The organism is Sphingomonas abietis (assembly GCF_027625475.1).
Classification (GTDB): Bacteria; Pseudomonadota; Alphaproteobacteria; order Sphingomonadales; family Sphingomonadaceae; genus Solisphingomonas; species Solisphingomonas abietis.
The window spans coordinates 3,387,494-3,437,500 of record NZ_CP115174.1; the positions used below are offsets into that span (position 1 = coordinate 3,387,494).

Below are 50,007 nucleotides of genomic sequence, written 5' to 3' on the forward strand. Positions count from 1 at the left end.
GCCGCCCCGAACAGCGCCAAGGAAGAGCATGACGCCGAGCTGAAGCGCGGCGCCCGCGCTTCGACCGGGACCGGCGACGATCCCCTGGGCGAAGTCGCTGCCTCGGGCCACGGCACCGATGCGGATGCGGGCGATTACCTGAACAGCTGATCGCTCAGCCTTTCGGGATCATCCGGCCCCTAATGAAAACCCCTCTCGCGAGCCTGTCGCGGGAGGGGTTTTTCATGATTGCGATCGGCAGGCCGGCGGTACGTCGCCGGCGCACGGCAAATCTTATTTGCGCGAGATGGTGAGGCCATCGGCCGCCCAGGCGCTCTCGCTCTGGCACGTCACTTGCGCGATCCGCGATCCGGTGACGGTGCTGCTCAGGCAATAATCGCCGGTCTTGGCGTTGAAGCGCATCGTGCTGCCATCCGCGATGGAGGCCGCCTGGGCATGGGCAAAGGCCGGGGCGGAGACGCACAGTGCCACCGAAGCGATGGCGAAACCGAGAACCGCGCGGCGGGCGTTGGTGTTGATCATGGCATATGTCCCTTGGTCAGAGCGAAAGGTCCAGACCGTCCGGCCTGTACCGATAGCTTTGCATTGGGCGTGCCAAGCTGAGGAAATAGCGATTTTCCGCCGTTTTCAGTCTTTATTTCGTTGGCGAACCGGTCGAATTTACCGACATCAGGGTATCGGCGCCGATCATTGGCAGTTTCGACAACTGTGATCGACAATGCTCGCCGAACCGCCTCTGGCCTGCCGTTCGCGAAGCGGCCATAGCGGTGGCATGGCAACCACACTCGGCCTGACACTCCCGGATCGCGCGACGGCGCCCTTCTGCCCTTCGGAGGTCGAGGGCAGCGTCGCGATACCGGCGGGCACGCCGCTCTCCGCCCGCATCGCGCGCTTCGTCGGCCCCGGCCTGCTGGTCGCGGTCGGCTATATGGACCCCGGCAACTGGGCGACCGACATCGCGGCGGGATCGGGCTATGGCTTCGATCTGCTGTTCGTGGTGGTCGCCGCCAGCCTGGCCGCGATCCTGCTGCAATCGCTGGCGCTGCGGCTCGGCATGGCCTCCGGCCTCGATCTCGCGCAGGCATGCCGGCGCCGCTACGGGCGGGTGCCCAATCTCGCGCTCTGGGCGATGGCCGAGATCGCCATCCTCGCCACCGATGTCGCCGAAGTGCTGGGCGGCGCGCTGGCGATCAAGCTGCTGCTCGGCATCCCGCTCTGGGCCGGCATCCTGCTGACCGCGTTCGACATGCTGCTGGTCGTCGGGCTGAAGGGGCGCGGCTTCCGCCAGGTCGAGGCGATCGTCGCCGGCCTGGTCGCGACCATCGCGCTGTGCTTCCTGATCGAGCTGATCATCGTGCCGCCCGATCCGCACGCCGTCGCGGTCGGGCTGATCCCCGATCTCGGCCGCCTCGGCCAGCCAGGCGCGCTCGCCGTCGCGATCGGCATCATCGGCGCGACGGTGATGCCGCACAATCTCTATCTCCACTCCAGCATCGTCCAGACCCGCGACGTGCCGGACGAGCCGCGCGCCAAGCGGGCCGCGATCCGGCTGGCCAACTGGGATTCGGGGCTCTCGCTGCTGCTCGCCATGCTGGTGAACGCCGCGATCCTGGCGCTCGCGGCCGGCGCCTTCCACGCCACCGGCCACGGCCAGGTCGCCGAGATCGACGACGCCTACCGCCTGCTCTCCCCGATCACCGGCGCCAAGGCGGCCGCCCTGTTCTTCGGCATCGCCCTGTTCGCATCGGGCCAGAGCAGCACCTTCACCGGCACGATCGCCGGCCAGGTGGTGCTGGAGGGCTTCCTCCACCTCAAGATTCCCTGCTGGCAGCGGCGCGTGATCACCCGGACACTCGCGATCATCCCCGCGCTGATCGGTGTCGCGATGTTCGGCGACCATGGCGTCGGCCCGATGCTGGTGCTGAGCCAGATCATCCTGTCGCTGCAACTGCCCTTCGCGATCTGGCCGCTGATCCGCGCGGCGGGCGATGGCGAGATCATGGGCGATTTCGCGGCCGGCCGGCTTGCCCGTTCTACCGCGTGGCTGCTGTTCGCGATCATTTCGGCGGCGAACCTGTGGCTGCTGGTCAGCCTGTTCGCCTGACGCTCTTCATCGGACCCCCTTCACCTGAGCCGCGCGCCAGCCTATGAGCCGCCGATGGACGTGACCGATCTGCGCGTGGCGCTGTTCTCCGGCAATTATAATTATGTGCGCGATGGCGCCAACCAGGCGCTCAACCGCCTTGTCGAATATCTGCTGCGCAAGGGCGCGGCGGTGCGGATCTATTCGCCCAAGGTGAGCCAGCCCGCCTTCGATCATGTCGGCGATCTGATCGGGGTGCCGGCGATCCCGCTGCCCGGCCGCGCCGAATATCGCGCGCCGATATTGCTGACGCCGGGCGTGAAGAAGGACATCCACCGCTTCAAGCCGAACATCATCCACGTCGCCTCGCCCGAGGTGCTCGGCCACGCCGCCGTCCGCCACGCGCGCAAGAACAAGCTGCCGGTGGTCGCCTCGGTCCATACCCGGTTCGAGACCTATCCGCGCTATTATGGCTTCGCCTTCCTGGAAGGGCTGGTCGAGGCCGGGCTACGCCGCTTCTATCGCCGCTGTGACGCGATCTTCGCGCCCTCCGAATCGATGGCGCAGCTGCTGCGCGAGCAGCGCATGAACTTCGATGTCGGCATCTGGTCGCGTGGCGTCGAGCGCGACATCTTCTCGCCCGAGCGCCGCGATCTCGATTGGCGCCGCGGCCTGGGCATCGCCGATGACGAGGTGGCGGTCGGCTATATCGGCCGGCTGGTGATGGAGAAGGGGCTCGACGTCTTCGCCGACACGATCGACCAGCTCGTCCGTCGCGGGGTGAAGCATCGCGTGCTGATCGTCGGTGACGGCCCTGCCCGCGAATGGTTCGAGAAGCGCCTGCCCGACGATGCCGTGTTCGCCGGCTTCCAGGGCGGCAAGGATCTCGGCCGCGCCGCCGCATCGATGGACGTGCTGTTCAACCCGTCCGTCACCGAGACCTTCGGCAACGTCACGCTGGAGGCGATGTCCGCCGGCATCCCGGTGGTCGCTGCCGATGCCACCGGCAGCCAGAGCCTGGTCGAGCCCGGCATCACCGGCGAACTCGTCCGCCCCGGCGCGATCCACTTCTTCGCTGATGCGCTGGGCCGCTATGTGCAGAATGACGAGCTGCGCCATTCGGCCGGCCATGCCGGCCGCATCGCCAGCCGCGCCTATGAGTGGGACAAGGTCAACCAGGCGCTGGTCGATCAGTATCTGCGGATCGAGCGCCAGCGCCAGCGCGGCATCGCCGGCACCCCGCCGATGCAGCGGGTGCCGTGGCCGGGCAGCCGGAGAAGCTGAGCGTGGACGCCCCGCCCCGCCGCCTGCCGATGGCCGCCGATCTCTACGGCGATATCGAGGCCGGCGCGAAGCTCCAGTGGCGGGATTATCCGCCGGGGCTGATGGTGGCGGTGCTGGCGTCGCTCGCCTCGGCCTATCTGTCGGATCATTATGGCGCGCCGCTGACGCTGATGGCGCTGTTGGTCGGGCTCGCGCTCAATTTCCTGAACGGCGATCCGCGCCTCGGCCCCGGCCTTGCCTTCGCCTCGCGGACGTTGCTGCGCGTCGGCATCGTGCTGGTCGGCGCGCGGGTGACGCTGGCCCAGATCGTCGGCCTCGGCCCGGTGGCGCTCCTCGCGATCGTGGTGATCGTCACGCTGACGATGCTGAGCGGGGTGCTCGCCGCCGAGCGGCTGGGCTTCGGCCGGGCGTTCGGTGCGCTGGCGGGCGGCGCGGTCGCGATCTGCGGCGCGTCCGCGGCAATGGCGCTGGCGACGGTGCTGGGCGAGAAGCGGATCAACCAGGCGCAGCTCGCGCTGGTGCTGGTCGGCATCTCGGCGTTCAGCGCCGCCGCGATGGTGCTCTACCCCGCGATTTGCCATCATCTCGGGTTCGGCGATCGCCAGGCCGGCTTCGTGCTCGGCGCCGCGATCCACGACGTCGCGCAGTCGCTCGGCGCTGGCTATGCCTTCAGCCAGACCGCCGGGCAGAATGCCGCGATCGTCAAGCTGACCCGCGTCGCCCTGCTGGCACCGGCGCTCGCCATCACCGGGCGCCTGTTCGCACGCGACGGCGAGGCCGCCGGCCGGCAGCCGCTGCTGCCCTGGTATGTCGTCGGCTTCTTTCTATTCGCGGCGATCAATTCGATCGGCATCGTGCCCGCCCGCGTTGGGCAGGGCGCGACCGATCTCGCGACCGCGCTGCTGGTCTGCGCAGTGACGGCGACCGGCATCCGCTCACCGATGGCGAGCCTGCTCGAAAGCGGGCCACGCCCGCTGCTGATCATCGCGATCGCCAGCGTGGTGGCGCTGCTGCTCGCTTGCGGGGCGGCCGCGCTGCTGATCCACTGATCCGCCGGTCGCGGTCAGCGATCGACCAGCGCCGTCACGCGATGCAGGAAGCTGTGGTTCGGCGCCTGGCCGCGCTGGACGTCGTGGAAGATGCCACCACCGAGCGTCGGCAGCATCATCTCGATCGCCTGAACCTGCTCCAGCTGACGGACGTCGATGCGCACGTGCAGCCGGGTGTCGAACAGGAAGCTGATCGCAGCATCGTGCGGCAACGAATCGCTGAGCAGGGCCATCAGCTTGCGGAGTTCGTCCGAAACGGCGGTGGAAGGCGGCTTGTTCTGGATGCTTTCGACGCCATCCGGCAACGACGGCTTCTCATGCGACGCACTCATCCCCTGTTCTCCCCCGACCAGATGATCGGCCGATCATGCGAGGCGGCAGGGCATCGCGCAACCGCATTCGACACCCTGCTCCGCCGCGCGAGGCGTCAGCGAACGCGTCAGCGCCAGACGAAGGGCAGCGGCGCCTCGCGAAAGGCGAAACGGTCCAGATGGTCGGCGACCACGCCCTTCATCCGCTCCAGCGTCTCGGCATCGGGCGCCACGATCGTCGCGCCGAGAGTGTCGTCGGTGGCAGCCAGCGTCGCCACGACGCCGCTCGGGAAGCGGATCGTGCCGTGGGTGGGCGTGAACTCCACTTCGAGCTTGTGCGACCAATGCTTGCAAAGCTGCTGGAGATAGCGGCTGCCATGGGTGGTGGTGACGGTCGCGGTGGTGCTTTCGGTCATTCGTGAATAATCCTTCCGCCGTTCGCGCCGAGCAGGTCGAAACGCCGCCCCTCTGCCTCCGGTGCAGGGGAAAAGGCCGGTGCTTCGGCAGCTTCGGCCCGAACGCGTTGTTCGGGGTGGAAACCCAGTCGACGGCGCAGCAATTGCAGCCGCGTCACGATCAGAGCCGTTCGATCTTGCCGGCCGCCTCGTCGATGAGCGCCACGGCCTGCTGGATGGTCTCGACGTCGGCGTCGTGCAGCTTGTGCATCAGCACCGCCTTCATATTGTGGACGGCACGGCGAACCGACACGATGTCGGCGCGGTCGCGCGCTTCGCCCAGGGCTTCGAGGCGGGCCATCAACGCCGCGATCTCGTCCGCCTTGTCGTCGAGCAGCGCCTGGCCCTCGGCGGTGACGGCGAAGATCTTGCGGTTGCCCCCGCTGGCCTGTTCCTCGATGTGGCCCATGTCGCCGAGCATGGTGAGGGTCGGGTAGACCACGCCGGGGCTGGGCGCATAGGCGCCGCCGGTGCGCTCTTCGATGCCACGGATCAGGTCATAGCCGTGACGCGGCTGATCGCCGATCAGGCGCAGCAGCACGAGGCGAAGCTCGCCGCCATCGAACAGGCGGCGGCGCCCGCCGCCACGCGATCCCCGCTCGGCCAGGGCCTCGCCAAATGCCTCGAAAGCGCCCCGGCCGCCGAAGCCGCCGCGCATCGCCCGCATACCGCTGCGGCCGCCATGCTCGTCGGGGTGGTGGTGACCATGACGGCCACGATGATGAAATCCAAAACGCATAATCACTCTATCTCCTATCTGAGTCGTTCTTAGATATATCTTAGATAGGATTAGATGCAATCCCTCTCCGCTGTTTTCCTCTCGACCGGGCGCAGGACCGCACATTTGCGTGAGTGGAGGGACGGGAGAGACGCTGACGCGCCGCCGCCGATCGCCTATATCCGCGTCATGGCCGATCTCTTCGCCTCCGACGCCCCGGACGCCGCCCTCCCCGCCAAAGCCGCGCCGCTCGCCGACCGCTTGCGTCCGCGCACGCTCGCCGAAGTGGTGGGGCAGGAGCATCTCACCGGCCCCGAGGGCGCGATCGGGCGGATGGTGACCGCCAGCCGCCTGTCGTCGATGATCCTGTGGGGGCCGCCCGGCACCGGCAAGACCACGATCGCGCGGCTGCTCGCCGATGCGGTCGAGCTGCGCTTCGTGGCGATCTCGGCGGTGTTCTCGGGCGTCGCCGAACTGAAGAAGGTCTTCGCCGAGGCGCGCGACCATGCCCGCACCGGCACGCGCACATTGCTGTTCGTGGACGAGATCCACCGCTTCAATCGCGCCCAGCAGGATGGCTTCCTGCCCTATGTCGAGGACGGCACCGTCATCCTCGTGGGCGCCACCACCGAGAATCCGAGCTTCGAGCTCAACGCCGCGCTGCTCAGCCGCTCGCAGGTGCTGATCCTCAACCGGCTGACGCCCGGCGCGCTCGGCGAACTGCTCAACCGGGCCGAACAGGTCGAGGATCGCCCCCTCCCCATCACCGCCGACGCGCGCAACGCGCTGATCGCCTCGGCGGACGGCGACGGCCGCTTCCTGCTCAACCAGGCCGAGACGCTGTTCGCCATCGACATCGAGGAAGCCCTCGATCCCGCCGCCCTCGCCGCGCTGCTCCATCGCCGGATGCCGGTCTATGACAAGGATCGCGAGGGGCATTATAATCTGATCTCGGCGCTGCATAAATCGGTGCGCGGCTCCGATCCGCAGGCGGCGCTCTATTATCTGGCGCGGATGCTGGAGGGCGGCGAACAGCCCCTGTTCCTCGCGCGGCGGCTGGTGCGGATGGCGGTGGAAGATATCGGGCTGGCCGACCCGCAGGCGCTGGTGCAGTGCATCGCCGCCAAGGATTGCTACGATTTCCTCGGCTCGCCGGAGGGCGAACTGGCGCTGGCACAGGCCTGCCTCTATCTCGCCACCGCGCCCAAATCCAATGCCGGCTACAAGGCGTTCAAGGCCTCGAAGCGCGCCGCGCAGGAGACCGGATCGCTGATGCCGCCGAGGAACATCCTCAACGCGCCGACCAAGCTGATGAAGCAGGTCGGCTACGGCAAGGGCTATACCTACGATCCCGATGCCGAGGATGGTTTTTCGGGCGACAATTACTGGCCCGAGGAGATGGCGCCGCAGACCTTCTACGAACCGGTCGCCCGAGGCTTCGAGGCCAAGATCCAGGAACGGCTGGCCTATTGGGAGGGCCTGCGGAAAGAGCGGCAGCGATGACAGGCGCGTGATCCGCCGCTTCGACCGTTTCTGCTGCATCGACTGGTCGGGCGCGACCGGCGCGTTCCAGCCGGGCATCGCCGTCGCCATCTGCGAGAAGGATGGCCCACCGGCGCTGATTGCCCCCTCTGCCCGGCATTGGTCGCGCGAAGAAGTGTCGCGGTGGCTGCTCGCCCAGGACGGGATGCTCGTCGGCTTCGATTTCTCCGCCTCGCTGCCCTTCGCCGATCACGGCGCCTTCTTTCCCGGATGGCCCGAAAGCCCGGCCGATGCCCGCGCGCTGTGGGCATCGATCGACCGGATGGCAGCGCACGAACCCCATCTCGGCGTCTCCGCCATCGTCGACCATGCGGAGATCGCCCGCCACTTCCGCCGCCATGGCGGGCGCACCGGCGATCGCTTCGGCCGCGGCATCGGCCGCCTGCGCGTCACCGAACGGGCGGCACAGGCGATGGGGCTGGCGCCGTCCTCAAGCTTCAACCTCGTCGGTGCGGCCCAGGTCGGCAAGGCCAGCCTCGCCGGCATGCGGCTGCTCCACCGGCTCGACGGCCGCATCCCGGTCTGGCCGTTCGATCCGGTGCCGGCGTCCGGCCCGCTGATCGTGGAGATCTACACCAGCCTCGCCGCCCGTGCCGCCGGCGTGGCACGGGGCCGCAGCAAGCTGCGCGACGGCGAGACGCTCGACACCGCACTGGCCGCGCTGCGCAGCCCGCCCCACGCGGCACTCATCGATTACGACGACCATCGCACCGATGCGCTGCTCGGCGCGGCCTGGCTGCGGCGCGCGGCCAGCGATCCCCTTCTCTGGCATCCATCCGCCTTGACCCCGTCGCTCGCCCGCACCGAGGGCTGGACGTTCGGCATCGGCTGACGCTAAGAGCGCGCACGGCGCCGGATTAGCACAGCGGTAGTGCAGCGGTTTTGTAAACCGAAGGTCGGGGGTTCGATCCCCTCATCCGGCACCGTTAACGGCATCACAAGACCTTGGGTCTAGAGCGGAGACTTCCCATCTCCATTCGGGCCGCGCCATGTATCGACGCTCATCGCTGGGACTCACGGTATTGATGGCCGTGGCGTCATGCGTGCCGCCGCAATCGCTGGGCAACGCCCCGAAGACGGCCGCCGCGCAGCCGCAACCCGCAGCACCGTCCGCGCCGCGCTTCGGCATCGCCCCCGGCACGATCCTCGCGCAGATGCCCGCCATGCCGGTGGCGCCGCCGCCGGTCGCCGGCGCGCCCGAAATCCTGCAAGCGGCGCCCGCCTTCTCCGCTACCGCCCAGAGCGCGGACGATGCCGGCCGGGCGCTCGATTGCCTGACCGCCGCGGTTTATTACGAGGCACGCTCCGAATCGCCCGATGGCCAGCGCGCCGTCGCGCAGGTCGTGCTCAACCGCGTGCGCAATCCGGCCTTCCCTGGCAGCGTCTGCGGCGTCGTCTATCAGGGCTCCTATCGCGCGACCGGCTGCCAGTTCAGCTTCACCTGCGACGGCTCGCTGCTCCAGCGCCGCGAACCCGGCGCCTGGATCGTCGCCCGCCGGATCGCCCAGGATGCGCTCGCCGGCGAGGTCTACGCGCCGGTCGGCGCGGCGATGTATTACCACACCACGGCCGTCCATCCCTGGTGGGCGCCGAGCCTCACGCCGGTCACCACCATCGGCGCGCACATCTTCTATCGCTGGGGCAACAGCCTCGATAACAGCTTCGAGTTCCGCCAGAATTATGCCGGGATCGAGCCCAATGGCGCCGGCGCCGCCGGCTGGGATCAGGCGCAGCAGGTTCTCGTCCGCTACGGCACCAGCGAATCGGCCGGCGTGATGGTCCATCGCGGCAGCGGCGAGCAGCAGGTCGCGACCGCATCCGACGGCGACGGCGATCAGCCCGGCGGCGCCCCGTCCGTGCCCGACACGGCCGCCGCCAGCGTGACGAGCCATGGCGTGACGATCCGCACCGGCAGCGCCGCCTTCCCCGGCATCCGCATCCATCGTGGCACCGGCGCGCCTGTCGCAGACGCGCCGGCCGCCACGGTGGCCACCGAAACGGCGAGCGCCGAAGCGCCCGCCGCCGCGGACATCACTTCTTCGCCGGGGTCTTCGGCAGCTCGAGATTGAGGTAGGTCGTCACCAGGGCGGCGCGCAGCGCATCCTCCTTGGGCTCGACGCCGGCGGCATGACCGCCCTCGATCGCCTCATAATAGAAAAACGGATCATGGTCGTCCTCCAGCCGCGCCGCGAACTTGCGGGCGTGGCCCGGATGGACGCGATCGTCGCGGGTCGAGGTGTAGATGAACGGCGTCGGGTAATGCACGCCGGGCTTGATGTTCTGATAGGGTGAATATTTCGAGATGAACGCCCAGTCGGCGGGCACGTCCGGATTGCCATATTCGCCCATCCACGAGGCGCCGGCGAGCAGGTGCGAGAAGCGCTTCATATCGGTGAGCGGCGATCCGATGATCGCGGCGCCGAACAGGTCCGGCCGCTGGGTGAGTGCCACCGACGCCATCAGCCCGCCATTGGAGCGCCCCGAAACCGCGATCCGGCCCTTGCTGGTGATCCCGGCCTTCACCAGATCCTCGGCGACCGCATAGAGGTCGTCATAGGCGTTCTGGCGCTTCTCGCGCAGCGCGGCGTCATGCCAGGCCGGGCCATATTCGCCACCGCCGCGGATGTTGGCGAGGACATAGGCATTGCCTTCCTCCACCCAATAGAGCGCCGCCGGGCCGGAACGATAGGGCTCGTTGATCAGGTAGGTCGGCGTCTGGGCCAGCTCGAAGCCGCCATAAGCGTGCATATAGGCCGGCACCGGCCCCTTTAGATCCTTCCGGTGGACGAGGAAGTAGGGCACCTTGGTGCCGTCCTTCGACGTCGCGAAATGCTGCTCGACCACCATGTTCGCGGCATCGAACTTGGCGGGAAGCGCCTGCACCGCCACCGGGGCCGCGCCCGGCGTCACGCTGTAGAGCGTCGGCGGGGTCAGCATCCCCTCGACGGTGACGAAAGCGGTATCGCTGTCCGATGCCGTGGCGTTCAGATGCACGGAGGATTTGTCGGCCAGCGCGACGCTCTGCCCGCTCCACCGGCCATCCGGCGCGCGCCTCAGCACCAGCAGCCGGCCCGACACGTCGTCGAGCAGCTTCACCCACAGCACCGACTTGCTGGCGCCGACATCCTCAATCGCCTGATGCGCGGTGGGCACGAACACCGTCTCGATCACCGGCGTCTTGCCGGCGAGCAGATCGGGGATCGAATAGGCCACCACGCTGCCGATCGGATGCCCCTGCCACGCGCTCTTGAGCGTCGCGATCAGGCGGCCATCGAGGATGTCGTCCACGTCGGCATCGTCGGGCAGCGGCGACGGGATCAACTTGCCGTCGGGCGCGATATGGCTGAGCTTGTGATGGTAGAAATCGACGCCGCGCACCAGCAGCGGCCAGGTCCGGTCGCCATCGACCATCACCCGCGCGCCGACCGACACGTCGCTCTTCTCGCCCTCGCTCACCAGCGTCGCCGAAGCCAGCGGGGTGCCGCGCTTCCACAGCTTCACGATCCGCGCATAACCCGAATCGGTCATGCTGCCCGGCCCGAAATCGGTGCCGACATAGAGCGCGTCCGGCCCGGCCCAGGAGATTTCGGTCTTCGCTTCCGGCAGGGTGAAGCCGCCGTCGATGAAGCTGGCGCTGGTCATGTCGAACTCGCGCTCGACCACCGCGTCGCCGCCGCCGTTGGACAGCGCCACCATGCACGTCACATAAGTGGGCGACAGGCAGGTCGCGCCCTTGAACACCCATTTCTTGCCGTCCTTGGCGCCAAGCGCACCGACGTCGATCAGGGTGCGCCACACCGGCTTGCCGGCGGTGTAATCGGCCAGCGGCGAGGTTCGCCACAGGCCACGCGGGTGCTCGGCGTCCTGCCAGAAATTGAGCACCTGCCCGCCCTGCACGCCGTTCGGCTCGGCGATCTTCTGGGTATCGGACAGGAAGGCGAGCGCGCGGGACTGATAGTCGGCGAAATGCGGCTGCGCCTCCAGCGTGGCGAGCGACCGGCTGTTCCACCCCTTCACCTTGGCCATCGCGGCCGCGCCGTCGACCTGTTCGAGATCGAGATGCGGATCGGCCGGCGCCTGGGCGACCGCTCCGTTGGCGAGCAGCACCGCTCCTGCCAGACACCATCCTGCCGCCAACCGCATCGCTTACACTCCTTGCCCGTTCCCCCGGGGAAGGCCTGTCATAGCCACATCCCCCAGCCGGAAGGAAGCAGGACTGGCCAAGAGCATCGCGACGCGTCACTATCGCCCCATGCCGTTGCCATATCCGGTCGATCCCCCCCGTCGGCCGCGCCACCCCTTGCCGGGCCGCTGGGCTCCCGTCGCCTGCGCGAGGCTGGCCCTCGCCGCCTGCGCGGGCTTGGGTCTCGCCGGATCGGCGGCCGCCCGCCTGCCCGATTCCGCGAGCTTCGCCGATGCGTCCGGCCCGGTCGTCGCGACCCCCGCCGACATTTACGGCCCGCTGTTCCGCGCCGTGCAGCTCAGCCACATCTTTCCCGACAGCAAGACCTTCGCCGATGCCGTGCCGCGTCGCGATCCGGGGCCGATCATGGCGGATTTCGCCACCCACAAGCCACGCGGGCCGACGGCGCTCCGGCGCTTCGTGCTCGATAATTTCGTCGTGCCCGACGAGCGCCCCGCCCCGCGCCCACCCGCCGGCGGCCCGCGCCTGCCGCTGCTCGCCCATATCGATGCGCTGTGGCCGGCGCTGACCCGGCAACCGGCGCAGCTTCCCGCCAATGGTTCGGCCTTGCCCCTGCCCAGCGCCTATGTCGTGCCCGGCGGCCGCTTCCGCGAGGTCTATTACTGGGACAGCTATTTCACGATGCTGGGCCTGGCCCGCGACGGCAGGCAGGATCTCGTCGAGGGCATGATCGACGATTTCACGTCGCTGATCGAGCGCTACGGCCATATCCCCAACGGCACGCGGACCTATTATCTCAGCCGCTCGCAGCCACCGGTCTATTATCTGATGCTGGGGCTTTCCAGCTCCCGCGATCCGGCACTGTTCCGCCGCCGGCTGGCCGCGCTGCGCCGGGAACATGCCTATTGGATGCGCGGCGAGGATGGGCTGGCCCCCGGCCATGCCCAATTCCATGTCGCCCGGCTGCCGGACGGGACGCTGCTCAATCGCTATTGGGACTCGCGCGCCACCCCGCGCGAGGAAAGCTATGCCGAGGATGTCGCCACCGCCGCCGGCAGCGACCGGCCGGCCGCCGACGTCTATCGCGATCTGCGCGCGGGCGCGGAAAGCGGCTGGGATTTCTCGTCGCGCTGGCTGGCCAATCCGGACGATCTCGGATCGATCCGCACCACCCGGATCGCGCCGGTCGACCTGAATAGCCTGATGCTGGGCATGGAGCGGATGATCGCGCTGGCCTGTGCGCGTATCGCGGACAACGCCTGCACCCGTGACTATACGCAACGCGCCGTCGCCCGCGAAGCCGCGCTCCGCACCGATTTCTGGGATGCCCGCGAAGGCCGCTTCGCCGATCTCGACTGGCAGACCGGCCGCCCGACCACCCGGCTTTCGGCCGCCACCCTCTATCCGCTGTTCGTCGGCGCCGCGCGCACCGAGCAGGCGAAGATCGTCGGCCAGACGGTGAAGCTGCGGCTGTTGTCACCGGGCGGGCTGCGCGCGACCGCCGTGAACAGCGGCCAGCAATGGGATGCCCCCAATGGCTGGGCGCCGCTGCAATGGATCGCGGTGGAGGGCCTGCGCCGCAACGGCGATCCGGCGCTCGCCCGCACGATCGCGACCCGCTGGCTGGCGACCGTCTCCACCCGCTATCGCGCTTCGGGCAAACTGGTCGAGAAATATGACGTCGAACGGCAGCGCGGCGGCGGCGGCGGCGAATATCCGCTGCAGGACGGGTTCGGCTGGACCAATGGTGTCACCCGCGCGCTGGCGGCGGACTATCCGCTCCCCGGCGCCCCCCGCGCAACGACGGCCCGGCCGGACGCCCGCTAACGGGGGCGGATCATCTCGAACATCGCATCCGGCTTCAGCTCGGCATAGGCGCCGCGGTAGCCGGCGCGCAGGATCGGCCCCGCCTTCGCGGTATCGTACAGGCCGTCCGCATCGAGGCAGGCCGGATCGATATGAACCCCGATCACCTGACCGATCACCAGCCAGTTGTCCGTCGCCGTGCCACCGATGTCGCGCAGCCGATGGATATCCACCACCTTGCATTCCAGCGCCGCCGGGCTGCCGTCGACGCGCGGCGTCGCGACGAGGCGCGACGGCGCCATCACCAGGCCGGCCACCTCATATTCGCTGACCCCATGCGGCAGCGCGGCGGAACTTCGGTTCATCGCTTCGGCGAGATGCCGCGTCGCCAGATTCCAGGTGAATTCGCCAGTCGCCTCGCAATTGGCGAGACTGTCCTTCCGCCCGGACGAGCAGAACGCGATCATCGGTGGCGTATCGGCGATCGCGTTGAAGAAGCTGTAGGGCGCCAGATTGGGGCGACCTGCGCCATCGACGGTCGAAATCCAGCCGATCGGCCGGGGCGCCACGATCGCCTTGAAGGGATCATGGGGCAACCGATGGCCGGCCGCAGGCTCGTAGAAATGCATGTCGATCATGCGCCTCTCTAGGCATGCATTTCAGGCCGCGCCACCACTGTGTCGCCACCGCAACAGTAACGATATGAATTGACGCACTGCGGCGCAAAACGATCGATGTAGCAAAATTGACATTTTCCATCCCTAGCGGCCGTGCGTAGCGAGGCTCCAGAGCCCGCGAGGGATTCTCAATGTGGGGGTTAGTTTTTACCATGTCTTTCACCAAGGTTTTCGCGCGCGCATCGGTTTCGATGCTTGCCCTGGCCGCGATCACGCCGGCCTTCGCCCAGACCACGGGCTCGCAGGATTTCGATCAGCAGATCGTCGTCACCGGCACCAAGACCAAGGGCGTCGGCGGGGTCATCACGCCTGATACGTCCAAGACCAAGGTGTCGCTCAGCTCGGCGTTCATCCAGCATGAGACGCCCGGCCAGTCGATCGACGACGTGATCAACATGATCCCCGGCGTCAGCTTCCAGAACAACGATCCTTATGGCTCGGCCGGCGGCACGCTGAACATCCGTGGCTTCGATTCCAGCCGTATCGCCCAGACCTGGGATGGCTTCACGCTCAACGACACCGGCAACTACGCGATCTATTCGAACCAGCAGATGGATTCGGAGCTGATCGACCAGGTGACCGTCAGCCTGGGTTCGACCGACGTCGACGCCCCGAGCGCATCGGCCACCGGCTCGACCGTCAACTATACCACCCGCAACCCGTCCGAGGATTTCCACGTCCGCGTGTCCGGCTCGGCTGGTGAGTATCAGTATTTCCGCCTGTTCGGCGTCGTCGACACCGGCACCTTCACGCCGTTCGGCACCCGCGCCTTCCTGTCGGCCAGCAAGGCGACCAACAACAACGTCTTCAACAATCTCGGCAAGATCAACAAGACCCAGATCAACGGCAAGATCTATCAGCCGATCGGCAGCAACGGCGATTTCATCTCGATCGCCGGCCATTATAACCGCAACATCAACAACTTCTTCGGCTCGGTCCCGCTCCAGCATCTCGGCACGGCGACCGGCACCGGCTCGGGCAACAGCTTCCCGACCACCAAGGACGGCCGCTTCTATGACGTCGCGGACTGCCTGAGCGGCAAGACCGCCTGCGCCTTCGGCACTGCCTATGATTATCGCTACAACCCGTCGAAGACCGCCAACGTCCGCGTCAACTCGCGCTTCTCGCTGACCGACAAGCTGACGCTGACCGCCGACGCCGCCTATCAGTACACGCTGGCCAATGGCGGCGGCACCGCGACCGCCAACGAGGGCTATAACCCAGTCACCGGCACCGCCGGCTATTTCGGCTCCACCCCCTATCTGGGCGGCGTCGACCTGAACGGCGACGGCGATACCAAGGACAGCGTGCTGGTCAGCGCGCCGAGCAACACCAACACCAACCGCGCGATCGCCAATATCGGCCTGCGCTATGACTTCACGCCGGATCAGACCGTGCGCATTGGTTATTCGCTCGATTATGGCCATCACCGCCAGACCGGCGAGATCACCAAGATCAACGCGCTCGGCTTCGCCACCAACCCGTTCTCGAGCGAAGATCCGATCTATGACTCGACCGGCCACGCCCTCCAGAAGCGTGATCGCAACTCCTTCGCGATCCTCAACCAGGCATTCGGCGAATATCGCGGCAAGTTCCTCGATGACCGTCTGACGCTGACCGCCGGCGTGCGCGCACCGTTCTTCACGCGCAAGCTGCAGAACTACTGCTTCGCCACCAACACCAACGGCGGCGTCGTCTGCTCGGGCCAGAATGCAGCGACCGATCAGCAGATCGCCATCGACTACCCGAACTACCAGGCGCCGCAGAAGCGCACGATCCGCTACAACAAGGTGCTGCCAAGCGCCGGCGTGACGTTCAACATCCTCCAGCCGCTCGCGATCTACGCCAATTATTCGAAGGGCCTCCAGGTTCCGGGCACGGACAACCTGTACAACGCCTTCGGCTTCGCGCCCGGCACCGACGGCGCCAATGGTGCCAAGCCGGAAACGACCGACAATTTCGATACCGGCGTGCGCTACACCACCGGCAAGCTGCAGGCGACCGTCGATGGCTGGTACACGATCTTCCACGATCGCCTGGCCTCGTCCTACGATCTCGACACCAACACCACGATCTACCGCAACCTCGGCACCGTGCATAAATATGGCGTCGATGCGGATGTGAGCTACAAGCCGGTGCCGGAGATCACCCTCTACGCCTTCGGTTCGTATCTGAAGTCGAAGATCCTCGACAATGTCCAGGCGACCGCCACCACCTACTATCTGACCGCCGGCAAGCGTGAATCCGGTTCGCCGACCTACAATTTCGGCGGCCGCATCGAAGGCCACAAGGGCCCCGTCACGCTCGGCGTCGAAGCCAAGCGCACCGGCCCGCGCTACATCAACGACCAGAATCTTCCGGTCGTGATCAGCGGCGTGCAGGTGTTCGGTGCCAAGGCCCCGGCCTACACCGTCGTCAACCTCGACGCGCGCGTGTCGATGGAGTGGACCGGCATGGGCAAGGACACCTGGTTGCAGCTCAACGTGACCAACCTGTTCGACAAGCTCTACGTCGGCGGCTTCAGCGGCACCACCGTCACCAACTCGCTGACCTACGCCCAGATCGGTGCCCCGCGCGCCGTTTCGGGGACGATCAACTTCGGCTTCTGATCCTTTCGGAAGTTCATGCGTTCGGGGGGCGGTCGATCTTGTATCGGCCGCCCTTTCCAATTGTTAACCTTTAGCATTTCGGGCCTGACATCCGTCCGCAACACAATCATAAGATCGCGCCGCATGAACATGTCCCCGGTTTTCCGCTGCACGCTCTTCACCGCTCCGTTGCTGGCGCTCGCAGCCTGCGAAGCGAAGCCGGACAAGCCAGCGCCACCGACGCCGACCGTCGGCATCATCGTCGCCCGGCCCGGCATGGCGGCGATGAACACCGAACTGCCCGGCCGCACCGATGCCTATCAGGTCTCGGACGTGCGCCCGCAGGTCAATGGCATCGTCCTCAAGCGGCTCTTCACCGAGGGCGGCATCGTTCATCAGGGCCAGCCGCTCTATGTGATCGATCCCTCGCTATATCGCGCGGCGGTCGGCCAGGCGCAGGGCCAGCTCGCCTCGGCCGAAGCCAATGCGGTCGCCGCTAAGCTCAAGGCCCAGCGCTACACCGAGCTCGAGAAGATCAACGCCGTCGCCCGGCAGGATGCCGCCGACGCGCGCGCGACCGCCGGCCAGGCCGACGCCGCGATCGTCGAGCAGCGCGCCGCGCTCCAGACCGCCCAGATCAACCTGCGCTATACGCGCGTCAACGCGCCGATCACCGGCCGCATCAGCCGGTCCTCGGTGACGGCCGGCGCCCTGGTCAGCGCCAGCCAGACCGACGCGCTCGCCACCATCACCCAGCTCGATCCGATCTATGTCGACATCCAGCAAAGCTCGACCGACCTGCTCGCGCTGCGCAAGGCGATCGCCAATGGCGGCGCGATGCCCGACACCGCGGCGGTGAAACTCAAGCTCGAGGACGGCACCGACTATCCGCAGGCCGGCACCTTGCTCTTCTCCGAAGTGCAGGTCGATCCCTCCACCGGCGCGGTGACGCTGCGCGCGCGCTTCCCCAATCCGCAGGGCCTGCTGCTGCCCGGCATGTATGTCCGCGCGACGGTGAGCCAGGCGGTGCGCCAGAACGCCTTCCTGCTGCCCGAGGCGGCGGTGACGCACGATCCCAAGGGCGCGGCCTCGGTGCTCGTCGTCGGAGCGGACAATAAGGTGGTGAAGAAGCCGGTGCAGGATCGCGGGCTCAGCAACAATCGCTGGGTGGTGATCGCAGGCATCGCCGCCGGCGACCGGATCGTGGTCGAGGGCAGCGGCAAGGCCAAGCCCGGCCAGCAGGTCCGCGCGGTCGCCGCCAGCGACGATCCCGCGACGATCGACGCGGCGCCCGGCGGCGGCGGCGGCGGTGGTGGCAGGTCGGCTTCCGGCGGGGCATCGGGCACCGGCCAGTGATCTCGCGCTATTTCATCGAGCGGCCCATCTTCGCATGGGTGATCGCGATCGTCATCATGCTCGCCGGTCTCGGCGCGGTGACGCACCTGCCGATCGAGCAATATCCGGATATCTCGCCGCCGCAGGTCGGCATCAACGCCACCTATCCGGGTGCCTCGGCGCAGGTGCTCCAGGATTCGGTCACGCAGGTGATCGAGCAGCAGCTGACCGGCCTCGACGGGCTGCTTTATTTCCAGTCGACGTCGAGCGACACCGGCACCGTCACCATCACCGCCACCTTCGATAACGGCACCAACCCGGACATCGCCCAGGTGCAGGTGCAGAACAAGGTGCAGCAGGCGCTGCCCCGCCTGCCGAGCCAGGTGCAGCAACAGGGCCTGACCGTCCAGAAGCGCCAGCCCGATTATCTGATGCTCGTCGCCGTCTACGACACCAGCGACCAGACCAATTCCGCCGACGTCGCCGACTTCATGGTCTCCAAGCTGCAGGATCCGCTCAGCCGCGTGAACGGCGTCGGCGAAGTCGATGCGTTCGGCACCCAATATGCGATGCGGGTGTGGCTCGATCCCTACAAGCTCAACGCGCACCAGCTCCAGCCGGGCGACGTGAGCAGCGCGATCCAGGCGCAGAACGTCCAGGTCGGCGCCGGCCTGATCGGCGCGCAGCCTTCGGTGCCGGGGCAGGAACTGAACGCGACCGTCACCGCGCAATCGCGCCTCAACACCCCCGCCCAGTTCCGCGCCATCGTCCTCAAGACCGAGACCGATGGATCGGTGGTCCATCTCGGCGATGTCGCGCGGGTCGAGCTCGGGCAGGAGCAATATACCTCGGTGTCGCGCTTCGATGGCCATGGGGCGGCGGCGCTGGCGGTGTCGCTCGCGCCGGGTGCCGACGCGCTCAAGACGGCGGAGGCGGTGAAGGCCAAGGTCGCGCAGCTCTCCAAGACCTTCCCGGACGGTTACCAGGTCGCCTATCCACGCGACAGCACCGACTTCATCAAGCTCTCGATCTCCGAGGTCGAGAAGACATTGATCGAGGCGATCATCCTCGTCGTGATCGTGATGTTCGTGTTCCTCCAGAATTGGCGGGCGACGCTGATCCCGGCGATCGCGGTGCCGGTGGTGCTGCTCGGCACCTTCGGCGTGCTCGCGCTGTTCGGCTATTCGATCAACACGCTCACCCTATTCGGCATGGTGCTGGCGATCGGCCTGCTCGTCGACGACGCGATCGTCGTGGTCGAGAATGTCGAGCGGATCATGGAGGAGGAGAAACTCGACGCCTATGACGCCACCGTCAAATCCATGGGCGAGATATCGGGCGCGCTGATCGGCATCGCCATGGTGCTGTCCGCGGTGTTCCTGCCGATGGCGTTCTTCGGCGGATCGACCGGGATCATCTACCGCCAATTCTCGATCACGATCGTCTCCTCGATGGTGCTGTCGGTGCTGGTCGCGCTGATCCTCACCCCGGCGCTGACCTCGACGCTGCTCAAGCCCAAGCATGGTCAGGCACCCGGCCGCGACAATGTCTTCACCCGCACCACCGGCCGCTTCTTCGCCTGGTTCAACCGGACCTTCGATCGCGGCGCGGACAAATATCAGCGCGGTGTCGGCCATGTCATCGAACGCACCCGCTGGTTCATGATTGCCTTCGTCTGCGCGGTGGTGCTGCTCGGTTTCCTGTTCACCCGCCTGCCCACCGGCTTCCTGCCGACCGAGGATATCGGCCAGGCGATCGTGCAATATTTCCTGCCCGCCGGCGCCACCCAGGATCGCACCAACCAGGTCAGCAAGGCGGTCGAAACCTATTTCCTGCACAAGGAAACCAACGTTCAGGACATGTTCGCCAACACCGGGCGCAATTTCTCCGGCTCGGGCGACAATGTCGGGCAGGCGTTCCTGATCCTCAAGCCGTGGGATCAGCGCGCGGGCGCGAAGAACGCCGCCGACGCGATCACCGCGCGCGCGCAGAAGGCGCTCGGCGGGATGCGCGACGCGCGCGTGCTGACCGTGTTGCCCCCGGCCATCCGCGGCCTCGGCCAGACCAACGGCTTCACGCTGGAGATCGAGAATCAGGGTAACCTGTCCGATGCCGATTTCGCCGCCGCCAAGGACAGGCTGATCGCCGAGGCCAATGCCGATCCGCTGCTCGCCGCGGTGCGCCTCGGCACGCTCGAGGATACCCCGCACCTCCATATCGATGTCGACAATGCCAAGGTCGGCGCGCTCGGGCTGGCCCAGGCGGACGTCAACTCCACCCTGTCGGCGGCGTTTGGTGGCACCTACATCAACGACTTCGTCGACCGCGGCCGCGTCAAGCGCGTCTACATCCAGGGCGACGCGCCCTATCGCGGCACGCCCGAGGATCTCGCCGCCTGGCATGTCCGCTCGTCAAACGGCACGATGGCGCCCTTCTCGGCCTTCTCCTCCTACAGCTGGACCAAGGCGCCCTCGACGCTGCAGCGCTTCAACGGCGTCTCCTCCTATGAGGTGCAAGGACAGGCCGCGCCCGGCCACAGCTCCGGCGCGGCGATGGACGAGATCGAGAAACTGGCGAACGCCATTCCCGGCCTCGGCACCAGCTGGTCGGGCCTGTCCTACCAGCAGCAGCTTTCCACCGGCCAGGCCCCCTATCTCTACGCTCTGTCGGTGCTGGTGATCTTCCTGTGCCTCGCCGCGCTGTACGAAAGCTGGTCGATCCCGATCTCGGTGCTGCTGGTGATCCCGCTCGGCGTGATCGGCGCGGTGATCGCGGTGATGCTGCGCGGGCTCGACAACGACATTTATTTCCAGGTCGGCCTGCTCACCACCATCGGCCTCTCGGCCAAGAATGCGATCCTGATCGTCGAGTTCGCCGAGTTCGCGGAAGCCCGCGGCAAGTCCCCGATGGAGGCCGCATTGGAGGCCGCGCGCCTGCGCCTGCGCCCGATCCTGATGACCAGCCTCGCTTTCGTGGCGGGCGTCATCCCGCTCGCCATCGCGACCGGCGCCGGCGCCGCCAGCCGCGTCGCGATCGGCACGGCGGTGGTCGGCGGCATGATCACCGCGACCAGTCTCGCCATCTTTTTCGTGCCGATGTTCTTCGTTCTGGTCCGCTGGCTCTTCGCGCACGGCAAGAAGACGCGGCGCCCACATGCAGAAAAAGCAGCGGATTGATTTTTTGACACCGTTGTCGTTTTGACGGGACTAGTTTCGAGCGTTACCAAACGGCCTCGCAGGAGCGGAATCGCCCAGTAGGCGCGGACGAGAGCTGAGCAGGGCAGTTTCCCTCACGGGACGCCCTGCCGATAAGAAGGCGGCGCCAGCCGACCCGCTCCGTCCGCGCCCGCTACACCATCGCCACTCGATCCTCACGACATGCGCGCCACCTTCGACATGCGCGCTACCTTCGAGACGCGCACCGGCGCGTGGTCTACCGCGCCGGGTTTCTCGATCGTGCGATCCGGTAGAGCAGCGCCGATCCCAGGATCACGCCCGCCAACGCCGCGATCTCGCTCGAACGGCCGAGCGCGATGCACGCCGCCATCGATCCGATGCCCAGCACCACCCACAGGCCGAGCACCGGCAAGCGCAGCGGCGTGCCGTCGAGCCTCACATTGCGCGCGCGCAGACGCCATGCCGCCGCGCAGCCGGCGATGTAGAGCGCGCAACCGACCAGCGCAGAGAGGATGGCGAGCGCCTCGAACGTGCCCGTCGCCGCCAGCACGATCGCGATCGCCGCGTGGACGACGATCGCATTGGCCGGCACCTGCCGCGTCGACAGCCGCCCCAGCGCCCGCGGCAGAAAGCCGTCGCGGGCGAAGGCGAACAGCACGCGCGGCGCACCGAGCAGATCGCTGCCGATCCAGCCGCCGAGCGAGATCGCGGTGCCGACCAGCAGCAATAGGCCGAGGCGCGGGTCGATCGTCGCCATCGCCATCGCGAGCGGCGCCTTGGCCCCCGCCAGCGCGCCGCCGAGCAGTCCCTGCGCCACCCATTGGATGGCGACATAGGCGATCGTCACGAACGCCATCGCGCCGATCAACGCGCGCGGCAGAGTGCGCGCGGGATTGTCGACCTCGCCGCTGACGCTCAGCGTCGTCTCCATGCCCTGGAAGGCGAACAGCGAAAGCAGGATCGCCCGCCCGATCCCGCCGACGTCCGGTACCGTGCCGGCGTGGAGCTTGGCCGGATCGATCCAGAACAGCCCGACGAGGACGAAGATCGCCAGCGGGATCAGCTTCACCGCCGTGACGGCGCCGATCAGCCGCGAGGCGGGGCGCACGCCGGCCAGGTTCACGACGGTGAGCACCGCGATGATCGCGACGATCACCGCATCGCGCCCCCATGTCGTCGCCAGCGCCGGTATAAACCCCGCCAGCGCGTCGGCGAACCCTGCCGCGATGCCGCCGCATGCGAGCACGCAGGACAGCCAGAGCAGCACCCCGGAGACGAAGCCCGCCAGCGGCCCGAAGGCGGCCTCGACATAGCCATAGACGCCGCCGCTGCTCGCGACCCGGCTGCCCGCCTCCGCGAAGCACAGCACCACCGCCGCCATCGCCAGCGCGCACAGCAGATAGGCGACCAGGGCGTAAGGCCCCGCGGCGCGCGCCATGCCGGCGGGCAGCGAGAAGATGCCGCCGCCGATGACGATGTTCACGATCGCCGCCGCCAGCGCGAAAGTGCCGATGCCGCGCCGCAGCCCCGCATCGCGCGAGGCGGCATCCGCCACGATGCCGCCCCCGCCCGTCATCAGTGGCGTTCGCCCGCGGTCTTGTCCCGCTCGGCGCGGAATTCGCTATCCTGCGACCAGTTCGGCCATTCCCGCGCATTGGCGAGATCGCGACCGAGATCGTAGAGCAGGCCGACATCCTGCGCCATGCCGGCCAGATTCCAGTCGGCCGACCATTCGTCGGCGGGCTGGTGGTAGCGATTGGCGGTATAGTCCTTGGCGAGCGCATCGCCCTTGGCGCGGCCGCCATCGACCAGATCGCGCCCCGATCCGAAGCTGATCGCCGGCACCCCGCGCTTGGCCATCGAGAAATGGTCCGAACGGTAGAAGCCGCCGGCCGACAGGCGCGGATCGGGCGTGTAGGCACGGCCCTTGGCCTTGCCCTCCTGGATCAGATCGTCGAGCAGCCCGAGCTTCGCCGTGCCCGAGATGGTGAAATCCTTCGCCGGTCCCGCCACCGAAAGCGCATCCATGTTGATCACGCCCGCCGTCGTGCCAAGCGGATAGACCGGGTTGGCGGCATAATATTCGGAGCCGAGCAGCCCCTTCTCCTCCGCCGTCACCGCCATGAAGACAAGGCTGCGATCGGTTGCAGGCTTGGCGGCGAAGGCCTTGCCCAGTTCGAGCAGCGCCGCGATGCCGGTGCCGTTATCGACCGCGCCATTATAGATGCGGTCGCCCTTGGCGTCCGGCGCACCGACGCCGAGATGATCCCAGTGCGCGGTGTACATCACCGTCTCGTTCGGATGGCCGGTGCCGGTGCGGCGGCCGAGCACATTGTGCGAGATGATCGTGCTGACATTGGCGTCATAGCGGGCCGACATCGTCGCCTTCAGCGCGACCGGCTTGAAGGCGCGGGTCTGCGCCTGCTTCTTCAGCGCCTCGAAATCGAGGCCCGAGGCCTGGAACAGCTTCACCGCGAGATCGCGCTGGATCCATGCCTCCACCTGCGTGTGGCTCGCCTTGGGGTCGCTGCGGACGATATCGAACTGGGCGTTGGTGTTGCTGTTCTTGACGGTCGCCCAGCCATAGGAGGCCGGATCGGTTTCGTGGATGACCAGCACGCCGGCCGCGCCGCGCCGCGCGCCTTCCTCATATTTATAGGTCCAGCGGCCATAATAGGTCATCGCCTTGCCGCCGAAATCGCCCTCGCCGGTTTCGAAATCGGGATCGTTGATCAGCACGACCATGATCTTGCCGTGCAGGTCGACGCCCTTGAAATCATCCCATTGGCGCTCCGGCGCGTTCACCCCATAGCCGACGAAGACCAGCGGCGCGTGGGCGAGATCGACCGCCTTGCTGCCGTCCATCGGCGCGCGGATCGCGATCTCATTGCCCTGGGTCAGCGGCGTCGCCGTGCCGGCGATATCCATCGCGATGGTCGGCGTGCCGGTGATCTCGGATCGCAGCAGCGGCACATTCTGGGTCCAGCCGCGCTGGCCGTTGACCTTGGGACCGCCGGGCTCCAGCCCCGCCGCCTGCATCTGCTGGATGATATAGGCGACCGACTTGACCTCGCCCTGCGTCGCCGGCCCGCGGCCCTCGAACGCATCGGACGACAGGGTGCGGATATGATCCGACAAGCTCTGCGGGGAAAAGACCGGCTCCGGCGCGGTGGCCGCCAGAGCGGCGGCGGGCAGGACGGCAAGCAGGCAAGCAACCAGAGAACGCATCGAATAGGCCCCTTTTATGACAAGGCAGAGCCTATCGAGCATCGCCGAGAAAGGAAGGGGCTTCCTGCATCGGCGGACGGGAGGGTTCATCGGACGTCTTCCCGTGACACCCGGACAGGACGGCGCAGCACGGCGGAACTCACCTCCGAAACATCCCGTGCCGGTTGCCGTCTCCAAGGTCGATTACTGGCGGGCGCCTTGTCATTTACGCCATACCGATTTATCGAAAATGCGCTCGCCCGGCTCGCTTCGACAGGGATGCCATGAAAGACTTCGCCTTCCATTACGGCCCGCGGGTCATCGCCGGCGCCGGTGTCGTCGCCCGGCTCGAGACATTGTTGCCGGAAGGCCCGGTGCTGTTCGTCACCGATCGCCGGTTGATCGACATGGGTTTGGCGACCGCGCCCCTGTCCGCTCTCTCCGAGGCGCGGCGCACGCCGATAGTGTTCGATGCCGTCGAGCCCGATCCTTCGCGCGACACCCTTGAGGCCGCGGTCGCACGCGGCCGCGAGGCCGGCGTTCGCTCGGTGATCGGCTTCGGCGGGGGCAGCCCGATGGATGTCGCGAAGCTCGCCGCCTATCTGCTCGGGTCGGGCGACGCGCTGGACGATATCTGGGGCGTCGGCCAGGCCACCGGATCGGCCATACCGCTGGTGCTGGTGCCGACCACCGCGGGCACCGGATCGGAAGCCACGCCGGTGGCGATCCTCACCCTACCGGGCGACGAGAAGCGCGGCGTCTCATCGCCCGCGCTGATCGCCACCCACGCCGTCCTCGATCCGCTGCTGACCACCGGCCTGCCCCGCGCCATCACCGCCGCCACCGGGATGGACGCGATGGTCCACGCGATCGAGGCCTATACCTCGGCCCATCTCAAGAATCCGGTGTCGGACATGCTGGCGCGGGAGGCGCTGCGCCTGCTGTCCACCCATCTGCTCGCCGCCTGCGAACGCCCCGCCGACAGCGAGGCGCGCGCGGCGATGCTGCTCGGCGCGCATCTCGCCGGCGTCGCCTTCGCCAATGCGCCGGTCGCCGGGGTCCATGCCCTCGCCTATCCGCTCGGCGGCCGTTTCCATGTCCCGCACGGCCTCTCCAACGTGCTGATGCTGCCGCATGTGCTGCGCCACAATATGGCGGCGGCGCTGCCGCTCTATGCCGAGCTCGCGCCGATCGTCGACGCCTCGCTCGCCGGCCTCGGCACCCAGGCGCAAGCAGCCGGATTGATCGAAGCGCTGGCCGCGATGTCGTGCGCGGCGGGGATGCCGCAGCGTCTGCGCGACGTCGGCGTCGACCGCGATCATCTCGACCTGCTGGCCGACGACGCGATGCTCCAGACCCGATTGCTGCGCAACAATCCCTGCCCGATCACCCGCGACGATGCCCGCCGCCTCTACGACGCCGCGCTGTGAGAGCACCGTTCCGCCCGCGCTCCGCCTATCGCCACTGGACGCCGATCGTCACCCGCTGGCACGACAATGACGCTTATGGGCACGTCAACAACGCGGTCTATTATGGCTGGTTCGATACCGCCGTGAACGCATGGCTGATCGACGCCGGGCTGCTCGATGTCGGCACGGGCGATCCGATCGCCCTCGTGGTCGAGACCGGGTGCCGCTACGCCGCCTCGCTCGCCTTTCCGCAGGCGGTGGAGATCGGCCTCGCCATCGCGCGGCTGGGATCGTCCAGCGTCACCTATCATCTCGGCGCCTTCGCCCAGGGGGCGGCCAGCGCGGCCGCCGAAGGCCACTTCACCCATGTCACGGTCGGCCGCGACGATCGCCGCCCCGTCGCCCTGCCCGCGACATGGCGCGATCCTATGGCCGCGCTCGTCTGACCGGCCGGGCCAGGCCGGACTATCCCTAACGGGTCGGATCGATCAGATATTTCTCGCCGGTCGCCTTCTTCTGGTAGGCGGTCACGATCTCGGGACGCAGCGCCTCGGCCAGCCCGATCACCGTGCTATAATGGCTGGCGAAAGTGGTGTGGAGTTCGTCCGCGACGCGCTGGCGCAGCCGCGCCGCATCCGGGCCGATCTTCTGGAGGAAATTGGTCAGCAGCCAGCCGCCCAGCCCCCAGGACAGGCCGAACGCGCGATTCAGCACCGTCGGCCCGGTATCGAGCGCGCCATAGATATAGACCTGCTTGGCCGAATTGTTGCCGTAGATGCTGTAGGAACCGGCCTTCCGCAGGGCGGCCGCCTCCATCGCATTGAGGATGTGGCTGGCGAGTTTGCCGCCACCGATCGCATCGAAGCCGATGGTCGCGCCGGTCTCGGCGATGGCCTCGACCAACCGGGCCTGGAAATCCTCCGCGCCGCTATCGATGACGTACCGCGCGCCGATGCCTTTCAGGATCGCCGCCTGCGCCTCGCTGCGCACGATGTTGACCAGCGCGATGCCGTCCGCCTGGCAGATCCTGTTGAGCATCTGGCCGAGATTGGAGGCAGCAGCGGTGTGGACGATCGCTGTGTGCCCCTCCGCCTTCATCGTCTCGACGAAGCCGAGCGCGGTCAGCGGATTGACGAACATCCCGGCGCCGTCGGCGGCACTGGCCCCCTCCGGCAGCGGGATGCAGGCGCGGGCATGGATCTTCCGATATTGGGCGAACATGCCGCCGCCGACCATGGCGACCTTGCGCCCCAGCAGATCGCGCACATTCTCGCCGGCCTGCACCACCGTGCCGGCGCCCTCGTTGCCGACCGCCAGCGACTGGCCAAGGCGGCCGGCGACGGCACGGAGCAGATGGGGCGGAATATCCGCCACCAGTTCTGGCCGATCGGCCGTGCCCTCGGCGCGGAGCGTCGCCATGTCGGCCGGCCCCAGCAGCAGCCCGAGATCGGACGGGTTGATCGGCGCGGCCTCGAGCCGCACGATCACCTCGTCAGGCCCCGGCTCGCCGAGCGCGACGGGCTCCAGCGTCAGCCGCAGTCGCCCGTCCGCCGTGGCCGTGGAGCGGAGCTCCAGCCCCTCTGTCGATCCGCTCATGCCGTCACTCCTTCGTCGTTCAGTATTTCAGGCGCAGCGTACCACCGAAGGTGCGCGGCGCACCGAGGAAGGCATCCAGCACGCCAGTCGCGTTGGTCGGCACATTCTGGAAGCCCGAGTCGAACGCCACCTGCTTATAATGGGTGTCGAACAGATTTTCCGCCCATGCCTCGATGCTCCAGCGGCCGGTGCGCGGGCCGAAGGCGAGCCGGGCATTGGCGAGCACATAGGCCTTCTGCATCTTGCCGGGATCGAGATCGGAGCCGGTATTGTATTTGGACGAATATTTGGCGCCCATGTTGAAGCGCATCTGGTAATTCTCGCCGAGCGGCTGGGTGTAGGTGCCCGACAGCGAGGCCGACACCAGCGGCGCCAGCGAGAGGCGCGAATGGCGCCCGCCGAGGAAGCCGGTCCTGTGCTCGAGATCGGCCAGTTCGGTCCCGTTGAGGTGATAGCGCGTGTCGGCGATGGTGACGCCGCCCTGGAAGGTGAGCTTCGGCGCCGCGAACCAGACGAAATCGGCGTCGACGCCCTTGCTGATCACCTTGGGGATCGAGTCGACCACGAACACCAGGCCGTTGAACGTGTTGAGCTGGAAGTCCTTGTAGCTCTGGTAGAAGGCCGCGACGTTGAACAGCAGCTTGCGATCGAACAGCGTCGCCTTTTCGCCGATCTCGAAGGCATTGTTGGTCTCGGCCTTGAAGCGGGTATCGCGGATCGGCGTGTTGACCGCCGCGCTGCCCGGCGCGCAGCCCGCATCGCCGACCATGCACTCGACGCGATCGAGGTTGAAGCCGCCCGCCTTGTAGCCGCGTGCATAGGAGCCGTAGAGCAGCAGTTGCGGATTGACCCGATAGACCAGCTTGGCGGTGCCGGTCGGCACATGCTCGCTCTCGGACTGGTGGTTGCTGAAATTATTGTAGCCGGGGCTGAGGAACGGCAGGCACAATGTCCCGTTCACCGCGTCCAGTTGCTGCGCTGCCGCCGGGTTGATCGCGTTCAGGATGCCGAACGCCGCATTCGCCGCCGCGCAACCGGCGCCGCCGCCGATATTGCTGCTGGTCTGGTTCAGATCCTTCTTGTCGATCGAATAGCGACCGCCGAGGTTCAGGCTGAGCGCGTCGGTGAAGTGGAAGGTCTCGTTGGTGAAGATCGCATAGGTGTCGTCGGTCTGGCGGTAGCGATCGACCGAGCCCGAGCCCGAGGCGTAGTTCACCCCGCCCACGAACGGGAAGGTCAGCCCGGTTCGGAGGAAGGTGGGATCGGGATGCCCCTCCACCAGCGACGAGAAGAGCAGGCTCAGATAGGGCGTGAAATCATCGCCGACGAGGATGCTGGTATTCTGCCGCAATTTCTCGTGCGAGTAGAAGCCGCCGATCACATAATCGAGCTTGCCGCTCGATCCGCCATAGCGGAGCTCCTGGCTGAAGGTGCGGAACTGGGTGGAGTTGCTGTCGTCGGGCGGCAGATAATCGAGATCGGCGGTGGAGAAATCGGCATCGAAGCCGGCCTTGGTCTTCCAGTCGCGATAGGAGGTGATCGAGGTCAGCGTGCCCGGCCCGATATCCCAATCGGCCTGCAACGACACGCCGCCGTCGCGGATATGCTGGCCGTCCGGCCGGTTGGCATAGGCGTTGCGGTCATAGGGATGCGCCGGATCGCCGTCATTGCCGCCGAGCGCAGCGACGAGATTGTTGGCGAGGTTGGGTGCCGGCGCCTGGCTGGCGCGGGTGATCACCGCGATGCAGCAATCCTCGTTGCGGCGCGAATAATCGGCGATCGCGCGGAACCTCAGCGTGTCGGTGGGCGTGAACAGCAACTGGCCGCGGATGGTGTAGAAATCGCGGTTGGTGTCGTGCTTGGCGGTGCGCGGGCCATCGCCGGTGTCGACATCGAAGAAGCCGTCGCGCTGGCGATCGGCGAAATAGAGGCTGGCGGCGAGCTTGTCCTTCACGATCGGGCCGGTGATCTCGGCCGATCCGCCGATCGCGCCGTAATTGCCGCCTTCCAGCTCGGCATCGAGACCGAAGCTGTTCTTGGGCGCGGCGGTGATGATGTTGATCACGCCCGCGGTCGCCGACTTGCCGAACAGGGTGCCCTGCGGCCCCTTCAGCACCTCGATCCGATCGACATTGCCGAGATCGCCGAAGCCGACGCCGTTGCGGGGCCGATAGACGCCGTCGATCACGATGCCGACCGAGGATTCGAGGCCGGCATTGTCGCCCACCGTGCCGATGCCGCGGATGCGCGCGGTGGTGGAGGCCTCGCTGCTGGTCGAGGTGACGAGCAGGCCGGGCGCCAGCAGCGCCAGATCCTTGATGTCCTTCACGCCGCTGTCCTGGAGCAGCTGATGGCTGACCGTGGTCACCACGATCGGTACGTTCTGGAGATTTTCGGAGCGCTTCTGCGCGGTCACGATGATCTCGTCGACGGTGCGTGGGGCATCGAGCGAGGTGATGGGCAGCGGCGCACGCGCCGCCGGAGCAGGCGGTGTCGTCGACTGGGCGAAGATAGGCGATGCCTGCATCGCGACGGCAAGCGCCGTGCCGGACACGACAAGACGCAATATGCTCCTGGACTGCATGAAAATCCTCCCCATCCTCTGGCTCTTTTAAGCACCGGGACGAGCATCGCCGCTGACGCGACCCACCTGCCCCGCCACGCCCGACATTTGCGGTGCGCGGATTTTATTATGGCCGGACGATGATCGGCGCGCCGGCCTTCGTCAAGTATTATTGAATATTCGGTATGGATCTATAACGCTGTCATCGGGCGATGCGGCATTTTCGGATCATATCGCTTTGCACAATGATATCGGCTGATATTGTCGCTTTTGCAGGGGTGTTTCGTCGACCTTCGAAAACGCCAGGTCGGATAAATTCGAATGAATAGTCAGTTTTATCCGACAACCCTTATCACTTCGGGGCACGCTCGTCCGCCATTGCCGCCGCGTTGAGCAGATGCGCCGCAATCGCGAGCAGCAGCACCGGCAACAAGGCGGCATAGGCCACCAGCAGCGGTTGCGCCGCACCATGGCCGCGTGCGAGATCGCTGATCCAGCCCACATAGAGCGGCCCGCCACCCAGCCCGATCAGGTTGAGCAGGAACAGCAAGGTCGCGCCGGCAAGACTGCGCTGCGCCGGCGGCGCCGCGTTCTGCACCACCGCCAGCGCGGGCGCGAGATACATGGTGCTGACCAGCCCGAGGATGGTGAGGAAGCCCATCGACCAGCGCCAGTCCGGCACCCACAGCAGGCCGAGAAACGCCGGCAGCCCGATCGCGAAAGCAATCGCCGGCACCCAGCCATACCAGCGCGGATCGCGCCGGCCGAGCCGATCGACCAATTGCCCGGCGCCAAAGGTGCCGATGATGCCGGTGACGCCCAGCAGCAATCCGTACCAGCCGGCGATCTCGCCAAGCCCCATGCCCTTCACCCGCGCGAGGAAGGACGGGTTCCAGCTGAGCAGCGCATAGCCGGCGAACGCCGACAGCCCCGATGCGATCGCGGTCAGCACCATGATCCGGTTCCCGAAGAAGGCGCGCAGCCCCGCCGGTAGCGAGACCGGCGCAGCAGCGCCGGCGGCATCCGCCCGCGGCGGGTCGAGCCGGCCACGCTGCGGCTCGCGCACGATGACCAGCATCAGCGCCGCCAGCACCAGCCCCGGCAAGCCGACCGCGACGAACGCGGAGCGCCATCCGTAATGGGCCGCCACCCATCCGCCCAGCGCCACCCCGAAGGCGGAGCCGATCGGCACGCCGAGCGAATAGATGGCAAGGCCGGTGGCGCGCCGCGACGGCGGGAAATAGTCGGAGAGGAGGCTGTAGGACGGCGGCGAGCCGCCCGCCTCTCCCGCGCCCACCATCACCCGCGCAAAGGTCAGTTGCGTGAAGCCGCGCGCCAGCCCGCAGCCGGCGGTGGCGAGGCTCCAGATCGCGCACGCCGCCGCCATGATCGACACCCGGCGATAGCGATCGGACAGCCACGCCACCGGAATGCCGAAGCCCGTATAGAAGAGCGCGAAGGACAGGCCGGTAAGCATCCCGAGCTGCGTGTCGGAAAGCCCCATCTCGCGGCGGATCGATTCCTGGAGCACCGACATGATCTGCCGGTCCATGAAGTTGAAGCTGTAGACGAGCGCCAGGAACGACGCGACGACCAGCGCATAGCGGCGGTCGCGCGGTGCCGGATCAGATGGTCCGGGCTCGGGACGCTTCCGGCCATCCCGCACGACGTCCGCCGGAGGCGCGGTCATGCCCCTCGCCGCCCGTGGAACAGGCATCCCATCATCGCTCTCCTCACCGCCCGTCTCGATGCGCGTTTCGGGAATCCCCGTTCCACGCCGGCAGGCCCCGACCGGATGCTGACCGATCTGCCATTATTATGCAAGATACGGTATGCCGCGATTTTCGCGACCATACTATTACAACACCCTATTTTTGGCGAAAAATATCTCAACGGTGGACGCACATCGCGAAAATGGAATATGAGGTACGCCAACAGGGCAAGCCTGAGTCAGAACCGGGAGAGACGAGCTTGGATTTCACGCTGTCAGACCGCGAAGTGCATTTTCGCGATGCCGTGCGCCACTTCATCGATACGCACATCCGCCCCCGCCAGGCGGATCATGATGCGCAGGAACATGAGGGCGATCGCTGGAAACCGATCCCGGTGATCGAGGAGCTCAAGCCGCTCGCCAAGACGGCGGGGCTCTGGAACCTGTTCATGCCGCCCCAATCCGGCCAGCCACCGGTCGATGACAGCTTCGCGTTCGAGGGCACCCAGCTGTCCAACCTCGAATATGCGCTCTGCGCCGAGGAGATGGGCAAGGTCGGCTGGGCCTCCGAGGTGTTCAACTGCTCGGCGCCCGACACCGGCAACATGGAGGTGCTGCTTCGCTACGGCACGCGCGCGCAGAAGGATCGCTGGCTGAAGCCGCTGATGGATGGCGCAATTCGCTCCGCCTTTTTGATGACCGAGCCCGACGTCGCCTCGTCGGACGCCACCAACATCCAGAGCTCGATCATCCGCGACGGCGAGGATTATGTGATCAACGGCCGCAAATGGTGGTCGTCCGGCACCGGCGATCCGCGCTGCCAGGTGGCGATCGTGATGGGCAAGTCCGATCCCGAAGGCGGCCGCCACGCCAGCCAGAGCATGATCCTGGTGCCGCTCGACACCCCCGGCGTCAAGATCGAGCGGATGCTCAGCGTCTATGGCTATGATCATGCCCCGCACGGCCATGGCGAGGTGTCGCTCACCAATGTCCGCGTGCCGGTGGAGAATATGCTGCTTGGCGAAGGCCGCGGCTTCGAGATCGCGCAGGGCCGGCTCGGGCCGGGCCGCATCCACCATTGCATGCGGACGATCGGCGTCGCCGAAACCGCGATCGAGGCGATGGCGAAGCGACTGACCAGCCGGGCCGCCTTCGGCAAGCGCATCGCCGAGCATAGCGTGTGGGAGGAGCGTGTCGCGCGGGCCCGCATCGACATCGAGATGAGCCGCCTACTCTGCCTCAAGGCCGCCGACATGATGGACCGCGCCGGCAACAAGTCGGCCAAGCTCGAGATCGCGATGATCAAGGTGCAGGCGCCGCAGATGGCGCTCAAGATCTTGGACGATGCGATCCAGGCGCATGGCGGCGGTGGCGTGTCGGGCGATTACGAGCTGGCGCACCAATGGGCGGCGCTGCGCACGCTGCGCTTCGCCGATGGCCCCGACGAGGTCCACGCCCGTGCCATCGCCCGCGAGGAATTCGGCAAGCATGGGGAATGGAGAAAGGCGCGGTAGATGCCATAGAACCGCGCAATTGACGGAATCGCCATGACCAATCGCCTATTGGGCGATACTTGCAGCAGCGCGCTTGCAGGAGTATTGCTATTCAATATTGATTGAGAAATGGGGAATAGGCTTGTTCAAGCAAAAACCCGCGTGGACCACCGTTATGGCTGTCATGATATCCATTACAGCCCAAACGGCAGCATCCGCATTCAACTGGACGGTCTCGTCTGAAATCGATACCATATCAAATCACGAAACTTTTACCGCATCGACAACCACCCCGACAAAATCGGCGAGGCTAGAATATTATTGCGGCGGCCAATCCAATGAGAAACCCATTTTTCTCGTAGAATTTTCGATGCCGATCATAAAAGATCATAAACATTCATCCGTCGTAAAACCTATATCATTTTCATTTGATAACAGAAATTCGGTTATTGATCACTGGTCCTACAATGACAGGATCGCGTTTGCCAGAAATTCAAAACAAATTTCTTGGATTACTAAAAATCTTTCCACGTCGAGCCACCTCGAGATATCGATTTATCGCGCCTTTGGAGACACAACTTCCCTTAATTTCAATGTTGACGGATTCTTGCCCGCAATGGAAAATGTCGATAAAAAATGTCATTATTCATATGAACATTTCCAATCCATTAATTAATCAATAAATCGATGGACAAGTATAGCATAGTGTATTCCTCGCCATTAGACCTTCAGTATCCCGCCAGCCGCGCCAGTCGGTCGGCGTGGAAATCGGCATCGCCGAACAGTTCGGCGAGCACGCGGTGGCGCTTCATGTAGAGGCCGATGTCATAGTCGTCGGTCATGCCGATGCCGCCATGCATCTGCACCCCCTCCTGCACCGCGAGCTGCGCGGCGAGCCCAGCCATCGCCTTGGCGACCATCACCGCACGCTCGGCGCCTTCGTCCTCCGCATCGAGCAATTGCTGCGCCTTCAGCGTTGCAGCACGGGCGACTTCGAGTTCCGCATAGAGATGCGCGGCGCGGTGCTGGAGCACCTGAAAACTGCCGATCGCGACGCCGAACTGCTTGCGCTCCTTGAGATAACCGATGGTCATTGCCATCGCGCCTGCAGCGACGCCGAGCAGCTCGGAGGCCGCCCCTGTCCGCACCATGTCGAGCGTGCGCGCCAGCGTCGCCCAGCCGGTGCCGACCTCGCCGATCACCGCATCGGCATCGACGGTCACGCCCTCGAAGGCGATGCGCGAGGCGAGACTGGCATCGGCCAGCCGCTCGGGCGTGGCGTGCAGCCCCTCTGCCCCGCGCTCGACCGCGAACAGGGTGATCCCCTCCTCCTCGCCGGGTTCGCCGCCGCTCCGCGCCGCGACGATCAGCAGGTCCGCGACATGGCCATGCTGCACGAAGCTCTTGGTGCCGCTGAGCCGGAAGCCATTGCCCGCCCGCTCGGCGCGGAGCGCGGTGCGCGCCGGCCGGTGATGCGGCCCCTCGTCGATCGCCAGCGCGGCGACCGCCTCGCCCGATGCGATACGCGGCAGCCATGTCCCGCGCTGCGTGGCGCTGCCGCCCCGGAGCGCGGTGACGGCGCCGACCGAGGTGGCGAGGAAGGGCGACGGCGTCAGGTTGCGCCCCATCTCCTCCAGCACGATCCCGGCCTCGACCGCGCCGAGGCCGAGGCCGCCCTCCGCCTCATCGACCAGCATCCCGCAAAAGCCCATCTCGGCGAATTGCCGCCACAGGCCTGGCGCGAAGCCGGTGGCATCCTTCGCGTCGCGCAAGCCGCGCAAATGCGCGACCGGCGCCTGTTCGACCATGAACGGCCGCGCGCTATCGAGCAGCATCGCCTGCTCGTCGGTGTGGAACAACGGCATGGATCAGGCCCCCGGAAGCTGAAGGATGCGCTTGGCGACGATGTTGAGCTGGATTTCCGACGTGCCGCCCTCGATCGAATTGGCCTTGGTCCGCAGCCACGCGCGCGCCGTCGCCCCGCCACGCGACCGCTCGCTCTCCCATTCCAGCGCATCCGATCCGCCCGCCGCCATCGCCAGCTCGAAGCGCTGCTTGTTGAGCTCGGTGCCGACATATTTCATCATCGAGGGCTGGGCGGGATGCACGCGCCGCGCCTTGAGTTCATCCATGAACTTCTCGGACATCGCGCGGAACGCCGCCGCCCGCACCTCGAACAGCGCGATCCGGCCGCGCAGCACCGGCGCATCCACGCGCCCGTCCGCCTCCGTCCCGAAGGCTTCGACCGCCACCGCGCCGAGCGACACTTCGCCGCCGCCCAGCCCCATGCCCGAGATCATCTCGCGCTCATGACCGAGCAGATATTTGGCGACGTCCCAGCCTTTGTTCAGTTCGCCGACGAGGTTGCGCTTGGGCACCGACACATCGTCGAAGAAGGTCTCGCAGAAGGGCGAATAGCCCGAGATCAGCAGGATCGGCCGGGTCGAGACGCCGGGCGTTTCCATGTCGAACAGGACGAAGCTGATGCCTCCATGCTTGTCCGACGGATCGGTGCGGACGAGGCAGAATATCCAGTCGGCCTGATCGGCATAGCTGGTCCACACCTTCTGACCGTTGACCAGGAAATGGTCGCCGCGATCCTCGGCACGGGTCGCGAGGCTGGCGAGATCGGAGCCGGCATTGGGCTCCGAATAGCCCTGGCACCAGCGGATCTCGCCACGCGCGATCGGCGGCAGATGTTCCAACTTCTGCGCCTCGCTGCCATATTTCAGCAGCGCCGGCCCGAGCATCGAGATGCCGAACGAGTTCAGCGGCGGCCGGCACCCCAGCCGCGCCATCTCCTCGCGCAACACCTTGGCCTCGGCTGCAGACAGTCCGCCACCGCCATAGGCCCTCGGCCAATCGGGCACCGTCCAGCCCTTCGCCCCCATGCGATCGAGCCACAGCTTCTGCGCCGCGCTGGAGAACTCGAAATGCCGCCCGCCCCAGCAGACATCCGCCTCCGATCGGAAGGGCCTGCGCATCTCGGCCGGGCAATTCGCTTCCAGCCAGTCCCGCGTCTCGGCGCGGAAGGTGTCGAGATCCTCGCTCATGCGGTCAGCTTTCCGCCGCCCGCAGCTTTATCCGCCAACAGCTTGGAAAGGCGGAAGCCCTCCATTTTCGGCGCGTGCTTCTCCAGCCCCGCCACCACCACATCCAGCCCGATCGTGTCGGCCCAGAACATCGGGCCGCCGGTCCAGGCCGGCCAGCCATAGCCGTTGAGCCAGACGATATCGATGTCCGACGCGCGCTGCGCCTTGCCCTCCTCGAGGATCAGCGCGCCCTCGTTGACCATCGGATAGAGCAGCCGTTCGAGGATTTCCTGCCGGTCGATGCGGCGCTGCGCGATGCCCTTCCGCGCGGCAAAATCGCGGATCATCTGTTCGACCTTGGCGGACGGCGTGCGATTTCGCTTCTCGTCATAATCATAGAAGCCATGGCCGTTCTTCTGGCCGCGCAAGCCCGCTTCGCACAGCATGTCCTGCACCTTCTCGGCGGGATGCGAATTGTTCGGATCCCAGCCGATATCGAGCCCGGCGAGATCGGACATCTGGAACGGCCCCATCGGGAAGCCGAAATCGAGCAGCACCTGATCGATATCCTCGACCCTGGCGCCTTCGAGCAGCAGCGCATTGCCCTGCTGCTGGCGCGGTGCCAGCATCCGGTTGCCGATGAAGCCGTGGCAGACGCACGCCACCACCGCGACCTTCCTGATCTTCTTGGAAAGCGCCATCGCCGTCGCCAGCACCGAGGGGCTGGTCTTGGCGCCGCGCACGATCTCCAGCAGCCGCATCACATTGGCCGGCGAGAAGAAGTGCAGGCCGATCACATGATCCGGCCGCTGGGTCACGGCGGCGATTTCATCGATATCGAGATAGGAGGTGTTGGAGGCGAGGATCGCCCCCTGCTTCACCACGCCGTCGAGCCTGGCGAACACCTCCTTCTTGATCGCCATCAGCTCGAACACCGCCTCGATCACCAGATCGCAATCGGCGAGATCGTCGAAGGCGAGCGTCGGCGTCAGCAGCGCCATTGCCGTCTCGACCTGCTCGGCCGTCATCCGGCCCTTCTTCGCGGTCGCCTCGTAATTCTTGCGGATCAGCGCGACGCCGCGATCGAGCGGCGCCTGCTCGCGTTCCAGCAACGTGACCGGGATGCCGGCCGACAGGAAGTTCATCGCGATGCCGCCGCCCATCGTGCCGGCGCCGAGGATGCCGACCTTCGCGATCGGGATCAACGGCGTGTCGGCGGTGACGCCGTCGATCTTGGAGGCGGCGCGCTCGGCGAAGAAGAGATGGCGCAGCGCCTTGGACTGGTCGCCGGTGACGAGCTTCATGAACAGCTCGCGCTCCTTCGCCATGCCCTGATCGAACGGCAGGGTGGTCGCCGCCTCGACCGCCTGGATGCAGGCCTCGGGCGCCTCGAACCCCTTCAGGCGCCGCGCATTCTGCTGGCGGAAATGATCGAACATGCCGGGTTCGGCCTTGGCCTCGCCCCGGCTGGCAACGGGATGCGCGCTCTTGCCGGCGACCTCCCGCGCATAAGCGATCGCATCGGCCTCCAGGCTGGCCTCACCGACGATGCGGTCGATCAGCCCGATCGCCTCGGCCTTCCTGGCGGGGATCGGATCGCCCGACACGATCATCGGCAGCGCCGCCTCGACGCCGACGACGCGCGGCAGCCGCTGGGTGCCGCCGGCGCCGGGCAGGATACCGAGCTTCACCTCGGGCAGGCCGAGCTTCGCCGATGGCACCGCGACGCGATAATGGCAGGCCAGCGCCACCTCCAGCCCACCGCCCAGCGCGGTGCCGTGGATCGCCGCGATCACGGGCTTGGTGGATGCCTCGATGAGATCGACCACCTCGGGCAGCCCCGGCCCCTGCATCGACTTGCCGAATTCGGTGATGTCGGCGCCTGCGAAGAAGGTGCGCCCGGCGCCGATGATGACCACCGCCTTCACCGCCGGATCAGCCGCCGCCTCGGCGATCGCAGCGGCCAGCCCCTGCCGGACGGCCACTCCCAATGCGTTTACGGGCGGATTGTCGGACGTGACGACGAGGACGTCGCCGTCCTTGCGGGTGGTGATCGCGGTCAAAGGGACTCTCCTCGCAACGGGGTTATCGGGGAATTTCGTGAGTCGCTCGACGAGCCGGCGGAGCCCAAGTCGCGGAAGCCCGCGCTTGGCAGGCACTTGGCCATTCCCACTCCATACCTCTCTTTCGATACGCGGTCTCGATGGCGCCGCGTTCGGATCGGTTCTTACCGCTTGTGCCGATCGTTTATCAAGAATATGCCTTCAAAAAAATGAGCGTGCGGACAAACCGCGTTTAGGATTGGAGCAACATGGCGACCGAGCAGACCTCGATCCCGGACCCTCTCACGCATCTGCCCGATGGCTGGCCGAAAGCCTCGCTGGGCGCGATCGAGGCGATGCTGTGCGCGCCCGGCCAGCCCTTCGAGATGCAGGCCGAGACGATCCGCGGCGTGCCGACGCGGACCTGGAAGAACCAGCCGCCGTCGCTGCCCGCGCTCGCTCGCATGGCCCGCGCCGCGCATGGCGACCGGACCTTCATCGTCTATGAGGAGGAGCGGATCAGCTACGAGGCCTGGTTCCGCGCCACTGCCGCGCTCGCTGCCGAGCTGAGCGAACTGGGCGTGCGCCGTGGCGATCGGGTCGCGCTGGCGATGCGCAACCTGCCGGAATGGCCGGTGATCTTCTTCGCCGCCGCGAGCCTCGGCGCGATCGTGGTGCCGCTCAATGCCTGGTGGACCGGGGCGGAGCTGACCTATGGCCTCGCCCACTCCGAAACCAGCCTGCTCGTCTGCGATGCCGAACGCTGGGAGCGGATCCAGCCCCATCTTTCCGAGCTGCCGCTGCTCGGTCCCGTGATCGTGTCGCGAGCGAAGGGCGAACTGGCCTCCCCCGCCATCGCGCTGGAATCGCTGATCGGCGCGCCACCGGGCTATGCGGCGTTGCCCGATGCCGATCTGCCGGAGATCGCCATCGCGCCCGACGACGACGCCACCATCTTCTACACCAGCGGCACCACCGGGCTGCCCAAGGGCGCGATCGGCACCCACCGCAACATCCTGACCTGCGTGATGGCGTCGGCCTATGCGGCGCTCCGGAGCGTGATGCGCCGAGGCGAGGCGCCGGCCCTGCCCGAGCCCAAGACGATCCTCACCGTCATCCCGATGTTCCACGTCACCGCCTGCAACTCGACCCTGATGGGCACGCTCGCCGCCGGCCACACATTGGTCTTCATGCGGCGTTGGGATGCCGGGCAGGCGCTCGGCCTGATCGAGCGCGAGCGGGTGAACATCACCGGCGGGGTGCCGACGATCGCCTGGCAGCTGCTCGAGCATCCCGATCGCGCACGGCATGATCTGAGCTCGCTGGAGACGATCGCTTATGGAGGGGCGCCGTCCGCGCCCGATCTGGTGCGTCGCATCCAGCGCGATCTCGGCGCCGCGCCCAGCAATGGCTGGGGGATGACCGAAACCTCGGCCACCGTCACCCTGCATGTCGCCGAGGATTATCTGCACCGCCCGGAAAGCTGCGGCCCGGCGCTGCCCGTCTCCACCCTCAAGATCATGAACGAGGACGGCACCCGCGAACTGCCGATCGGCGAAGTCGGCGAATTATGGGCGGCAGGCCCGCAGATCGTAAAGGGCTATTGGCGCGACCCGGAGGCCACCGCGCGCACCTTCATCGATGGCTGGGTCCGCACCGGCGACATGGCGCGGCTCGACGCGGAGGGCTTCTGCTTCATCGTCGATCGCGCCAAGGACGTGGTGATCCGCGGCGGCGAGAATATCTACTCCACCGAGGTGGAGAATGCGCTCTACGCGCACCCCGCCGTCACCGATGCGGCGGTAATCGGCCTGCCCCATCGCACGCTGGGCGAGGAGCTGGCCGCGGTGGTGCATCTCGCGCGCGGCACCTCGGCCACCGAGGCCGAGCTTCAGGACTGGGTCCGCGCGCGCCTCGCCGGGTTCAAGGTGCCCGCCTACATCCGGTTCCATCCCGAAACGCTGCCGCGCAACGCCAATGGCAAGATCATGAAGAAGGAACTGGCGCCGCTGTTCGAGCGCGAACGCGAAGCGGCCGGATAGGGGGCGGGCGGTGGATCATTTCGATCTGGTGCGGATAAAGCTCTCCACCGGGGTGGAGCTGGACGTCGCGACGATGGGCGATCCCACCCATCCCGCGATGATCTTCCTGCATGGCTTTCCCGAATCCCATCGCACGTGGCGCCACCAGCTTCCCGCATTCGCCCGCGATCATTTCGTGATCGCCCCCGATCAGCGCGGCTTCGCTCGATCCTCGAAGCCCGGATCGGTCGGCGATTATGCGCCGCAGCACATCGTCGCCGACCTGATCGCGCTGGCCGATCATTTCGGGATCGCGCGCTTCACGCTGGTCGGCCATGATTGGGGCGGCGCGGTCGCGTGGCTGGCGGCGCTGCGCGAGGCGGATCGGATCGAGCGCCTCGTCATCATCAACGCGCCGCATCCGCTGCTCTTCCAGCGCTCGCTGTTCGACGACGGGGCGCAGCGCGCCGCCAGCCAATATATCACCGCCTTCCGCAATCCGCAGTTCGAGGATCATGTCGAGCGGATCGGACTCGGTGCCTTCTTCGACGCCAGCTTCCGTCCCCATGCCGATCTCGATGCGATGGCAGCGGAGAAATCGGTCTATCTCGATCAATGGTCCCGGCCGGGGGCGCTGACCGCGATGCTCAACTGGTATCGGGCGAGCGCGGTGATCGTCCCGGCGATGGACGAGGTGCCGCCTCGGCCCGCCTTTCTGGATGCGCCCTTCCCCCCGCTCACCATGCCCACGCTGGTGATCTGGGCGATGCAGGACGGCGCGCTGCTGCCCGTCCAGATCGACGGGCTGGACGCCTATGTCCCCCACCTCACCCTCACCAGGATCGAGGCCGGCCATTTCGCGCCGTGGCAGGCGCCGGCCGCCGTCAACGCCGCGATCCGCGCCTGGCTGGCTGACGGGATGGCCGACGGGATGGCCGGCTAGGGTGATCGACATTCATCGGATCAGGCTATGATCCATTCCTGAAGCTATCGTCATCCTGAACTTGTTTCAGGATCCCAGCGAAGCTTTGGCGCTGAGCGCCCGGAGGAAGCGGGATGCTGAAACAAGTTCAGCATGACGGTTTGAACGAAACGATCGCCTGATATTCAACCCATCCGAATGTCGATCGGCTTTAGAAGATCGCGACGCTCTGCATGCCCTGCGCGACGCAGACGCCAGCGCGGTTCCACATCGTCATATGCTGGCTGGAGAAGCCGCCCGCGAGATGATGCGCGGTCGAGCGGAGCAGCCACCAGCCATCGGTGGTGACCGGCAACGGGCTGAGCAGGTTGACCAGCCATGTGATGCTGCTGATCGGCCGGCGCTCGGTCATCAGCGGCATCGCACCGGGCGGCAGCACATCGGCCATCGCGATCAGCTCGGTAGCAGGCGCCAGCCCCTCCCGCTCGCGCAGCCGCACCCAGAGCAGCAATTCGGGCACGCCGCGTCGCTGCTCGGCGGAGGCATGGCGCCATTCGAAATTGGGCGCGAAGCCGGGGCCGCCGCTGCGGAAGGCATCCGCCGCCGTGTCGGGATCGACCACCGCCGGCATCGGATTGTCGTCATGATGGAGATCGGACTCGCGATCCGCCACGAACACGAAGCCGGCCTTCAGCCCGACGCCCTCCTCGCCCGACACCTCGGCATCGACGAAGCTGGCCGAGCGCCCGCGCCGGACCAGAGTCGCGCGGGCCGTCACGGCTCCGCCCAGCGGGCGCAGGAAGGTGACGGTGGCGGAGCGCAGCGGCGGCAGATCGTCGGCCAGCCCCTTCGCCGCCTCCAGCGCCAGCATCGTGCTCAGGCCGCCATAGGTCGTGCGCCCTTGAAGCCATTGCGCGGGAATGGTCGCCGAGAGCGTGCCGCCGTCACGCGTCGCGCCGGCCAGCAATGCCCCCAGGCTTACCTCGCCCACACTCACCATGTCGGCGCTCCCGGCTTGCGGTCCCCCGGCGCCTTGTTGGTGGGGTGCGAGGTCGAGAGGCCGCCATCCACCACCAGTGCATGACCGTTGACGTAGCTGGCCGCGGGCGACGCCAGGAACAGCGCGGCGGACGCGATCTCGTCCGGCTCGCCGCCGCGCAGCATCGGGTTCATCCGGCCGATGCGATCCGCCTTGCCGACGGCCCGCGCGCCGTCATAGGCGAAGCGGGTCATGCCGGTTTCGATCAGACCGGGGCAGATCGCGTTGACCCGCACGCCGGTGCCGGCCAGTTCCTGCGATGCGGTCTGCACGAGGTTGATGACGCCCGCCTTGGAGGCCGAATATTGCGCCGGCCCCGCGCCGGCCCGCAGGCCCGCGACCGAGGCGGTGCAGATGATCGCGCCGCCGCCGCGTTCTTTGATGGCCGGCGCGCCATGCTTCACCGCGAGGAACGGCCCGATCAGGTTGACCCGCAGCGTCTCCATCCAGACCGCCGGCGTCGCGTCGAAATAGCCGCCGACCATGCCGCCGGTGACGCCGGCATTGGCGAAGAAGATGTCGAGCCCGCCATATTCGGCGACGGCGCGCCCCACCAGCGCCACGACATCGGCCTCCTCGCCGGCGTCCGCGCGCACGGCCAGCGCGCGGCCGCCCTCTGCAATGATGGCGGCGACCGTCTCGTCCAGCGCATCGGCGAGATCGGCGGCGACCACGGCCGCCCCCTCCCGCGCGAACAGCAGCGCCGAGGCCCGGCCGATGCCCGATGCCGCGCCGGTGACGATCGCGACCTTGCCTTCGAGGACGTCGCTCATATCGTCGTCCCTCCGATCGTCACGCCGCCATCGACGACGATCGCCTGCCCGGTGACATAGGCCCCGGCATCGGATGCCAGGAACACGGCGGCGCCCGCGATGTCGCGCGGCTCGCCCAGCCGGCGCAGCGGCGTCGCCTGCTTCACCCGCGCCTCGGCCACCGGATTCTCCCACAGCGCGCGGGCGAAATCGGTGCGGATCAACCCCGGCGCGATCGCATTGATGCGGATACCATGCTCGCCGATCTCGGTCGCATAGTTGCGGACCAGCTGGAAATCGGCGGCCTTGGAGACATTATAGGCGCCGATCACCTGCGACCCCTGCAAGCCGCCGATCGAGGAGACGACGACGATCGCGCCCGCCCGCCGCTCGACCATCTCGGGCAGCACCAGCTGGATCAGCCAGTGGTTGGACAGCACATTATTGTCGAGGATCTTCCTGAACTGGTCGTCGGTGATCCCGTTCATCGATCCATAATAAGGATTGCTGGCAGCGTTGCAGACCAGCACGTCGATCCGCCCGAAGGCGGCGCGAGCGCCGGCGATCAGCGCCTCCAGATCGGGCTTGGACGAGATGCTGGCGGCGATCGCGATCGCGGTGCCGTCGCCATGCTGCGCGTTGATCGCGGCGACCACCTCGTCGCAGGCCGCCTGCTTGCGGCTGGAGATCACCACGCGCGCGCCCTGCGCCGCATATTCCTCGGCGATCGCCCGGCCGATGCCGCGCGACGATCCGGTGATGACGGCGACCTTGCCGGTCAGGTCGAATAACGACACGTCTCTCTCCTAGCTTGTTTTTATCAGGTATGATCTCAGCCCGTGGCGCCCGCCCGGCGCGCGAAATCCCAGGCCCGCGCGGCGAGCATCGGCACGCGCGATCCCGCCTCCTCGGCACGGGCGCTGGAGGCCGAACCCTCGATGAAGCGCTTCTTGATGCCCTGGACGATGCCCGCCAGCCGGAACAGGTTATAGGCGAAGTACCAGTTCAGGTCGGGCACCCCGGCCCGCCCCGTCTCGGCGCAATAGAGATCGACCGCCTGCTCGATCGTCGGGATGCCGAGCGCGGCGAGATCGAGCCCGCCGATCGTCGCCGGATGCTCGCCCGCCGGCATCGCCCAGTTCATCGCCAGATAGGCGAAATCGGCGAGCGGATCGCCGAGCGTCGACAATTCCCAATCGAGCACCGCCTTTACCGCGCCGGAATCGGGCGCAAAGATCATATTGTCGATGCGATAATCGCCATGGATGATCGACACCCGCTCCTGCCGGGGCAGCGTCTTCGGCAGCCACGCGATCAGCCTCTCGACGTCGGCGATGTCGTCGGTCTGCGCGGCGCGATACTGCTTGGTCCAGCGGGCGACCTGACGCTCGAAATAATTGCCCGGCGCGCCATAATCGCCGAGCCCGACCGCGGCCGGGTCGATCCGGTGCAACTTCGCCAGGGTGACGATCATCGACCGATAGACGGCATCGCGCTCGGCCGGGCTCTGCTCGGGCAACGGGCCATCCCAGAAGGTGCGGCCGTCGACCATCTCCATGATGTAGAAGGCGGCACCGACGACGTCCGGATCGTCGCACAGCGCATAGGGCCGCGCGACGGGAAACCCGATCGGGTGAAGCGCCGAGATCAGGCGATATTCCCGATCGACCGCGTGGGCGGACGGCAGCGTCGGCCCGAACGGCTTGCGGCGCATCACATAGCGTCCACTCGCCGCATCCAGCCGATAGGTCGGATTGGATTGGCCGCCGGGAAACTTCTCGATTCCGGCCAGATCCCGGAAACCGGGCACATGGCCGGCCAGCCATGCCTCCAGCCATGCCAGCTCGATTCCATCGACGATGCGCCGTGCATCGGGGCCGGTTGCGGTCATCCATTTCTCCCAGAGGCGGCGGGCCATCGCATTTTCTCTGCCCGTCGCTTGATACCGCCTATTTGATAAATCTCGGTGATGATATGTCAACTTGGATGAAATGGAGGATGTGATGCATACCCTGCTTTCAGATACTCGCCACACAAGGATCGGTGGCGCGGAACCGCGCGGCGCGGCATAACCGCACCATGACCACGCAATCCGCCGCGCATTCCACCACCTCCGCACCGAAACAGAGCCGCTTCGAACGCAAGCGCGAGCGCATCCTCGATGCCGCGATGGTTCTGATCAACGAGCGCGGCGTCAAGGGCATGACCTTCGCGGAACTGGCACAGACGGTGGAGCTCAACACCACCAGCATCACCTATTATTTCCGGCTCAAGGAGCATCTCGCCGCGGCCGTGTTCGAGCATACGCTGGAGCGGCTGGAGGCGATGGCGATCGAGGCCGGCGCCGAGCCCGATCCCCATGCGCGGGTCTCCAAATATCTCGAGCTGCATTTCGACATGCGCGCCCGCGTGCTGCGCGGCGAGGAGCGCGGCATCGCCACGCTGTCCGACATCCGCGCACTCGAAGACAGCGTGCGCGAGCCGCTGATGAAGCATTATCAGGCGATCTTCCGGCTGATCCGCGGCTTCTTCGGCGATGTCGGCGACAGCGATCGCAAGGCCCTGCTGACCGCCCGGGCGCACATGCTGATCGAAGTCACCTTCTGGCTGCCGGTGTGGATCAACGATTATTCGATCAGCGATTTCGCGCGGGTGCGGGCACGGCTGTTCGAATTGCTGGCCCATGGCATCGCGCCGGCAGGCTCGGGCTTTGCCCCGATGCCGATCCCGGCGCCGGAAGACGATATCGCCGATCCGCCCGAAACCGGATCGGGCGCCTTCCTGCGCGCGGCGACCCGGCTGATCAACGACCTCGGCTATCGCGGCGCCTCGGTCGATCGCATCGTGGCCGAACTCAACGTCACCAAGGGCAGCTTCTACCACCATCTCGACGCCAAGGACGATCTGGTGCTCGAATGCTTCCGCCATTCCTATCACCGGGTATCGCGCGCGCAGCGTGTCGCCGACGAGGCCGGCGGGACGCATTGGCAGCGCCTCTCCACCGCGATCGCGATGCTGCTCGATGTCCAGTTCGGCGGGACATGGCCGCTGCTGCGGACCACCGCGCTGCTCGCGCTGCCGGCCAATGTCCGCGCCGACGTGGTCGAGCGCTCGAACCGGATGGCAATGCGTTTCGCCGGCACCCTGGTCGACGGCATCAGCGAAGGGTCGATCCGGCCGATCGACCCGATGATCACCAGCCAGATCGTGATGGCCACGCTCAACGCCGCTTATGATCTGCGCCACTGGGCCGAACGCCTGCCGCGCGACCAGGCGGTATCGACATACGCCTCGACGCTCGCCACCGGATTGTTCGACTGACACCGGACCTCGCCATACCGGATTTTTGATTTCTATCTTGCAGCCGGCCCCGTGGCGCTTCTACAAGCGGCCACGGAGAGAGATAAGGCGCGCATGATGTCACATATTCTCGATCGGCTGACGGCCGATATCGGCCAGACCTGGCATTCGGATTGGCTGACCGTCGATCAGCCGATGATCGATGCCTTCGCCGCCGCGACCGGCGATCACCAGTTCATCCACATCGATCCGGTCGCCGCTGCCGCCACCCCGTTCGGCGGCACCGTGGCGCATGGCTTCCTGACGCTGTCGCTGCTCACCCGGCTGCTGGCGAGCGCGCCGCGCCCGCCGGTTCCGGGCATCCGGATGGGCGTCAACTATGGGGTCGACGGGGTCCGCTTCGTGGCGCCGGTCCGTTCCGGCAGCCGGGTGCGCGGCGCCTTCACCCTCACCGCGATCGAGGAAAAGCGGCCCGGCCAGTTCCAGCAGACGCTCGCCTGCGCGATCGAGATCGACGGCGGCGACAAGCCGGCGCTGGTCGCGACATGGCTCGGCCAGTTCTTCGTCTGAATATCCATACCGATCATCGGGAGAGACCCATGCGCGATGCCGTCATCGTTTCCACCGCCCGCACGCCGATCGGCCGTGCCTATCGCGGTGCGTTCAACAGCCTGCCCTCGCCCACACTCGCCGCCCACGCGATCCGCGCCGCCGTCGCGCGTGCGGAGATCGATCCGGCGGAGGTGGACGACTGCATCGTCGGCGCGGCGCTGCCGCAGGGCGTGCAGCATACCATCGGGCGGACGGCGGCGCTGCGCGCGGGGCTGCCGACCAGCGTGGCGGGGATGACCATCGACCGGCAATGCTCGTCCGGCCTGATGGCGATTGCCACCGCCGCCAAGCAGGTGATCGTCGATCGCATGGACGTGGTGGTCGCCGGTGGCGTCGAGTCGATCTCGCTGGTGCAGACGCCGCAGATGCGAGTCGGCCCCGATCCCGAATTGCTGGCGATGGTGCCGGACATCTACATGCCGATGCTCCAGACTGCCGAGATCGTGGCGAAGCGCTACGGCATCAGCCGCGAGCGGCAGGACGCCTATGGGCTGCGCTCGCAGCAACGCACCGCCGAGGCGCAGGCCCATGGCCGCTTCGATGCCGAGATCATCCCCGTCACCGCGACGATGACCGTCACCGACAAGGCGACCGGCGCCACCTCGGCCAGGGAGGTCATGCTGGCCAAGGACGAAGGCAATCGCGCCGACACCACCGCCGAGGGCCTCGCGGGTCTCCGCACGGTGGTCGAAGGCGGCGTGATCACCGCGGGCAATGCCAGCCAGCTCTCGGACGGCGCCTCCGCCTGCGTGGTGATGGAGGCCGAGTTCGCCGCCAGCCGCGGCCTGGCCCCGCTCGGTCGCTACCTCGGCATGGCGGTGGCCGGCACCGATCCGGACGAGATGGGCATCGGCCCGGTCTTCGCGGTGCCCAAGCTGCTCCGGCGCTTCGGCCTCGGCATCGACGATATCGGGCTGTGGGAGTTGAACGAGGCGTTCGCGGTGCAGGTGCTCTATTGCCAGGATCGGCTCGGCATCCCCGACGATCGGCTGAACGTCGATGGCGGCGCGATCGCGATCGGCCATCCCTATGGCATGTCCGGCGCGCGCATGGTTGGCCACGCCCTGATCGAGGGCAAGAGGCGCGGCGTACAGCATGTCGTCGTCACCATGTGCATCGGCGGCGGCATGGGCGCCGCCGGCCTGTTCGAGGTGCTGTGATGAAGGCGCTGCTCTCGCGGGCGCCGGGCGGCCCCGATACGCTCGCAATGGGCGAGTTGCCCGATCGCGAACCGGGTGCCGGCGAACTCCGCGTCCGGGTGCTCGCCTGCGGGATCAACTATCCCGATGTGCTGATCATCGAGGACCGATATCAGGTCAAGCCCCCCCGCCCCTTCGCACCGGGCAGCGAGATCGCCGGCGAGGTCGATGCGATCGGCGACGGCGTCGAGGGCTGGGCGATCGGCGACCGGCTGATCGCGGTGCTCGGCCATGGCGGCCTGGCCGAGCAGGTGATGGTCCCCGTGGCCCGCGCGGTGCGCCTGCCTGCCGGGCGCGATCCGATCGAGGGCGCCGCGCTGCTGATGACCTATGCGACCACCTATCATGCGCTGGTCGATCGCGGCCAGTTGCAGCCCGGCGAGACCTTGCTGGTGCTGGGCGCGGCCGGCGGCGTCGGTCTCGCCGCGATCGAGATCGGCAAGGCGCTGGGCGCGACCGTGGCCGCGGCGGTGTCGAGCGAGGCGAAGGCCGCCGCTGCCCAGGACGCCGGCGCCGACGCCACGCTCGTCTACGGCCACGCGCCGTTCGACAAGGAGGCCTCCAAGCAATTGGCCGACGCCTTCAAGCAGGCAGTCGGCAAAAGCGGCGCCGATGTCGTCTACGATCCGGTCGGCGGCGACTATGCCGAGCCCGCGCTGCGATCGATCGCCTGGGAGGGGCGGTATCTGGTGGTCGGCTTCCCCGCCGGCATCCCCAAATTGCCGCTCAACCTCACCCTGCTCAAATCCTGCGACGTGCGCGGCGTCTTCTGGGGCGCCTTCGCGATGCGCGAGCCGGCGCGGGATCGCGCCAATGTCGAGCGCCTGCTGGCCTGGTGGGCGGAGGGCAGGATCCAGCCCCGCATCGATCGCACCTATCCGCTGGCCGAAGGCGGCGCCGCGATCGCCAGGCTCGCCGCGCGCGAAGCGATCGGCAAGGTGATGGTGGTGATCTGATCGGGCGGGCGCACCGTGCCACCGACAGGACACGAAAAAGCCCCGCATCGGATCGATGCGGGGCTGTTGCGGTCCTGCATTGGTTGCAGGAATGGGTTTTTGTGAGTTACGCGGATGGGGAAGCCTGGCGGCGCCCTACTCTTCCATCGCTTGAGCGATAGTACCATTGGCGCAGTCCGGTTTCACGGCCGAGTTCGGGATGGGATCGGGTGGGTCACAGACGCTATGGCCACCAAGCTACCTGATCCGCGTAACCTATTGGGTAGAAATCGATGTTGGTTTTGTAACGGTTACGATGCTGATGATATCCTGTTCCGTTCAACCTTGAGGTTGGCGGTGTGGAACTCTCAAGCGCGAATAGAGCAATTAGTACCGGTTAGCTCCATGGGTTACCCCACTTCCACATCCGATCTATCAACGTGATGGTCTTTCACGGCTCTATGAAATCTTATCTCGAGGGAGGCTTCCCGCTTAGATGCTTTCAGCGGTTATCCCGTCCGTACATAGCTACCCTGCTGCGCGGCTGGCGCCACGACAGGTCCACCAGAGGTACGTTCAACCCGGTCCTCTCGTACTAGGGTCAACTCCTCTCAAATTTCGACGCCCACGGCAGATAGGGACCAAACTGTCTCGCGACGTTCTGAACCCAGCTCACGTACCACTTTAATTGGCGAACAGCCAAACCCTTGGGACCTGCTCCAGCCCCAGGATGTGATGAGCCGACATCGAGGTGCCAAACAACCCCGTCGATATGAGCTCTTGGGGGTTATCAGCCTGTTATCCCCGGCGTACCTTTTATCCGTTGAGCGATGGCCCTTCCACGAGGGACCACCGGATCACTATGACCGACTTTCGTCTCTGCTCGACTTGTCAGTCTCGCAGTCAGGCTGGCTTATGCCATTGCACTCTAACAGCCGGTTTCCAACCGGCCTGAGCCAACCATCGCGCGCCTCCGTTACTCTTTAGGAGGCGACCGCCCCAGTCA

The 50,007-nt window shown here is 66.8% G+C and carries 39 protein-coding genes, 1 tRNA gene and 2 rRNA genes (2 of these 42 only partly in view); 21 read left to right on the top strand and 21 right to left on the bottom strand.

Annotation, left to right across the window (positions count from 1 at the left end; translation table 11 throughout):
* Positions 1-150, top strand: partial view of a DNA-directed RNA polymerase subunit beta' gene (rpoC, locus tag PBT88_RS16025; protein ID WP_270076315.1) — the final stretch only. Its footprint begins 4,125 nt before the window's first position; the window shows 150 of its 4,275 coding nt (coding positions 4,126-4,275); the start codon falls outside the window, past its left edge; its stop codon occupies positions 148-150.
* A 123-nt stretch (positions 151-273) separates the two neighbouring features.
* On the opposite strand, the gene PBT88_RS16030 is transcribed toward rpoC, so the two are convergent.
* Positions 274-522, bottom strand: a complete 249-nt coding sequence (locus PBT88_RS16030; protein ID WP_270076316.1) for a hypothetical protein — start codon at positions 520-522, stop codon at positions 274-276.
* A gap of 250 nt (positions 523-772) precedes the next feature.
* On the opposite strand from PBT88_RS16030, the gene PBT88_RS16035 reads away from it, so the two are divergent.
* The 3 genes from PBT88_RS16035 to PBT88_RS16045 are packed head-to-tail and all read left to right on the top strand — an operon-like array spanning position 773 to position 4,416.
* The gene (locus PBT88_RS16035; protein WP_270076317.1) at positions 773-2,104 is read left to right on the top strand and encodes an Nramp family divalent metal transporter; all 1,332 of its coding nucleotides are present in this window, start codon (positions 773-775) and stop codon (positions 2,102-2,104) included.
* A gap of 54 nt (positions 2,105-2,158) precedes the next feature.
* On the top strand, positions 2,159-3,367 hold the full coding sequence (locus PBT88_RS16040; protein WP_270076318.1) for a glycosyltransferase family 4 protein: 1,209 nt from the start codon (positions 2,159-2,161) through the stop codon (positions 3,365-3,367).
* A gap of 29 nt (positions 3,368-3,396) precedes the next feature.
* On the top strand, positions 3,397-4,416 hold the full coding sequence (locus PBT88_RS16045) for a YeiH family protein (protein WP_270079292.1): 1,020 nt from the start codon (positions 3,397-3,399) through the stop codon (positions 4,414-4,416).
* 14 nt (positions 4,417-4,430) lie between these two features.
* Here PBT88_RS16045 and PBT88_RS16050 read toward each other — a convergent pair whose 3' ends face one another.
* The 4 genes from PBT88_RS16050 to PBT88_RS16065 form a co-directional block, all read right to left on the bottom strand.
* Positions 4,431-4,748, bottom strand: coding sequence for a hypothetical protein (locus PBT88_RS16050; RefSeq protein WP_270076319.1), 318 nt, complete (start codon positions 4,746-4,748; stop codon positions 4,431-4,433).
* Positions 4,749-4,855: 107 nt separating this feature from the next.
* Positions 4,856-5,143 (bottom strand): DUF2218 domain-containing protein, encoded by a 288-nt coding sequence (locus PBT88_RS16055; protein WP_270076320.1) that lies wholly within the window; start codon positions 5,141-5,143, stop codon positions 4,856-4,858.
* Complete coding sequence (locus PBT88_RS16060) at positions 5,140-5,301, bottom strand: hypothetical protein (RefSeq protein WP_270076321.1); 162 nt, start codon at positions 5,299-5,301, stop codon at positions 5,140-5,142. The genes PBT88_RS16055 and PBT88_RS16060 overlap by 4 nt, the downstream gene beginning before the upstream one ends.
* Before the next feature lie 2 nt (positions 5,302-5,303).
* Positions 5,304-5,921, bottom strand: coding sequence for a PadR family transcriptional regulator (locus PBT88_RS16065; protein WP_407696469.1), 618 nt, complete (start codon positions 5,919-5,921; stop codon positions 5,304-5,306).
* A gap of 168 nt (positions 5,922-6,089) precedes the next feature.
* Between PBT88_RS16065 and PBT88_RS16070 the strand changes: the two genes are divergently transcribed.
* The 4 genes from PBT88_RS16070 to PBT88_RS16085 all read left to right on the top strand — a co-directional run bounded on the left by PBT88_RS16070 (position 6,090) and on the right by PBT88_RS16085 (position 9,511).
* Entirely contained in the window at positions 6,090-7,403 is a 1,314-nt protein-coding gene (locus tag PBT88_RS16070; RefSeq protein ID WP_270076322.1) for a replication-associated recombination protein A, read from the top strand.
* 7 nt (positions 7,404-7,410) lie between these two features.
* The gene (locus PBT88_RS16075) at positions 7,411-8,274 is read left to right on the top strand and encodes a hypothetical protein (RefSeq protein WP_270076323.1); all 864 of its coding nucleotides are present in this window, start codon (positions 7,411-7,413) and stop codon (positions 8,272-8,274) included.
* 19 nt (positions 8,275-8,293) lie between these two features.
* A tRNA-Thr gene (locus tag PBT88_RS16080) sits at positions 8,294-8,365 on the top strand.
* A gap of 102 nt (positions 8,366-8,467) precedes the next feature.
* Entirely contained in the window at positions 8,468-9,511 is a 1,044-nt protein-coding gene (locus tag PBT88_RS16085) for a cell wall hydrolase (protein WP_270076324.1), read from the top strand.
* On the opposite strand, the gene PBT88_RS16090 is transcribed toward PBT88_RS16085, so the two are convergent.
* Entirely contained in the window at positions 9,474-11,585 is a 2,112-nt protein-coding gene (locus tag PBT88_RS16090) for a prolyl oligopeptidase family serine peptidase (protein WP_270076325.1), read from the bottom strand. The genes PBT88_RS16085 and PBT88_RS16090 overlap by 38 nt on opposite strands.
* 109 nt (positions 11,586-11,694) lie before the next feature.
* Here PBT88_RS16090 and treF point away from each other — a divergent pair, with 109 nt between their 5' ends.
* Entirely contained in the window at positions 11,695-13,413 is a 1,719-nt protein-coding gene (gene treF / locus PBT88_RS16095) for an alpha,alpha-trehalase TreF (RefSeq protein ID WP_270076326.1), read from the top strand.
* Here the strand turns inward: treF and PBT88_RS16100 are convergent.
* Positions 13,410-14,030: a flavin reductase family protein gene (locus PBT88_RS16100; protein ID WP_270076327.1), complete on the bottom strand. Its 621-nt coding sequence runs from the start codon at positions 14,028-14,030 to the stop codon at positions 13,410-13,412. The two genes, treF and PBT88_RS16100, sit on opposite strands and share 4 nt — an antisense overlap.
* Before the next feature lie 230 nt (positions 14,031-14,260).
* Between PBT88_RS16100 and PBT88_RS16105 the strand changes: the two genes are divergently transcribed.
* The 3 genes from PBT88_RS16105 to PBT88_RS16115 all read left to right on the top strand — a co-directional run bounded on the left by PBT88_RS16105 (position 14,261) and on the right by PBT88_RS16115 (position 21,168).
* Entirely contained in the window at positions 14,261-16,678 is a 2,418-nt protein-coding gene (locus PBT88_RS16105) for a TonB-dependent receptor (protein ID WP_270076328.1), read from the top strand.
* 123 nt (positions 16,679-16,801) lie between these two features.
* Entirely contained in the window at positions 16,802-18,013 is a 1,212-nt protein-coding gene (locus PBT88_RS16110; RefSeq protein WP_270076329.1) for an efflux RND transporter periplasmic adaptor subunit, read from the top strand.
* Entirely contained in the window at positions 18,010-21,168 is a 3,159-nt protein-coding gene (locus PBT88_RS16115; protein WP_270076330.1) for an efflux RND transporter permease subunit, read from the top strand. The genes PBT88_RS16110 and PBT88_RS16115 overlap by 4 nt, the downstream gene beginning before the upstream one ends.
* Positions 21,169-21,424: 256 nt before the next feature.
* On the opposite strand, the gene PBT88_RS16120 is transcribed toward PBT88_RS16115, so the two are convergent.
* Positions 21,425-22,744, bottom strand: coding sequence for an APC family permease (locus PBT88_RS16120; protein ID WP_270076331.1), 1,320 nt, complete (start codon positions 22,742-22,744; stop codon positions 21,425-21,427).
* Entirely contained in the window at positions 22,744-24,396 is a 1,653-nt protein-coding gene (locus PBT88_RS16125) for a M28 family metallopeptidase (protein ID WP_270076332.1), read from the bottom strand. The genes PBT88_RS16120 and PBT88_RS16125 overlap by 1 nt, the downstream gene beginning before the upstream one ends.
* 263 nt (positions 24,397-24,659) lie before the next feature.
* Here PBT88_RS16125 and PBT88_RS16130 point away from each other — a divergent pair, with 263 nt between their 5' ends.
* Together PBT88_RS16130 and PBT88_RS16135 are read left to right on the top strand one after the other, a co-directional pair.
* Positions 24,660-25,805, top strand: coding sequence for an iron-containing alcohol dehydrogenase (locus PBT88_RS16130; RefSeq protein ID WP_270076333.1), 1,146 nt, complete (start codon positions 24,660-24,662; stop codon positions 25,803-25,805).
* Positions 25,802-26,230 carry an acyl-CoA thioesterase gene (locus PBT88_RS16135; RefSeq protein WP_270076334.1) on the top strand — a complete coding sequence of 143 codons (429 nt, stop codon included), beginning with the start codon at positions 25,802-25,804 and terminating at the stop codon, positions 26,228-26,230. The genes PBT88_RS16130 and PBT88_RS16135 overlap by 4 nt, the downstream gene beginning before the upstream one ends.
* Positions 26,231-26,255: 25 nt before the next feature.
* On the opposite strand, the gene PBT88_RS16140 is transcribed toward PBT88_RS16135, so the two are convergent.
* The 3 genes from PBT88_RS16140 to PBT88_RS16150 all read right to left on the bottom strand — a co-directional run bounded on the left by PBT88_RS16140 (position 26,256) and on the right by PBT88_RS16150 (position 31,633).
* Complete coding sequence (locus PBT88_RS16140; RefSeq protein ID WP_270076335.1) at positions 26,256-27,380, bottom strand: zinc-binding dehydrogenase; 1,125 nt, start codon at positions 27,378-27,380, stop codon at positions 26,256-26,258.
* Between the two features lie 19 nt (positions 27,381-27,399).
* Positions 27,400-29,964, bottom strand: a complete 2,565-nt coding sequence (locus PBT88_RS16145) for a TonB-dependent receptor (protein WP_270076336.1) — start codon at positions 29,962-29,964, stop codon at positions 27,400-27,402.
* A gap of 331 nt (positions 29,965-30,295) precedes the next feature.
* Positions 30,296-31,633 carry a spinster family MFS transporter gene (locus PBT88_RS16150; protein ID WP_270076337.1) on the bottom strand — a complete coding sequence of 446 codons (1,338 nt, stop codon included), beginning with the start codon at positions 31,631-31,633 and terminating at the stop codon, positions 30,296-30,298.
* A gap of 281 nt (positions 31,634-31,914) precedes the next feature.
* Here PBT88_RS16150 and PBT88_RS16155 point away from each other — a divergent pair, with 281 nt between their 5' ends.
* A complete protein-coding gene (locus PBT88_RS16155) occupies positions 31,915-33,168 on the top strand; it encodes an acyl-CoA dehydrogenase family protein (protein ID WP_270076338.1) in 1,254 nt (417 codons plus the stop codon).
* 707 nt (positions 33,169-33,875) lie between these two features.
* Here the strand turns inward: PBT88_RS16155 and PBT88_RS16160 are convergent.
* From PBT88_RS16160 to PBT88_RS16170, 3 genes are read right to left on the bottom strand one after another with little or no spacing between them, the layout of a single operon-like run.
* Positions 33,876-35,012, bottom strand: a complete 1,137-nt coding sequence (locus PBT88_RS16160; protein WP_270076339.1) for an acyl-CoA dehydrogenase family protein — start codon at positions 35,010-35,012, stop codon at positions 33,876-33,878.
* Between the two features lie 3 nt (positions 35,013-35,015).
* Entirely contained in the window at positions 35,016-36,200 is a 1,185-nt protein-coding gene (locus PBT88_RS16165; protein ID WP_270076340.1) for an acyl-CoA dehydrogenase family protein, read from the bottom strand.
* Positions 36,197-38,242 (bottom strand): 3-hydroxyacyl-CoA dehydrogenase NAD-binding domain-containing protein, encoded by a 2,046-nt coding sequence (locus PBT88_RS16170; protein ID WP_270076341.1) that lies wholly within the window; start codon positions 38,240-38,242, stop codon positions 36,197-36,199. The genes PBT88_RS16165 and PBT88_RS16170 overlap by 4 nt, the downstream gene beginning before the upstream one ends.
* Before the next feature lie 248 nt (positions 38,243-38,490).
* On the opposite strand from PBT88_RS16170, the gene PBT88_RS16175 reads away from it, so the two are divergent.
* Complete coding sequence (locus tag PBT88_RS16175; RefSeq protein WP_270076342.1) at positions 38,491-40,263, top strand: class I adenylate-forming enzyme family protein; 1,773 nt, start codon at positions 38,491-38,493, stop codon at positions 40,261-40,263.
* 73 nt (positions 40,264-40,336) lie between these two features.
* On the top strand, positions 40,337-41,185 hold the full coding sequence (locus PBT88_RS16180) for an alpha/beta fold hydrolase (RefSeq protein WP_407696567.1): 849 nt from the start codon (positions 40,337-40,339) through the stop codon (positions 41,183-41,185).
* Between the two features lie 190 nt (positions 41,186-41,375).
* Here the strand turns inward: PBT88_RS16180 and PBT88_RS16185 are convergent, their stop codons facing one another.
* Genes PBT88_RS16185 through PBT88_RS16200 form a run of 4 tightly spaced genes read right to left on the bottom strand, consistent with a single transcriptional unit; the run spans position 41,376 to position 44,846 of the window.
* Positions 41,376-42,164 (bottom strand): acyl-CoA thioesterase, encoded by a 789-nt coding sequence (locus PBT88_RS16185; protein ID WP_270076344.1) that lies wholly within the window; start codon positions 42,162-42,164, stop codon positions 41,376-41,378.
* On the bottom strand, positions 42,158-42,976 hold the full coding sequence (locus tag PBT88_RS16190) for an SDR family NAD(P)-dependent oxidoreductase (RefSeq protein WP_270076345.1): 819 nt from the start codon (positions 42,974-42,976) through the stop codon (positions 42,158-42,160). The genes PBT88_RS16185 and PBT88_RS16190 overlap by 7 nt, the downstream gene beginning before the upstream one ends.
* Positions 42,973-43,752, bottom strand: coding sequence for an SDR family oxidoreductase (locus tag PBT88_RS16195; RefSeq protein ID WP_270076346.1), 780 nt, complete (start codon positions 43,750-43,752; stop codon positions 42,973-42,975). Before PBT88_RS16195 ends, PBT88_RS16190 begins: the two co-directional genes overlap by 4 nt.
* Before the next feature lie 35 nt (positions 43,753-43,787).
* The gene (locus PBT88_RS16200) at positions 43,788-44,846 is read right to left on the bottom strand and encodes a phosphotransferase family protein (RefSeq protein WP_407696568.1); all 1,059 of its coding nucleotides are present in this window, start codon (positions 44,844-44,846) and stop codon (positions 43,788-43,790) included.
* Positions 44,847-45,034: 188 nt separating this feature from the next.
* On the opposite strand from PBT88_RS16200, the gene PBT88_RS16205 reads away from it, so the two are divergent.
* The 4 genes from PBT88_RS16205 (at position 45,035) to PBT88_RS16220 (ending at position 49,022) form a co-directional block, all read left to right on the top strand.
* On the top strand, positions 45,035-46,276 hold the full coding sequence (locus tag PBT88_RS16205; RefSeq protein WP_270076348.1) for a TetR/AcrR family transcriptional regulator: 1,242 nt from the start codon (positions 45,035-45,037) through the stop codon (positions 46,274-46,276).
* 96 nt (positions 46,277-46,372) lie between these two features.
* Positions 46,373-46,825, top strand: a complete 453-nt coding sequence (locus PBT88_RS16210; protein ID WP_270076349.1) for a MaoC family dehydratase — start codon at positions 46,373-46,375, stop codon at positions 46,823-46,825.
* A 29-nt stretch (positions 46,826-46,854) separates the two neighbouring features.
* Complete coding sequence (locus tag PBT88_RS16215) at positions 46,855-48,027, top strand: acetyl-CoA C-acyltransferase (protein WP_270076350.1); 1,173 nt, start codon at positions 46,855-46,857, stop codon at positions 48,025-48,027.
* Positions 48,027-49,022: an NADPH:quinone oxidoreductase family protein gene (locus tag PBT88_RS16220; RefSeq protein ID WP_270076351.1), complete on the top strand. Its 996-nt coding sequence runs from the start codon at positions 48,027-48,029 to the stop codon at positions 49,020-49,022. Before PBT88_RS16215 ends, PBT88_RS16220 begins: the two co-directional genes overlap by 1 nt.
* Positions 49,023-49,144: 122 nt before the next feature.
* On the opposite strand, the gene rrf is transcribed toward PBT88_RS16220, so the two are convergent.
* Together rrf and PBT88_RS16230 are read right to left on the bottom strand one after the other, a co-directional pair.
* Positions 49,145-49,259, bottom strand: a 5S ribosomal RNA gene (rrf, locus tag PBT88_RS16225).
* 109 nt (positions 49,260-49,368) lie between these two features.
* Positions 49,369-50,007 (bottom strand): 23S ribosomal RNA (locus PBT88_RS16230) (it continues 2,185 nt past the right edge of the window).

What these genes read in the sequence shown, in the direction of transcription:
- PBT88_RS16030 (WP_270076316.1), bottom strand. Translation starts at nt 522, where the DNA reads ATGATCAACACCAACGCCCGCCGCGCGGTTCTCGGTTTCGCCATCGCT.
- PBT88_RS16035 (WP_270076317.1), top strand. Translation starts at nt 773, where the DNA reads ATGGCAACCACACTCGGCCTGACACTCCCGGATCGCGCGACGGCGCCC.
- PBT88_RS16040 (WP_270076318.1), top strand. Translation starts at nt 2,159, where the DNA reads ATGGACGTGACCGATCTGCGCGTGGCGCTGTTCTCCGGCAATTATAAT.
- PBT88_RS16045 (WP_270079292.1), top strand. Translation starts at nt 3,397, where the DNA reads ATGGCCGCCGATCTCTACGGCGATATCGAGGCCGGCGCGAAGCTCCAG.
- PBT88_RS16050 (WP_270076319.1), bottom strand. Translation starts at nt 4,748, where the DNA reads ATGAGTGCGTCGCATGAGAAGCCGTCGTTGCCGGATGGCGTCGAAAGC.
- PBT88_RS16055 (WP_270076320.1), bottom strand. Translation starts at nt 5,143, where the DNA reads ATGACCGAAAGCACCACCGCGACCGTCACCACCACCCATGGCAGCCGC.
- PBT88_RS16065 (WP_407696469.1), bottom strand. Translation starts at nt 5,921, where the DNA reads ATGCGTTTTGGATTTCATCATCGTGGCCGTCATGGTCACCACCACCCC.
- PBT88_RS16070 (WP_270076322.1), top strand. Translation starts at nt 6,090, where the DNA reads ATGGCCGATCTCTTCGCCTCCGACGCCCCGGACGCCGCCCTCCCCGCC.
- PBT88_RS16085 (WP_270076324.1), top strand. Translation starts at nt 8,468, where the DNA reads ATGGCCGTGGCGTCATGCGTGCCGCCGCAATCGCTGGGCAACGCCCCG.
- PBT88_RS16090 (WP_270076325.1), bottom strand. Translation starts at nt 11,585, where the DNA reads ATGCGGTTGGCGGCAGGATGGTGTCTGGCAGGAGCGGTGCTGCTCGCC.
- treF (WP_270076326.1), top strand. Translation starts at nt 11,695, where the DNA reads ATGCCGTTGCCATATCCGGTCGATCCCCCCCGTCGGCCGCGCCACCCC.
- PBT88_RS16100 (WP_270076327.1), bottom strand. Translation starts at nt 14,030, where the DNA reads ATGATCGACATGCATTTCTACGAGCCTGCGGCCGGCCATCGGTTGCCC.
- PBT88_RS16105 (WP_270076328.1), top strand. Translation starts at nt 14,261, where the DNA reads ATGCTTGCCCTGGCCGCGATCACGCCGGCCTTCGCCCAGACCACGGGC.
- PBT88_RS16110 (WP_270076329.1), top strand. Translation starts at nt 16,802, where the DNA reads ATGAACATGTCCCCGGTTTTCCGCTGCACGCTCTTCACCGCTCCGTTG.
- PBT88_RS16120 (WP_270076331.1), bottom strand. Translation starts at nt 22,744, where the DNA reads ATGACGGGCGGGGGCGGCATCGTGGCGGATGCCGCCTCGCGCGATGCG.
- PBT88_RS16125 (WP_270076332.1), bottom strand. Translation starts at nt 24,396, where the DNA reads ATGCGTTCTCTGGTTGCTTGCCTGCTTGCCGTCCTGCCCGCCGCCGCT.
- PBT88_RS16130 (WP_270076333.1), top strand. Translation starts at nt 24,660, where the DNA reads ATGAAAGACTTCGCCTTCCATTACGGCCCGCGGGTCATCGCCGGCGCC.
- PBT88_RS16140 (WP_270076335.1), bottom strand. Translation starts at nt 27,380, where the DNA reads ATGAGCGGATCGACAGAGGGGCTGGAGCTCCGCTCCACGGCCACGGCG.
- PBT88_RS16145 (WP_270076336.1), bottom strand. Translation starts at nt 29,964, where the DNA reads ATGCAGTCCAGGAGCATATTGCGTCTTGTCGTGTCCGGCACGGCGCTT.
- PBT88_RS16150 (WP_270076337.1), bottom strand. Translation starts at nt 31,633, where the DNA reads ATGACCGCGCCTCCGGCGGACGTCGTGCGGGATGGCCGGAAGCGTCCC.
- PBT88_RS16160 (WP_270076339.1), bottom strand. Translation starts at nt 35,012, where the DNA reads ATGCCGTTGTTCCACACCGACGAGCAGGCGATGCTGCTCGATAGCGCG.
- PBT88_RS16165 (WP_270076340.1), bottom strand. Translation starts at nt 36,200, where the DNA reads ATGAGCGAGGATCTCGACACCTTCCGCGCCGAGACGCGGGACTGGCTG.
- PBT88_RS16175 (WP_270076342.1), top strand. Translation starts at nt 38,491, where the DNA reads ATGGCGACCGAGCAGACCTCGATCCCGGACCCTCTCACGCATCTGCCC.
- PBT88_RS16180 (WP_407696567.1), top strand. Translation starts at nt 40,337, where the DNA reads ATGGGCGATCCCACCCATCCCGCGATGATCTTCCTGCATGGCTTTCCC.
- PBT88_RS16185 (WP_270076344.1), bottom strand. Translation starts at nt 42,164, where the DNA reads ATGGTGAGTGTGGGCGAGGTAAGCCTGGGGGCATTGCTGGCCGGCGCG.
- PBT88_RS16190 (WP_270076345.1), bottom strand. Translation starts at nt 42,976, where the DNA reads ATGAGCGACGTCCTCGAAGGCAAGGTCGCGATCGTCACCGGCGCGGCA.
- PBT88_RS16200 (WP_407696568.1), bottom strand. Translation starts at nt 44,846, where the DNA reads ATGACCGCAACCGGCCCCGATGCACGGCGCATCGTCGATGGAATCGAG.
- PBT88_RS16205 (WP_270076348.1), top strand. Translation starts at nt 45,035, where the DNA reads ATGACCACGCAATCCGCCGCGCATTCCACCACCTCCGCACCGAAACAG.
- PBT88_RS16210 (WP_270076349.1), top strand. Translation starts at nt 46,373, where the DNA reads ATGTCACATATTCTCGATCGGCTGACGGCCGATATCGGCCAGACCTGG.
- PBT88_RS16215 (WP_270076350.1), top strand. Translation starts at nt 46,855, where the DNA reads ATGCGCGATGCCGTCATCGTTTCCACCGCCCGCACGCCGATCGGCCGT.
- PBT88_RS16220 (WP_270076351.1), top strand. Translation starts at nt 48,027, where the DNA reads ATGAAGGCGCTGCTCTCGCGGGCGCCGGGCGGCCCCGATACGCTCGCA.